The 54,069-nt window shown below is 53.6% G+C and carries 69 protein-coding genes, 2 tRNA genes and 2 pseudogenes (1 of these 73 running past the window's edge); 25 read left to right on the forward strand and 48 right to left on the reverse strand.

Translation table 11 applies throughout. The annotated features are described in order from the left end of the window. Positions 1-119 precede the first annotated feature (119 nt). Entirely contained in the window at positions 120-740 is a 621-nt protein-coding gene (locus KGP24_RS19825) for a TIGR04211 family SH3 domain-containing protein (RefSeq protein WP_194401785.1), read from the forward strand. 60 nt (positions 741-800) lie between these two features. Next, a complete protein-coding gene (locus KGP24_RS19830; protein WP_223561574.1) occupies positions 801-2,042 on the forward strand; it encodes a multifunctional CCA addition/repair protein in 1,242 nt (413 codons plus the stop codon). Between the two features lie 10 nt (positions 2,043-2,052). On the opposite strand, the gene bacA is transcribed toward KGP24_RS19830, so the two are convergent. Then, positions 2,053-2,874, reverse strand: coding sequence for an undecaprenyl-diphosphate phosphatase (gene bacA / locus KGP24_RS19835; RefSeq protein WP_223561575.1), 822 nt, complete (start codon positions 2,872-2,874; stop codon positions 2,053-2,055). A gap of 105 nt (positions 2,875-2,979) precedes the next feature. Continuing rightward, a complete protein-coding gene (folB, locus tag KGP24_RS19840; protein WP_223563533.1) occupies positions 2,980-3,348 on the reverse strand; it encodes a bifunctional dihydroneopterin aldolase/7,8-dihydroneopterin epimerase in 369 nt (122 codons plus the stop codon). Between the two features lie 107 nt (positions 3,349-3,455). Here folB and plsY point away from each other — a divergent pair, with 107 nt between their 5' ends. From plsY to ureG, 10 genes are all read left to right on the forward strand, one after another. Further along, positions 3,456-4,076: a glycerol-3-phosphate 1-O-acyltransferase PlsY gene (gene plsY / locus KGP24_RS19845; RefSeq protein WP_223561576.1), complete on the forward strand. Its 621-nt coding sequence runs from the start codon at positions 3,456-3,458 to the stop codon at positions 4,074-4,076. 84 nt (positions 4,077-4,160) lie between these two features. Continuing rightward, on the forward strand, positions 4,161-5,627 hold the full coding sequence (locus KGP24_RS19850) for an MFS transporter (protein ID WP_223561577.1): 1,467 nt from the start codon (positions 4,161-4,163) through the stop codon (positions 5,625-5,627). A gap of 117 nt (positions 5,628-5,744) precedes the next feature. Next, positions 5,745-6,572, forward strand: a complete 828-nt coding sequence (locus KGP24_RS19855; protein ID WP_223561578.1) for an urease accessory protein UreD — start codon at positions 5,745-5,747, stop codon at positions 6,570-6,572. A 10-nt stretch (positions 6,573-6,582) separates the two neighbouring features. Continuing rightward, positions 6,583-6,885, forward strand: a complete 303-nt coding sequence (locus KGP24_RS19860; protein WP_006811999.1) for an urease subunit gamma — start codon at positions 6,583-6,585, stop codon at positions 6,883-6,885. Positions 6,886-6,895: 10 nt separating this feature from the next. Then, positions 6,896-7,210 (forward strand): urease subunit beta, encoded by a 315-nt coding sequence (locus KGP24_RS19865; RefSeq protein ID WP_223561579.1) that lies wholly within the window; start codon positions 6,896-6,898, stop codon positions 7,208-7,210. Further along, entirely contained in the window at positions 7,203-8,906 is a 1,704-nt protein-coding gene (gene ureC / locus KGP24_RS19870; protein ID WP_223561580.1) for an urease subunit alpha, read from the forward strand. Before KGP24_RS19865 ends, ureC begins: the two co-directional genes overlap by 8 nt. A gap of 9 nt (positions 8,907-8,915) precedes the next feature. After that, positions 8,916-9,380 carry an urease accessory protein UreE gene (gene ureE, locus KGP24_RS19875; RefSeq protein WP_223563534.1) on the forward strand — a complete coding sequence of 155 codons (465 nt, stop codon included), beginning with the start codon at positions 8,916-8,918 and terminating at the stop codon, positions 9,378-9,380. Between the two features lie 9 nt (positions 9,381-9,389). After that, complete coding sequence (locus KGP24_RS19880; RefSeq protein WP_223561581.1) at positions 9,390-9,929, forward strand: HupE/UreJ family protein; 540 nt, start codon at positions 9,390-9,392, stop codon at positions 9,927-9,929. After that, positions 9,929-10,603 carry an urease accessory protein UreF gene (locus KGP24_RS19885; RefSeq protein WP_223561582.1) on the forward strand — a complete coding sequence of 225 codons (675 nt, stop codon included), beginning with the start codon at positions 9,929-9,931 and terminating at the stop codon, positions 10,601-10,603. Before KGP24_RS19880 ends, KGP24_RS19885 begins: the two co-directional genes overlap by 1 nt. Positions 10,604-10,612: 9 nt before the next feature. Next, positions 10,613-11,230: an urease accessory protein UreG gene (gene ureG, locus KGP24_RS19890; protein ID WP_014071813.1), complete on the forward strand. Its 618-nt coding sequence runs from the start codon at positions 10,613-10,615 to the stop codon at positions 11,228-11,230. A gap of 44 nt (positions 11,231-11,274) precedes the next feature. Here ureG and tsaD read toward each other — a convergent pair whose 3' ends face one another. Next, complete coding sequence (gene tsaD / locus KGP24_RS19895) at positions 11,275-12,288, reverse strand: tRNA (adenosine(37)-N6)-threonylcarbamoyltransferase complex transferase subunit TsaD (RefSeq protein ID WP_223561583.1); 1,014 nt, start codon at positions 12,286-12,288, stop codon at positions 11,275-11,277. Between the two features lie 236 nt (positions 12,289-12,524). Between tsaD and rpsU the strand changes: the two genes are divergently transcribed. The 3 genes and pseudogenes from rpsU to rpoD all read left to right on the forward strand — a co-directional run bounded on the left by rpsU (position 12,525) and on the right by rpoD (position 16,603). After that, complete coding sequence (gene rpsU, locus KGP24_RS19900) at positions 12,525-12,740, forward strand: 30S ribosomal protein S21 (RefSeq protein WP_001144069.1); 216 nt, start codon at positions 12,525-12,527, stop codon at positions 12,738-12,740. A 115-nt stretch (positions 12,741-12,855) separates the two neighbouring features. Then, a pseudogene (gene dnaG, locus KGP24_RS19905) lies at positions 12,856-14,660 on the forward strand (DNA primase). A 95-nt stretch (positions 14,661-14,755) separates the two neighbouring features. After that, on the forward strand, positions 14,756-16,603 hold the full coding sequence (rpoD, locus tag KGP24_RS19910; protein WP_023333459.1) for an RNA polymerase sigma factor RpoD: 1,848 nt from the start codon (positions 14,756-14,758) through the stop codon (positions 16,601-16,603). Positions 16,604-16,694: 91 nt separating this feature from the next. Here rpoD and mug read toward each other — a convergent pair whose 3' ends face one another. Then, the gene (mug, locus tag KGP24_RS19915; RefSeq protein WP_223561584.1) at positions 16,695-17,201 is read right to left on the reverse strand and encodes a G/U mismatch-specific DNA glycosylase; all 507 of its coding nucleotides are present in this window, start codon (positions 17,199-17,201) and stop codon (positions 16,695-16,697) included. 125 nt (positions 17,202-17,326) lie between these two features. On the opposite strand from mug, the gene KGP24_RS19920 reads away from it, so the two are divergent. Next, positions 17,327-17,402: transfer RNA gene (locus KGP24_RS19920), tRNA-Ile, on the forward strand. Between the two features lie 120 nt (positions 17,403-17,522). Here KGP24_RS19920 and KGP24_RS19925 read toward each other — a convergent pair. The 8 genes from KGP24_RS19925 to KGP24_RS19960 all read right to left on the reverse strand — a co-directional run bounded on the left by KGP24_RS19925 (position 17,523) and on the right by KGP24_RS19960 (position 24,371). Next, positions 17,523-17,738 (reverse strand): ogr/Delta-like zinc finger family protein, encoded by a 216-nt coding sequence (locus KGP24_RS19925; RefSeq protein WP_032681944.1) that lies wholly within the window; start codon positions 17,736-17,738, stop codon positions 17,523-17,525. Between the two features lie 68 nt (positions 17,739-17,806). Continuing rightward, complete coding sequence (locus KGP24_RS19930) at positions 17,807-18,907, reverse strand: phage late control D family protein (protein WP_223561585.1); 1,101 nt, start codon at positions 18,905-18,907, stop codon at positions 17,807-17,809. Beyond that, complete coding sequence (locus KGP24_RS19935; RefSeq protein WP_047059311.1) at positions 18,904-19,389, reverse strand: phage tail protein; 486 nt, start codon at positions 19,387-19,389, stop codon at positions 18,904-18,906. Before KGP24_RS19935 ends, KGP24_RS19930 begins: the two co-directional genes overlap by 4 nt. Beyond that, complete coding sequence (locus tag KGP24_RS19940) at positions 19,386-22,190, reverse strand: phage tail tape measure protein (RefSeq protein ID WP_223561586.1); 2,805 nt, start codon at positions 22,188-22,190, stop codon at positions 19,386-19,388. The genes KGP24_RS19935 and KGP24_RS19940 overlap by 4 nt, the downstream gene beginning before the upstream one ends. Continuing rightward, entirely contained in the window at positions 22,183-22,302 is a 120-nt protein-coding gene (locus tag KGP24_RS19945) for a GpE family phage tail protein (RefSeq protein WP_007848878.1), read from the reverse strand. The genes KGP24_RS19940 and KGP24_RS19945 overlap by 8 nt, the downstream gene beginning before the upstream one ends. A gap of 14 nt (positions 22,303-22,316) precedes the next feature. Next, positions 22,317-22,619 carry a phage tail assembly protein gene (locus tag KGP24_RS19950; RefSeq protein ID WP_223561587.1) on the reverse strand — a complete coding sequence of 101 codons (303 nt, stop codon included), beginning with the start codon at positions 22,617-22,619 and terminating at the stop codon, positions 22,317-22,319. 54 nt (positions 22,620-22,673) lie between these two features. Then, positions 22,674-23,189 (reverse strand): phage major tail tube protein, encoded by a 516-nt coding sequence (locus tag KGP24_RS19955; protein ID WP_007848874.1) that lies wholly within the window; start codon positions 23,187-23,189, stop codon positions 22,674-22,676. 9 nt (positions 23,190-23,198) lie between these two features. Further along, positions 23,199-24,371 carry a phage tail sheath protein gene (locus KGP24_RS19960; RefSeq protein ID WP_223561588.1) on the reverse strand — a complete coding sequence of 391 codons (1,173 nt, stop codon included), beginning with the start codon at positions 24,369-24,371 and terminating at the stop codon, positions 23,199-23,201. A gap of 187 nt (positions 24,372-24,558) precedes the next feature. Between KGP24_RS19960 and KGP24_RS19965 the strand changes: the two genes are divergently transcribed. After that, positions 24,559-25,605 carry an acyltransferase gene (locus KGP24_RS19965; protein WP_223561589.1) on the forward strand — a complete coding sequence of 349 codons (1,047 nt, stop codon included), beginning with the start codon at positions 24,559-24,561 and terminating at the stop codon, positions 25,603-25,605. On the opposite strand, the gene KGP24_RS19970 is transcribed toward KGP24_RS19965, so the two are convergent. From KGP24_RS19970 to KGP24_RS19995, 6 genes and pseudogenes are all read right to left on the reverse strand, one after another. Then, positions 25,597-26,022: a tail fiber assembly protein gene (locus KGP24_RS19970; protein ID WP_073001398.1), complete on the reverse strand. Its 426-nt coding sequence runs from the start codon at positions 26,020-26,022 to the stop codon at positions 25,597-25,599. The two genes, KGP24_RS19965 and KGP24_RS19970, sit on opposite strands and share 9 nt — an antisense overlap. 358 nt (positions 26,023-26,380) lie before the next feature. After that, positions 26,381-27,232: pseudogene (locus tag KGP24_RS19975) on the reverse strand (phage tail protein); the annotation flags it as partial. After that, positions 27,229-27,834 carry a phage tail protein I gene (locus tag KGP24_RS19980; RefSeq protein ID WP_223561590.1) on the reverse strand — a complete coding sequence of 202 codons (606 nt, stop codon included), beginning with the start codon at positions 27,832-27,834 and terminating at the stop codon, positions 27,229-27,231. The pseudogene KGP24_RS19975 and the gene KGP24_RS19980, both read right to left, overlap by 4 nt. Beyond that, positions 27,827-28,735, reverse strand: a complete 909-nt coding sequence (locus KGP24_RS19985; RefSeq protein WP_223561591.1) for a baseplate assembly protein — start codon at positions 28,733-28,735, stop codon at positions 27,827-27,829. The genes KGP24_RS19980 and KGP24_RS19985 overlap by 8 nt, the downstream gene beginning before the upstream one ends. After that, positions 28,722-29,081, reverse strand: a complete 360-nt coding sequence (locus KGP24_RS19990; protein ID WP_029741006.1) for a GPW/gp25 family protein — start codon at positions 29,079-29,081, stop codon at positions 28,722-28,724. The genes KGP24_RS19985 and KGP24_RS19990 overlap by 14 nt, the downstream gene beginning before the upstream one ends. Next, positions 29,078-29,656 (reverse strand): phage baseplate assembly protein V, encoded by a 579-nt coding sequence (locus KGP24_RS19995; protein ID WP_223561592.1) that lies wholly within the window; start codon positions 29,654-29,656, stop codon positions 29,078-29,080. Before KGP24_RS19995 ends, KGP24_RS19990 begins: the two co-directional genes overlap by 4 nt. A gap of 190 nt (positions 29,657-29,846) precedes the next feature. Between KGP24_RS19995 and KGP24_RS20000 the strand changes: the two genes are divergently transcribed. After that, positions 29,847-30,566, forward strand: a complete 720-nt coding sequence (locus tag KGP24_RS20000; protein WP_223561593.1) for a DUF2971 domain-containing protein — start codon at positions 29,847-29,849, stop codon at positions 30,564-30,566. Here KGP24_RS20000 and KGP24_RS20005 read toward each other — a convergent pair. The 11 genes from KGP24_RS20005 to KGP24_RS20055 all read right to left on the reverse strand — a co-directional run bounded on the left by KGP24_RS20005 (position 30,563) and on the right by KGP24_RS20055 (position 36,095). Continuing rightward, the gene (locus KGP24_RS20005) at positions 30,563-31,018 is read right to left on the reverse strand and encodes a phage virion morphogenesis protein (RefSeq protein ID WP_223561594.1); all 456 of its coding nucleotides are present in this window, start codon (positions 31,016-31,018) and stop codon (positions 30,563-30,565) included. The genes KGP24_RS20000 and KGP24_RS20005 overlap by 4 nt on opposite strands. After that, positions 31,011-31,442 carry a phage tail protein gene (locus KGP24_RS20010; protein ID WP_223561595.1) on the reverse strand — a complete coding sequence of 144 codons (432 nt, stop codon included), beginning with the start codon at positions 31,440-31,442 and terminating at the stop codon, positions 31,011-31,013. The genes KGP24_RS20005 and KGP24_RS20010 overlap by 8 nt, the downstream gene beginning before the upstream one ends. Further along, positions 31,405-31,653, reverse strand: coding sequence for an Rz1-like lysis system protein LysC (gene lysC, locus KGP24_RS20015; protein WP_223563535.1), 249 nt, complete (start codon positions 31,651-31,653; stop codon positions 31,405-31,407). Before lysC ends, KGP24_RS20010 begins: the two co-directional genes overlap by 38 nt. After that, the gene (lysB, locus tag KGP24_RS20020; protein ID WP_223561596.1) at positions 31,538-31,966 is read right to left on the reverse strand and encodes an Rz-like lysis system protein LysB; all 429 of its coding nucleotides are present in this window, start codon (positions 31,964-31,966) and stop codon (positions 31,538-31,540) included. Before lysB ends, lysC begins: the two co-directional genes overlap by 116 nt. Continuing rightward, on the reverse strand, positions 31,963-32,478 hold the full coding sequence (locus tag KGP24_RS20025; protein ID WP_223561597.1) for a lysozyme: 516 nt from the start codon (positions 32,476-32,478) through the stop codon (positions 31,963-31,965). Before KGP24_RS20025 ends, lysB begins: the two co-directional genes overlap by 4 nt. After that, positions 32,459-32,674, reverse strand: a complete 216-nt coding sequence (locus tag KGP24_RS20030; protein WP_014884902.1) for a hypothetical protein — start codon at positions 32,672-32,674, stop codon at positions 32,459-32,461. The genes KGP24_RS20025 and KGP24_RS20030 overlap by 20 nt, the downstream gene beginning before the upstream one ends. Positions 32,675-32,677: 3 nt before the next feature. After that, on the reverse strand, positions 32,678-32,881 hold the full coding sequence (locus tag KGP24_RS20035; protein WP_032642157.1) for a tail protein X: 204 nt from the start codon (positions 32,879-32,881) through the stop codon (positions 32,678-32,680). After that, a complete protein-coding gene (locus tag KGP24_RS20040) occupies positions 32,881-33,348 on the reverse strand; it encodes a head completion/stabilization protein (RefSeq protein WP_014884903.1) in 468 nt (155 codons plus the stop codon). Before KGP24_RS20040 ends, KGP24_RS20035 begins: the two co-directional genes overlap by 1 nt. A 98-nt stretch (positions 33,349-33,446) precedes the next feature. After that, complete coding sequence (gpM, locus tag KGP24_RS20045) at positions 33,447-34,100, reverse strand: phage terminase small subunit (protein WP_209783333.1); 654 nt, start codon at positions 34,098-34,100, stop codon at positions 33,447-33,449. A gap of 3 nt (positions 34,101-34,103) precedes the next feature. Next, the gene (locus KGP24_RS20050) at positions 34,104-35,252 is read right to left on the reverse strand and encodes a phage major capsid protein, P2 family (RefSeq protein WP_014884904.1); all 1,149 of its coding nucleotides are present in this window, start codon (positions 35,250-35,252) and stop codon (positions 34,104-34,106) included. A gap of 15 nt (positions 35,253-35,267) precedes the next feature. Further along, positions 35,268-36,095 carry a GPO family capsid scaffolding protein gene (locus KGP24_RS20055; RefSeq protein ID WP_223561598.1) on the reverse strand — a complete coding sequence of 276 codons (828 nt, stop codon included), beginning with the start codon at positions 36,093-36,095 and terminating at the stop codon, positions 35,268-35,270. A 149-nt stretch (positions 36,096-36,244) separates the two neighbouring features. Between KGP24_RS20055 and KGP24_RS20060 the strand changes: the two genes are divergently transcribed. Both KGP24_RS20060 and KGP24_RS20065 read left to right on the forward strand, forming a co-directional pair. Next, on the forward strand, positions 36,245-38,008 hold the full coding sequence (locus KGP24_RS20060; RefSeq protein ID WP_017382378.1) for a terminase ATPase subunit family protein: 1,764 nt from the start codon (positions 36,245-36,247) through the stop codon (positions 38,006-38,008). Next, positions 38,008-39,057, forward strand: a complete 1,050-nt coding sequence (locus KGP24_RS20065; protein ID WP_223561599.1) for a phage portal protein — start codon at positions 38,008-38,010, stop codon at positions 39,055-39,057. Before KGP24_RS20060 ends, KGP24_RS20065 begins: the two co-directional genes overlap by 1 nt. A gap of 381 nt (positions 39,058-39,438) precedes the next feature. On the opposite strand, the gene KGP24_RS20070 is transcribed toward KGP24_RS20065, so the two are convergent. The 15 genes from KGP24_RS20070 to KGP24_RS20140 form a co-directional block, all read right to left on the reverse strand. Further along, a complete protein-coding gene (locus KGP24_RS20070) occupies positions 39,439-40,281 on the reverse strand; it encodes a hypothetical protein (RefSeq protein ID WP_032706394.1) in 843 nt (280 codons plus the stop codon). Then, positions 40,281-40,499 carry a hypothetical protein gene (locus KGP24_RS20075; RefSeq protein ID WP_032706396.1) on the reverse strand — a complete coding sequence of 73 codons (219 nt, stop codon included), beginning with the start codon at positions 40,497-40,499 and terminating at the stop codon, positions 40,281-40,283. The genes KGP24_RS20070 and KGP24_RS20075 overlap by 1 nt, the downstream gene beginning before the upstream one ends. A 286-nt stretch (positions 40,500-40,785) precedes the next feature. Continuing rightward, on the reverse strand, positions 40,786-41,019 hold the full coding sequence (locus tag KGP24_RS20080) for a DinI family protein (RefSeq protein ID WP_017441505.1): 234 nt from the start codon (positions 41,017-41,019) through the stop codon (positions 40,786-40,788). Positions 41,020-41,029: 10 nt separating this feature from the next. Then, positions 41,030-41,218, reverse strand: coding sequence for a hypothetical protein (locus tag KGP24_RS20085; protein ID WP_014884914.1), 189 nt, complete (start codon positions 41,216-41,218; stop codon positions 41,030-41,032). A 159-nt stretch (positions 41,219-41,377) separates the two neighbouring features. After that, positions 41,378-42,073, reverse strand: a complete 696-nt coding sequence (locus KGP24_RS20090; protein ID WP_223561600.1) for a DNA adenine methylase — start codon at positions 42,071-42,073, stop codon at positions 41,378-41,380. A 151-nt stretch (positions 42,074-42,224) separates the two neighbouring features. Beyond that, on the reverse strand, positions 42,225-44,519 hold the full coding sequence (locus tag KGP24_RS20095; RefSeq protein ID WP_223561601.1) for a replication endonuclease: 2,295 nt from the start codon (positions 44,517-44,519) through the stop codon (positions 42,225-42,227). A 42-nt stretch (positions 44,520-44,561) separates the two neighbouring features. Beyond that, positions 44,562-45,419, reverse strand: a complete 858-nt coding sequence (locus tag KGP24_RS20100; protein ID WP_223561602.1) for a DNA adenine methylase — start codon at positions 45,417-45,419, stop codon at positions 44,562-44,564. Beyond that, entirely contained in the window at positions 45,416-45,643 is a 228-nt protein-coding gene (locus tag KGP24_RS20105) for a TraR/DksA family transcriptional regulator (RefSeq protein ID WP_023307009.1), read from the reverse strand. The genes KGP24_RS20100 and KGP24_RS20105 overlap by 4 nt, the downstream gene beginning before the upstream one ends. Then, on the reverse strand, positions 45,643-45,876 hold the full coding sequence (locus KGP24_RS20110; protein ID WP_223561603.1) for a DUF2732 family protein: 234 nt from the start codon (positions 45,874-45,876) through the stop codon (positions 45,643-45,645). The genes KGP24_RS20105 and KGP24_RS20110 overlap by 1 nt, the downstream gene beginning before the upstream one ends. Positions 45,877-45,978: 102 nt before the next feature. After that, positions 45,979-46,128, reverse strand: coding sequence for a DUF3927 family protein (locus KGP24_RS20115; protein WP_017382390.1), 150 nt, complete (start codon positions 46,126-46,128; stop codon positions 45,979-45,981). Further along, complete coding sequence (locus KGP24_RS20120) at positions 46,128-46,553, reverse strand: tellurite resistance TerB family protein (protein ID WP_023307010.1); 426 nt, start codon at positions 46,551-46,553, stop codon at positions 46,128-46,130. The genes KGP24_RS20115 and KGP24_RS20120 overlap by 1 nt, the downstream gene beginning before the upstream one ends. Positions 46,554-46,621: 68 nt before the next feature. Continuing rightward, positions 46,622-46,822 carry a hypothetical protein gene (locus KGP24_RS20125; protein WP_017382392.1) on the reverse strand — a complete coding sequence of 67 codons (201 nt, stop codon included), beginning with the start codon at positions 46,820-46,822 and terminating at the stop codon, positions 46,622-46,624. Continuing rightward, positions 46,809-47,036 carry a phage filamentation protein Fil family protein gene (locus KGP24_RS20130; protein ID WP_200480538.1) on the reverse strand — a complete coding sequence of 76 codons (228 nt, stop codon included), beginning with the start codon at positions 47,034-47,036 and terminating at the stop codon, positions 46,809-46,811. Before KGP24_RS20130 ends, KGP24_RS20125 begins: the two co-directional genes overlap by 14 nt. 7 nt (positions 47,037-47,043) lie before the next feature. Next, positions 47,044-47,553, reverse strand: coding sequence for a phage regulatory CII family protein (locus KGP24_RS20135; protein ID WP_223561604.1), 510 nt, complete (start codon positions 47,551-47,553; stop codon positions 47,044-47,046). Positions 47,554-47,587: 34 nt separating this feature from the next. Beyond that, complete coding sequence (locus KGP24_RS20140; RefSeq protein ID WP_048213316.1) at positions 47,588-47,824, reverse strand: hypothetical protein; 237 nt, start codon at positions 47,822-47,824, stop codon at positions 47,588-47,590. Between the two features lie 100 nt (positions 47,825-47,924). On the opposite strand from KGP24_RS20140, the gene KGP24_RS20145 reads away from it, so the two are divergent. The 5 genes from KGP24_RS20145 to KGP24_RS20165 all read left to right on the forward strand — a co-directional run bounded on the left by KGP24_RS20145 (position 47,925) and on the right by KGP24_RS20165 (position 51,481). Then, the gene (locus KGP24_RS20145; protein WP_048213317.1) at positions 47,925-48,539 is read left to right on the forward strand and encodes a phage repressor protein CI; all 615 of its coding nucleotides are present in this window, start codon (positions 47,925-47,927) and stop codon (positions 48,537-48,539) included. A gap of 11 nt (positions 48,540-48,550) precedes the next feature. Next, positions 48,551-49,444 (forward strand): BRCT domain-containing protein, encoded by an 894-nt coding sequence (locus KGP24_RS20150; protein WP_048213318.1) that lies wholly within the window; start codon positions 48,551-48,553, stop codon positions 49,442-49,444. A gap of 3 nt (positions 49,445-49,447) precedes the next feature. Further along, complete coding sequence (locus KGP24_RS20155) at positions 49,448-50,485, forward strand: tyrosine-type recombinase/integrase (RefSeq protein ID WP_048213504.1); 1,038 nt, start codon at positions 49,448-49,450, stop codon at positions 50,483-50,485. 5 nt (positions 50,486-50,490) lie between these two features. Continuing rightward, positions 50,491-51,267 (forward strand): hypothetical protein, encoded by a 777-nt coding sequence (locus KGP24_RS20160; RefSeq protein WP_223561605.1) that lies wholly within the window; start codon positions 50,491-50,493, stop codon positions 51,265-51,267. A gap of 137 nt (positions 51,268-51,404) precedes the next feature. Next, positions 51,405-51,481 (forward strand) — tRNA-Met (locus KGP24_RS20165). 70 nt (positions 51,482-51,551) lie between these two features. Here KGP24_RS20165 and KGP24_RS20170 read toward each other — a convergent pair. The 4 genes from KGP24_RS20170 to KGP24_RS20185 all read right to left on the reverse strand — a co-directional run. Beyond that, on the reverse strand, positions 51,552-51,752 hold the full coding sequence (locus tag KGP24_RS20170; protein WP_194401723.1) for an ogr/Delta-like zinc finger family protein: 201 nt from the start codon (positions 51,750-51,752) through the stop codon (positions 51,552-51,554). Between the two features lie 67 nt (positions 51,753-51,819). Then, positions 51,820-52,974, reverse strand: a complete 1,155-nt coding sequence (locus KGP24_RS20175; protein ID WP_223561606.1) for a phage late control D family protein — start codon at positions 52,972-52,974, stop codon at positions 51,820-51,822. After that, a complete protein-coding gene (locus KGP24_RS20180; RefSeq protein ID WP_182931223.1) occupies positions 52,971-53,435 on the reverse strand; it encodes a phage tail protein in 465 nt (154 codons plus the stop codon). The genes KGP24_RS20175 and KGP24_RS20180 overlap by 4 nt, the downstream gene beginning before the upstream one ends. Positions 53,436-53,446: 11 nt before the next feature. Beyond that, positions 53,447-54,069 carry the 3' portion of a phage tail tape measure protein gene (locus tag KGP24_RS20185; protein ID WP_223561607.1) on the reverse strand. It continues 1,657 nt past the right edge of the window, so 623 of the gene's 2,280 nt are visible here — the last part of the coding sequence; its start codon lies beyond the right edge, outside the window; the stop codon is at positions 53,447-53,449.

Genomic DNA, 54,069 nt, shown 5'->3' on the forward strand with positions numbered 1-54,069 from the left:
TGTCGGGCGTAAATGTGTAGAGTCGTGACACAGATGATTCTGATTGCTGACGAATGCTTTGCGTAGAGACACTGTTGCCACTACTATCGTTCCACTATTTATGAAAATAACGACTAATGATGCTTAAATTACGCCTGATTGGACTTACTTTACTCGCTTTTAGCGCCGCAACCGCAGTGCACGCTGAAGAGAAGCGTTACGTTTCTGACGAACTGAACACCTGGGTGCGCAGTGGCCCTGGAGATAATTATCGCCTCGTGGGCACGGTGAATGCCGGCGAGGAAGTTATCCTTTTACAGACCAACGCGGACACCAATTACGGTCAGGTTCGCGACAGTACCGGTCGTACTTCCTGGATCCCGCTGAAAGAGCTAAGCACCGTGCCAAGCCTGCGCACGCGCGTGCCGGACCTGGAAAACCAGGTGAAGACCCTGACCGACAAACTGAACAACATCGACGGAACCTGGAACCAGCGCACCGCTGAAATGCAGCAGAAAGTGGCACAAAGCGACGGTGTGATTAACGGTCTGAAAGAAGAGAACCAGAAACTGAAAAACGAGCTGATTGTCGCGCAAAAGAAAGTGAATGCCGCTAATCTGCAGCTCGACGACAAACAGCGCACCATCATCATGCAGTGGTTTATGTATGGCGGCGGCGTGCTGGGCGTGGGTCTGGTGCTGGGTCTGGTCCTGCCGCATCTGATCCCAAGCCGTAAGCGTAAAGACCGCTGGATGAACTAATTCGTCTTCTCTGCCAGACTTACGTATCATTCTGGAAAAGAGAAAACGGGAGAGTTGGGCGTGAAAAGTTATTTGGTCGGTGGTGCGGTACGTGATGCGTTGTTAGGTCTGCCGGTCAAAGATAAAGACTGGGTGGTGGTTGGCGCCACCCCTGAAGAGATGCTCGACGCGGGCTACCAGCAGGTAGGCCGCGATTTCCCCGTATTCCTCCATCCGCAAAGCCGCGAAGAGTATGCCCTGGCGCGTACCGAGCGGAAATCGGGCTCGGGCTATACGGGCTTCACCTGCTATGCGGCGCCGGACGTCACGCTGGAGCAAGATCTGCTGCGTCGCGATCTCACCATCAACGCGCTGGCTCAGGACGAGAACGGGCAGATCGTTGACGCTTATGGCGGTCAGGACGATCTACGCAACCGTCTTTTACGTCACGTTTCCCCGGCGTTTTCTGAAGATCCGCTCCGCGTGCTCCGCGTGGCGCGTTTTGCCGCGCGTTACGCCCATCTCAGCTTCCGTATTGCCGATGAGACAATGGCGCTGATGACCGCCATGACAGAGGCGGGCGAGCTTGAACACCTGACGCCGGAGCGCGTCTGGAAAGAGACGGAAAATGCCCTCACTACGCGCAACCCGCAGGTCTTTTTTCAGGTCCTGCGCGACTGCGGCGCGCTAAAGGTGCTTTTCCCGGAAATAGACGCGCTGTTTGGCGTGCCTGCCCCGGCAAAATGGCACCCGGAAATTGATACCGGCGTACACACGCTGATGACCCTGAGCATGGCGGCCATGCTCAGTCCTGACGTGGACGTGCGTTTTTCCACCCTGTGCCACGATCTCGGCAAAGGTTTAACGCCGAGAGAATTCTGGCCTCGCCACCACGGGCACGGCCCGGCAGGGGTGAAGCTGGTCGAGGGGCTGTGCCAGCGTCTGCGCGTGCCGAATGAGATCCGCGATCTGGCGAAACTGGTGGCCGAGTTCCACGACCTGATCCACACCTTCCCGATCCTGAAACCGGCCACCATCGTTAAGCTTTTCGACAACATCGACGCCTGGCGCAAACCCCAGCGCGTGGAGCAAATCGCGCTCACCAGCGAAGCTGACGTGCGCGGTCGTACCGGGTTTGAAGCGTGCGATTACCCGCAGGGACGTTTACTGCGTAAAGCCTGGGACGTGGCGAAAGCGGTGCCCACGAAGGACGTTGTCGAAGCGGGATTTAAAGGGCCGGAAATTCGCGAAGAACTCACGAAACGGCGAATTCAGGCGGTGTCTGACTGGAAGGAAAAGCATTGCCCTCAGCCAAAAGACTGAGGGCCATCGGTCAGAAGAAGACCACGTATACCGCAGCGGCAACGATAAAGCGATAGATCGCGAACGGAATGAACGAGATGCGCTTAATCAGCTGCAGGAAGGTTTTGATGGCAATCAGCGCCACGATAAATGCGGTGATAAAGCCGACGGCGAACATTGGAATGTCGCCCGAGGTGAGAAAACCGATGCTTTTATAAAGGTCGAGTGCGGTGGCGCCCATCATCATCGGCACCGCCAGCAGGAACGAGAACTCGGACGCGGCATAACGGCTTACGCCCATCAGCATCCCGCCGGAGATGGTTGCGCCTGAACGCGAGAAGCCCGGCCACAGCGCCAGACACTGGAAGCAGCCAATGATAAACGCCTGACGATAGGTCATATCGTCCAGCCCTTCCGCCCGCGGCGTTTTTGGCTTCAGCACTTCGGCGGCAATCAGCAGGAAGCCCCCCACCACCAGCGCGTACATGACGTTAATCGGGTTAAACAGCGATTTGATGGCGTCGTGGAAAACCAGGCCCAGCACCACCGCCGGGATCATGCCGAGCAGAATATGGATCAGCGACAGGCGACCTTTACTCATTCCTTCGTGCTGAAGCGGGCGACCAAAATGGATGCCGATCAGGCCAAACAGGCGACGCCAGAACATCACCACCACCGCCAGAATCGACCCCAGCTGGATCACCACTTCAAACGTTTTTGCGGTATCGCCTTCAAAGCCCAGCAGATGGCCAACTATAATCATATGGCCCGTACTGGAGACCGGCAAAAACTCCGTCAATCCTTCGACCACACCCAGTATTGCCGCCACCAGCAGCGAGTGCATATCGCTCATCTATAAACCCCTAAAAAGATATAAAAAAACGGTCGCCCCAACGGCTACCGTGAAAGATACAGTGTTAAGACCGGTATAACCTAAAATGGTTTAGCAATTATGACGTTAATTCTTGCCTTTCAGATTTGTGCCACGCTCAATAATGACGCCGACATTGGCGGCGCGCGCCACCGCTCCCGGCTTGCTCAGCTTGATGCGCACCCACGGTGAATTGAATTTGGTCAGCAGCAATTCTGCGACTTCTTCAGCCACCCGTTCGACCAGCGCAAAACGTTGTCCTTCAACGTGGGCGATGACCGTTTCACTGATGTCGGCATAGCTCAGACAGTCGTTCACGTCATCGCTTTTTGCTGATTTGCGGTTATCCCATCCCATTTCGATATCGAACACCAGCTTCTGCTCGATGGTCTGTTCCCAGTCGTAAACACCAATAGTGGTGATTACCGAAAGTTGCTCTATAAATACAATATCCATCATGACCTGCCTGCTTTTTGGCTAAACCGGATACCACTTCCGGCGAATTATGCGTATTATCCACAGATGCTGAGAATACAGATACATTTTCAAAACGGAACAGCGTTATGAGTGCAATCGCGCCTGGAATGATCCTCCTCGCCTATCTTTGCGGCTCAATCTCCAGCGCCATTCTGGTCTGCCGCATTGCCGGGTTACCCGACCCGCGTGAAAATGGTTCCGGGAATCCGGGGGCGACCAACGTACTACGAATTGGCGGCAAGGGAGCAGCCGTAGCGGTTTTGATTTTTGATGTTCTGAAAGGGATGCTGCCCGTCTGGGGCGCGTATGCGCTGGGCGTCACGCCGTTCTGGCTGGGGCTCATTGCTATTGCTGCCTGCGTCGGCCACATCTGGCCCGTATTCTTCGGCTTTAAAGGCGGCAAAGGTGTGGCGACCGCCTTTGGTGCCATTGCCCCCATCGGCTGGGACTTAACCGGCGTCATGGCCGGAACCTGGCTTTTGACCATTCTTCTGAGCGGCTATTCGTCGCTGGGCGCTATCGTCAGCGCGCTGATCGCCCCGTTCTACGTCTGGTGGTTCAAACCCCAGTTCACCTTCCCGGTGTCGATGCTCTCCTGTCTTATCCTGCTGCGTCATCACGACAATATTCAGCGCCTGTGGCGTCGTCAGGAGACCAAAATCTGGACGAAGCTCAAGAGGAAGAAAAAAGACGCTTCGAAAGGTTAGTTATGCCTTATAGCCAAATGTGATTTTGGTCACCTTCTGCCTGTGGTAACTGTTAGAGACACAACACAACCACATAAGAAGAAAATGGCTGAAATCACAGAAACAACTCCCCTTTCAACGGCAGGTATTCCTCCTGATGGCGACATCCAGTGGGTGCGCAGTGCATCGGACGTATCACGCCTCGTAAATGACGGTTCTCAGGGCCGGGCAAACGCCCGTATCGTAGTCGGTATCGCTCTGGGCGGAATTTTCCTCGATGCCTACGATCTGGGCGCGCTGGCGTTCGGCATTAAAGACATCACCCGCGAATTTAACCTGACGCCCGCCGGTACCGGTATGGTGGCTTCGGCGATTACCTTTGGTGCCATTATCGGGGCGCTGCTCGGCGGTTACCTCACGGATAAAATCGGGCGCTACCGTGTTTTTATGGCTGATATGGTGTTCTTCGTGGTGGCTGCTATCGCCTGTGCGCTGGCCCCGAACGAATATGTGCTCGCGGGTGCCAGCTTTGTGATGGGGCTTGGGGTCGGGATCGATCTTCCCGTGGCGATGGCGTTTTTAAGCGAGTTCGCCAGGCTGAAAGGTCCGGGAAACAAAGCCTCCAGCGTCGCGATGTGGTGCCCCACCTGGTATGCCGCCATCAGCATCTCCTACCTGCTGGTGCTTTTCTTCTACGCCGTGCTGCCGGAAAGCCACAGCGACTGGCTGTGGCGTTTGATCCTCGGCTTTGGTGCAGTGCCCGCGCTGGTGATTATCGCCATCCGCAGCCGCTATATGAGCGAATCTCCGGTCTGGGCGGCGAATCAGGGCAACCTGAAAGAGGCGGCGTCCATTTTACGCCAGTCGTATAACATCAATGCCCACGTGCCGCAGGACGCGCTCGGCCAGCCAGCACCTGTCGTGAATAAAGCGAAATGGTCAAACTATCTGAACCTGTTTCGCGGCATCTACTTACGCCGCACTACGCTCGCCACGCTGCTTTCCGTCGTCTCGTCGTTTGCCTATAACGCCGTGGCGTTTGGCCTGCCGGTGATCATCTCAAGCTTCTTTGTTCAGTCGATGCTCACCACCATTCTCATTTCTCTGGTGCTTAACCTGCTGTTTGCCTTCGTCGGCGGACTGCTGGCGGTCCGCTACGTACCGCGCTTCGGCGCCTGGCGGATGTCGCTTGCGGGTTATGCCTGCCAGCTTGTCGCGCTGCTGGGCCTGGCGCTGATTGGCCGACCGGAAGGCGCCTCTGAAGGGGTGCTTGCCGTCGCGATGCTGGCCCTATTCCTGTTCGGTCAGGGCTTTGGCCCGGGCGCGCATACCATGACGTTTGCCTCGCTGAGCTACCCGACCTCGCTGCGCGGCGTCGGCGTGGGTCTCAACCAGACGCTGATGCGCAGCAGTTCCACGCTGTCGCTGTTCCTGTTCCCGCTGCTTGTTGCGTCTCTCGACACCGCCGTGTTCTGGGTGATTGCCCTGGCGCCGTTTATCGGCCTGGCCTCGCTGCTGGCGATCCGCTGGGAGCCGTCCGGGTACGATGTGGATGCGGAGGATTATCGGTAGTCTAGCAAACCGGCTCACAGAAGCCGGTTTTTTTATCCATAAGCGACTCATATGACAGCCTTCATTTCCGCCAGGGCATACTGAAACGTATCCCGATGGTGTGGAAATGGATGCAGCATGTTAGCAGCTCAGGTCACTGATAATACGTATAAAGGCTGGCAGGCGTCGCTTGCCCTGCAGTTTTGTCACACCCCTGAGAAAACCCTCCTGCACTCCGCCCACCACGTCGGGCCGCTCACCGTTCAACGTCCGTTTTACCCCGAAGGGGAAACCTGTCACCTTTACCTGCTGCACCCGCCCGGCGGGATTGTGGGCGGCGATACGCTGGACATTTCCGTTCGGCTGGACGCCAAAAGCCATGTGCTTATCACCATGCCCGGCGCCAGCAAGTTCTATCGCAGCAGCGGCCCGCAGGCTCGTCTGAACCAGCATTTTTATCTCGATGAAGATTCCATCCTGGAGTGGCTGCCGCAGGACACGATTATTTTTCCCGGCGCGAATGCCGCGCTGCGCTCTGTTTTTCATCTGAAGGCCTCCAGCACGCTGCTGGCGTGGGAGCTGTACTGTCTGGGCCGCCCGGTGATCGGTGAGACCTTCAGCCACGGCACGCTGGAGAGCCGCCTTGAAATCTGGGTTGAAGACGAACCGCGCCTGATTGAGCGCCAGCATCTTAGCGACGGCGATCTCACGCCCGTCGCCGGACGTCCGTGGCTCGGCACGCTGCTGTTCTATCCGGCCAAAGAAGAACATCTCGACGCGGTGCGCGAACGGCTCGCCCCGCTGGAAAATTATGCGGGTGCAACGCTCACCGATGACCTGCTGTCGGTGCGTTTTCTCTCCCACGACAACCTGATTTGCCAGCGGGTGATGCGCGACGTCTGGCAGTCGCTTCGCCCGCTTCTCACCACCAAACCCGCCTGTTCGCCGCGTATCTGGCAGACATAAGAGAAACGTTATGGAACTGACCCCCAGAGAAAAAGACAAGCTGTTGCTGTTCACCGCCGCGCTGGTTGCCGAACGCCGCCTTGCGCGCGGGGTAAAGCTCAATTACCCGGAATCGGTCGCGCTGATCAGCGCCTTCATTATGGAAGGCGCGCGCGATGGCGAAACCGTCGCCTCGCTGATGGAAGCGGGCCGCCACGTCCTGAGGCGCGACCAGGTTATGGAGGGCGTCCCGGAGATGATCCCGGATATTCAGGTCGAAGCCACCTTCCCGGACGGATCCAAGCTCGTCACCGTCCATAACCCGATCGTCTAAGGAGCGCGTGATGATCCCAGGCGAATACCGGATCCAGTCCGGAAATATTGCCCTCAACGTCGGGCGTGAAACCCAAAGCGTGGTTGTCGAAAACCACGGCGACAGGCCGATCCAGGTCGGATCGCACTACCACTTTTACGAGGTCAACCCGGCGCTGAAGTTCGATCGGGAAACCACCAAAGGCTATCGGCTGAACATCCCGGCGGGCACCGCCGTGCGCTTTGAGCCCGGCCAGAAGCGGGAAGTGACGCTGGTTCAGGTCACGGGCGCGCAGCGCATTTTCGGTTTTCGCGGCAGGGTGATGGGCGAGGTGAAACATGGCTGAGATTTCGCGCCGGGCGTATGCCGATATGTTCGGCCCCACTACCGGAGATAAAGTGCGGCTGGCCGACAGCGAGCTGTGGATCGAAGTGGAAGACGATCTCACGGTCTACGGCGAAGAGGTCAAATTCGGCGGCGGGAAGGTGATCCGTGACGGCATGGGTCAGGGGCAGATGACCGCAGACGGCTGCGTGGATCTGGTTCTCACCAACGCGCTGATTGTCGATCACTGGGGGATCGTAAAAGCCGATATCGGCGTCAAGAACGGGCGGATCTTCGCCGTCGGCAAAGCCGGAAACCCGGACATTCAGCCCGGCGTGACGATCCCGATTGGCGCGGCAACGGAAGTGATTGCCGCCGAGGGGAAGATCGTCACCGCCGGTGGGATCGACACCCACATCCACTGGATCTGCCCGCAGCAGGCGGAAGAGGCGCTGGTCTCCGGCGTCACCACCATGATCGGCGGCGGCACCGGACCGGCGGCGGGCACCAACGCCACCACCTGCACGCCGGGGCCGTGGTATATCGCCCGCATGCTGCAGGCTGCCGATACGCTGCCGGTGAATATCGGCCTGCTCGGCAAAGGTAACGGCTCCAATCCGGACGCCCTGCGCGAGCAGATTGCCGCGGGCGCCATCGGGCTGAAGATCCACGAAGACTGGGGCGCGACGCCTGCGGCGATCAACTGCTCGCTGGAAGTCGCTGACGAGATGGATATTCAGGTGGCGCTGCACAGCGACACGCTGAACGAGTCCGGGTTTGTCGAAGACACGCTGGCGGCCATCGGCGGGCGCACCATCCACACCTTCCACACCGAGGGCGCGGGCGGCGGTCACGCGCCGGATATCATCACCGCCTGCGCGCACCCGAATATTCTGCCCTCTTCCACCAACCCGACCCTGCCCTACACGGTCAATACTATCGACGAGCATCTCGACATGCTGATGGTTTGTCATCACCTCGACCCGGATATCGCCGAGGACGTGGCGTTTGCCGAATCCCGCATTCGTCGTGAAACCATCGCCGCTGAAGACGTGCTGCACGACATCGGCGCGTTCTCGCTCACGTCGTCAGATTCGCAGGCCATGGGCCGCGTCGGGGAAGTGATTATCCGCACCTGGCAGGTGGCGCACCGCATGAAGGTCCAGCGCGGCGCGCTGCCGGAAGAGACCGGCGATAACGATAACTTCCGCGTGAAGCGCTATGTCGCCAAATACACCATTAACCCGGCGCTCACCCACGGCATCGCCCACGAGGTCGGTTCGATTGAGGCGGGCAAGCTGGCGGATCTCGTGGTCTGGTCTCCGGCGTTCTTCGGCGTCAAGCCCGCCACCATCGTCAAGGGCGGGATGATCGCCTGCGCGCCAATGGGCGATATCAACGCCTCGATCCCCATGCCGCAGCCGGTGCATTACCGTCCGATGTTTGGATCGCTGGGCGCCGCGCGCCACGCCACCCGACTGACGTTTATCTCGCAGGCCGCCAGTGCGAACGGCATTCCGCAGCAGCTCAACCTGCAGAGCTCCACCGCGGTGGTGAAAGGCTGCCGGACGGTGAAAAAGGCGGACATGATCCACAACGGCCTGCAGCCGAATATCACCGTCGACTCACAAACCTACGAGGTGCGCGTCGACGGTGAACTGATAACCAGCGAACCGGCTGACGTTCTGCCGATGGCGCAACGCTATTTCCTGTTTTGAGGAGTGATGATGATCTATTTAACCCAACGCCTGGACCATGCGCATCCGATTACCGCCAGCGTCACGCTGCCGATTGACGTGCGGGTGAAAAGCCGCGCTCGCGTATCGCTGAACGACGGCCGCGAAGCCGGGCTGATGCTGCCGCGCGGCCTGCTGCTGCGCGGGGGCGATCTGCTGACTACCGACGACGGCAGCGAGGTTGTCGAGGTGATCGCCGCCCCGGAGTCGGTTTCCGTGGTGCGCTGTACGGATCCTTTCCTGCTCGCCCGCGCCTGCTACCACCTGGGCAACCGCCACGTGCCGCTGCAAATCATGCCCGGCGAGCTGCGCTATCACCACGACCACGTTCTCGACGACATGCTGCGCCAGTTCGGGCTGGAAGTGGCCTACGCCAGCCTGCCGTTTGAGCCGGAAGCAGGCGCTTACACCAGCGATGCCCACAGCCACAGCCATTCTCACGCTCATTCACATTAAGGATTAATCATGCGCAAGTTACTCCCTCTGTTACTGCTGGCTTTTTCCGTTCCCGCGCTCGCGCATCCCGGCCACGGTACCGACAGCTTCCAGGCCGGATTTCTTCATCCGCTGACCGGGATCGATCACCTGCTGATGCTGGCGGGCGCAGGCGTGCTCTCGGCGCTGAGCGGTCGCAAACTCCTGCTGCCGTTTGCCACCCTCGGGATGATGCTTGTCGGCGCCATTGCGGGCAGCCTGCTCGGCGGCTTCAGCGGCATGGAGATGCTGATTATCGCCTCGCTGGCGGTATCCGGCGTGATGATGTTTAAAACCGAAAATCGTCTTCTGCTGGCGGTGCCTGCCCTGGCGATGTTCCACGGCTGGGCGCACGGCGTGGAGATGTCCGGCCACAGCTTCTGGCTCTTCACCAGCGGGTTTATGCTCGCCAGCGCCACGGTGCTGTGCGCCAGCTTTGCTGCGGGGCTACTGCTGCGCCGTCACGACGGCCTGCGTAAAACCTTCGGCGGCGGGCTGATCGTCTCCGCCCTGCTGGCGCTGATGAGCTGATGGAACACGCCCGCCAGAGGCTGCGCCTGATGCAGCTCTCCAGCAGCAGCCTGCCGGTCGGGTCATTTACCTGGTCGCAGGGGCTGGAGTGGGCCGTTGAGGCAGGCTGGGTCACGGACGCCGACGCGTTCAAACGCTGGCAAATTCAGCAGATGGAGCAGAGCTTTTTCTGCGTCGATCTGCCGCTGTTTATCCGTCTTTATCAGGCCTGTGAGCAAGGCGATCTTACAAATGCAAAACGCTGGACGTCCTGGCTGCTCGCCTGCCGGGAAACGCGCGAGCTGCGCGAAGAGGAGCGCAACCGTGGGGCGGCGTTTACGCGACTGATTAAGAGCTGGGAACCTGATTGTCCGCCCGAATGGCTGCCGCTGTTTATGCAAAGCCAGCTCTGCGGCATGGCCTGGCTCGGCGTGCGCTGGGGCATTAGCGCGCGCGAGCTGGCGCTGAGCCTCGGCTACAGCTGGATGGAGAGCGCGGTCATGGCGGGCGTCAAGCTGGTGCCGTTTGGGCAACAGGCCGCGCAGCAGCTGATTATCGAACTGAGCGACCATTTTGCCGCCGGGTTTGAACAGGCATTTTTACGACGCGACGACGCGCTGGGGGCCGCAACGCCGCTGTCCGCCATCGCCTCCGCGCGCCACGAAACCCAATATTCACGACTATTCCGTTCCTGAGGAGTCAACATGGCTGATTACAAACATCCCCTGCGCGTGGGCGTGGGCGGCCCGGTAGGGTCGGGCAAAACCGCGCTGCTGGAAGCGCTCTGCAAGGCAATGCGCGATACGTACCATCTTGCGGTGGTGACCAACGATATCTACACCAAAGAGGATCAGCGCATCCTGACCGAGGCGGGCGCGCTGGAGCCGGAGCGCATCGTGGGCGTGGAGACGGGCGGCTGCCCGCATACCGCCATCCGCGAAGATGCCTCGATGAACCTGGCGGCGGTGGAAGCGTTAAGCGAGAAGTTCGGCAATCTGGATCTGATCTTCGTGGAAAGCGGCGGGGACAACCTGAGCGCGACGTTCAGCCCGGAGCTGGCGGATCTGACCATCTACGTCATCGACGTGGCCGAAGGGGAAAAAATCCCCCGCAAGGGCGGACCGGGGATCACCAAATCCGATTTTCTGGTGATCAACAAAACCGATCTCGCGCCGTACGTGGGTGCCTCGCTGGAGGTAATGGAGCGCGATACCAACCGCATGCGCGGCGAGCGTCCGTGGACATTTACCAACCTGAAGGCGGGTGACGGTTTAGCGACGATTATTGCGTTTCTGGAAGAGAAAGGGATGTTGCGGGTGTAGTCAAACGATCCCCTCTCCCTGTGGGAGAGGGTTAGGATGAGGGATTACGCCTCCGGCAGTTCCGCCAGCGGCCAGCGCGGACGCACGGACACGCTCAGGTCAGACGTTGCCCCGGCATTCAGGCGCACCATTCCGGCGTAGGCGATCATCGCGCCGTTATCGGTACAGAATTCCGGACGGGCATAGAACACTTCCCCGCGGCGCTTTTGCATCATTTCGGCGAGCTTCGCGCGCAGCGTGCGGTTAGCGCTCACGCCGCCAGCCATCACCAGACGCTTGAAGCCGGTCTGATCCAGCGCGCGCTTGCACTTGATCATCAGCGTATCAACCACCGCATCTTCGAACGCACGGGCGATATCGGCCCGGGTCTGCTCGCTGTCATCGTTAGTACGGATCGTATTCGCCGCGAAGGTTTTCAGGCCGGAGAAGCTGAAATCCAGACCCGGACGGTCGGTCATCGGACGCGGGAAGACAAAGCGCCCTTCCGTTCCCTGTGACGCCATTTTTGACAGCATCGGGCCGCCCGGGTAATCCAGACCCAGCAGCTTGGCGGTTTTATCGAACGCTTCACCGGCGGCGTCGTCGATCGACTCGCCCAGCAGCTCGTATTTGCCAATCCCCGTGACGCTAATCAGCTGCGTATGACCGCCGGAAACCAGCAGCGCCACAAACGGAAATTCAGGCGGATTCTCTTCCAGCATCGGCGCCAGAAGGTGTCCTTCCATATGGTGAACCGGAATGGCCGGAACATCCCACGCAAACGCCAGCGAACGACCAACCGTCGCGCCAACCAGCAGCGCGCCGACCAGCCCCGGGCCTGCGGTATACGCCACTGCATCAATCTCTTTTGCCGTTAATCCCGCTTCTTTCAGCGCCGCCTGGATCAGGGGAACCGTTTTACGCACGTGGTCACGAGAGGCCAGTTCCGGCACGACGCCGCCGTAGTCAGCGTGCAATTTCACCTGACTATACAGCTGGTTGGCCAGAAGCCCTTTTTCGTCGTCGTAAATGGCGATGCCGGTTTCATCGCAGGATGTTTCAATACCCAGTACACGCATGACTTGTTTTACCTCGTTTCAATACCGCGCAGTGTAGAGCCTGGGCGGGTTGATGTAAAACTTTGTTCGCCCCAGGAAGAAGGCTCGTGTATACTCCTCACCCTTATTAAAGTCCCTTTCAAAATCGCATCGGTGCTTTACAAAGCAGCAGCATTTGCAGTAAAATTCCGCACCATTTTGAAATAAGCTGGCGTTGATGCCAGCGGCAAACCGAATTTATTAAAGGTGAGAGTTACATGCCGGTAATTAAAGTACGTGAAAACGAGCCGTTCGACGTAGCACTGCGTCGCTTCAAACGTTCATGCGAGAAAGCAGGTGTTCTGGCTGAAGTTCGTCGTCGTGAGTTTTATGAAAAACCAACGACCGAACGTAAGCGCGCTAAAGCTTCCGCTGTGAAACGTCACGCGAAGAAACTGGCTCGCGAAAACGCACGCCGTACTCGTCTGTACTAATTGGTTGAGGGCCTCAGCCCTCAATTGACAGACAGAGTAATAGTCGTAAGGCCGTGCTTCCGGAAGGAATGCGCGGCTTGTTTTCGTTTATAAGTCGCTTAAAATTTTGGGGCATATGGCCGGAAGAATCCCACGCGTTTTCATCAATGACCTGCTTGCCAGAACCGACATCGTCGATCTCATCGACGCGCGGGTAAAGCTAAAAAAGCAGGGCAAGAACTACCATGCGTGCTGTCCGTTCCATAACGAAAAAACCCCCTCCTTCACCGTAAACGGTGAAAAACAGTTCTACCATTGCTTCGGCTGTGGCGCACACGGTAATGCCGTCGATTTTTTAATGAATTACGACAAGCTCGAGTTCGTTGAAACCGTCGAAGAGCTGGCGGCGATGCATAACCTTGAAGTGCCGTATGAAGCAGGCAGTGGGCCAAGTCAGATCGAGCGTCATCAACGGCAAACGCTGTATCAACTGATGGATGGCCTGAATTCGTTTTACCAACAGTCTCTTAAGCACTCTGCGGCTGAGCCTGCGCGTCAGTATTTGAACAAGCGCGGACTGAGCGACGATGTCATTGCGCGTTTCGCTATTGGTTACGCCCCGCCCGGCTGGGACAACGTGTTAAAGCGTTTTGGCGGCAATAGCGAAGATCGTAAGTCTCTCATCGATGCAGGCATGCTGGTCACCAACGACCAGGGACGAAGCTACGACCGCTTCCGCGAACGGGTCATGTTCCCAATCCGCGACAAGCGTGGCCGGGTCATTGGTTTTGGTGGTCGCGTGCTGGGTGATGCCCTGCCGAAATACCTCAACTCCCCGGAAACCGATATTTTCCATAAGGGCCGCCAGCTGTACGGTCTTTATGAGGCGCAGCAGAATAATGCGGAACCTCCGCGTCTTCTGGTCGTCGAAGGCTATATGGACGTCGTGGCACTGGCGCAGTACGACATCAACTACGCGGTTGCGTCGTTAGGCACGTCTACCACCGCCGATCATATTCAACTGCTGTTCAGAGTGACCAACAACGTCATTTGCTGTTACGACGGTGACCGCGCAGGACGCGAAGCCGCCTGGCGCGCGCTGGAAACCGCGCTACCCTACATGACCGACGGGCGTCAGCTACGCTTTATGTTCCTGCCCGACGGTGAAGACCCGGATACGCTGGTGCGTAAAGAGGGCAAAGCGGCGTTTGAAGCGCGGATGGAGCAGGCTCAGCCGCTCTCCACGTTTTTGTTTAACAGCCTGATGCCGCAGGTCGATTTGAGTACCCCTGACGGGCGCGCGCAGCTCAGTACGCTGGCGCTGCCGTTAATCAGCCAGGTGCCCGGCGAAACGCTGCGCATCTATCTGCGTCAGGAGTTAGGCAACAAGCTCGGCATTCTGGATGACAGCCAGCTTGAACGTTTAATGCCTAAACAGGCTGAAAACGGTGCGGTTCGCCCCGCGCCTCAGCTAAAACGCACAACCATGCGTATACTGATAGGGTTGCTGGTCCAAAACCCCGAGCTTGCACCTCAGGTGCCGTCGCTGGCGGGTTTAAACCACGAAAAATTGCCCGGACTTGGCTTATTTTCAGAACTGGTCAACACGTGTTTGTCTCAGCCAGGTCTGACCACCGGACAACTTTTAGAGCATTATCGCGGCACAAAAGAGGCCGCTACCCTTGAAAAATTGTCGATGTGGGACGATATAGCAGATAAGGACATTGCAGAAAAAACGTTCACCGACTCTCTCAACCATATGTTTGATTCGATGCTTGAGCTGCGCCAGGAAGAGTTGATAGCTCGCGAGCGCACTCACGGTTTAAGCAGCGAAGAACGCCGGGAGCTCTGGATGATTAACCAGGAACTGGCGAAGAAATAAAGAAATTTAACGGCTTAAGTGCCGAATATCGATCGGGAAGCCCCCGGCAGCCGCACTGAGAGGCAGCGGCAAAAATATAAGTACGCCCTCGCTTTAAAGGTTGGCAGCCCCATCGCCGACACCAATCAAACGAATTAAGTGTGGATACCGTCTTATGGAGCAAAACCCGCAGTCACAGCTGAAACTTCTTGTCCAACGTGGTAAGGAGCAAGGCTATCTGACCTATGCCGAGGTCAATGACCATCTGCCGGAAGATATCGTCGATTCAGATCAAATCGAAGACATCATCCAAATGATCAATGACATGGGCATTCAGGTGATGGAAGAAGCACCGGATGCCGATGATCTGTTGCTGGCTGAAACCTCCAACAACACTGACGAAGATGCGGAAGAAGCTGCTGCACAGGTACTGTCCAGCGTGGAATCTGAAATCGGGCGTACCACTGACCCGGTCCGCATGTACATGCGCGAAATGGGTACCGTTGAACTGTTGACCCGCGAAGGCGAAATTGACATCGCAAAACGCATCGAAGACGGGATCAACCAGGTTCAGTGCTCCGTTGCCGAGTACCCGGAAGCGATCACCTATCTGCTGGAGCAGTACGATCGCGTTGAAGCGGAAGAAGCGCGCCTGTCTGACCTGATCACCGGTTTTGTCGACCCGAACGCTGAAGAAGATATGGCACCTACCGCCACTCACGTCGGTTCTGAACTGTCTCAGGAAGAGATGGATGATGACGAAGACGAAGATGAGGAAGAGAGCGACGACGACACTGCGGACGATGACAACAGCATCGATCCGGAGCTGGCGCGTGAGAAGTTTGCCGAGCTGCGTACCCAGTACGAAGTGACGCGTGACACCATCAAAGCGAAAGGCCGCAGTCATGCCGCCGCACAGGAAGAGATCCTGAAACTGTCTGAAGTCTTCAAACAGTTCCGCCTGGTGCCAAAACAGTTCGACTACCTGGTAAACAGCATGCGCGTGATGATGGATCGCGTACGCACCCAGGAACGCATCATCATGAAGCTGTGCGTTGAGCAGTGCAAAATGCCGAAGAAGAACTTCATCACCCTCTTCACCGGCAACGAAACCAGCGAAACCTGGTTCAACGCGGCTATCGCGATGAACAAGCCGTGGTCTGAAAAACTGCACGACGTAAAGGACGATGTCTATCGCGGTCTGCAGAAGCTGCAGCAGATTGAAGAAGAGACCGGCCTGACCATCGAGCAGGTTAAAGACATCAACCGTCGTATGTCCATCGGTGAAGCGAAAGCCCGCCGTGCGAAGAAAGAGATGGTTGAAGCGAACTTGCGTCTGGTTATCTCTATCGCCAAGAAATACACCAACCGTGGTCTGCAGTTCCTGGATCTGATTCAGGAAGGCAACATCGGTCTGATGAAAGCGGTAGATAAGTTTGAATACCGTCGTGGTTACAAGTTCTCCACCTACGCAACCTGGTGGATCCGTCAGGCTATCACCCGCTCTATCGCGGATCAGGCGCGCACCATCCGTATTCCGGTGCATATGATTGAGACCATCAACAAGCTCAACCGTATCTCCCGCCAGATGCTGCAGGAGATGGGCCGCGAGCCGACGCCGGAAGAGCTGGCCGAGCGCATGCTGATGCCGGAAGACAAGATCCGTAAAGTGCTGAAGATCGCCAAAGAGCCAATCTCCATGGAAACACCAATCGGTGATGATGAAGATTCGCATCTGGGTGATTTCATCGAGGATACCACCCTCGAGCTGCCGCTGGACTCTGCGACCACCGAGAGCCTGCGTGCTGCAACGCACGACGTTCTGGCCGGCCTGACCGCCCGTGAAGCGAAAGTCCTGCGTATGCGTTTCGGTATCGACATGAACACCGACCACACGCTGGAAGAAGTGGGTAAACAGTTCGACGTTACCCGCGAACGTATCCGTCAGATCGAAGCGAAGGCGCTGCGTAAGCTGCGTCATCCAAGCCGCTCTGAAGTGCTGCGTAGCTTCCTGGACGACTAATCTGTCCTGATAGTGAAAAAGCTCCCAATCGGGAGCTTTTTTTTTGTTATTCCCTCTCCCTGTTGGTGAGGGCATCAGGCCGCAGAGGCCCCTAAAGCCCCCGCACCATCAGCGCTTCATCCAGCTCCCGATACCCCTCTACCAGCTTATCCAGGGTTGCCCTGTTGAGCCCGCTCGGGTTCGGCAGTACCCACACCTGCGTAACGCCAATCATGATGTTTTGCTTGCCCCACTGCGTTCCACGCTGGCTAAACGCCTGCTCGTAGGCCTGCTTGCCGAGGATTGCCAGCGCGGCCGGCTGGTAGTCTTCAATCTTCTTCACCAGCTCCCGCCCGCCGCTGCGCAGCTCATGCAGGTTAACCTCGCTTGCCTGGACCGTCGGCCGCTCGACCAGCATGGTGATCCCACACCGCGTATCCAAAAGGTGCTGTTCCTCTTCAGGCTTGAGTAGCCTGTCGGTAAACCCGGCCTGGTGGATAACCTTCCAGAAGCGATTGCCCGGATGGGCAAAGTGAAAACCGGTGTGCGCCGAGGACTTGCCCGGGTTGATTCCGCAGAACACCACCCGCAGGCCTGGGGCCAGAATATCGTTGATCATCTTTACTCCCGCTCGATACATCGTGAGGGAAGTATAAAGGATTGATTATGCATTGTTTATAAAAACAGCAGGCAGGTGTGAATGGCTGGATTGCTGCGGGGAGTTACTTTATAATTCACCGCCACGGCCCCTTAGCTCAGTGGTTAGAGCAGGCGACTCATAATCGCTTGGTCGCTGGTTCAAGTCCAGCAGGGGCCACCAAATTTTAGCAGCAAATACATAAACTTAGGCCACTCTCACGAGTGGCCTTTTTGTTTATTCAAACCCCATTGGCAGCAAAATGGCAGCAGTAGTTTTATTAAAAAACCCGCCAGCGGCGGGTTAGTAGGAAAGTTGTTGCTGCAAACCCTTCGGATGCGGAGGTGCAGAACTGATTTTTTGAGGGCGACAAACAGACCTCACGAACGTTTCATGAGTAACAAAAGTGTGCCCGCATTCAATATTTGTGCATTGGTTATAACGCTCTTTGGTTTGGCGGGAAACTTCAAAGCTGCTGCGTGTATGTGCGGCCTGACCACACAACGGACAATTCATCATTTTAGTCTTTTCCCCACTTTTGCTGTAATCGCAATAATGATACAACATAATTCCATTTTGTGAAGTAATCATTCCATTTCTAAATCATCAATCCTCACCTCAAGCTCTAGAGTGGTCGTGAAACCGCTATCTGCACTGACACTGTGTGTCAGCATGGTAATGGTCCATTCGGCCTCATCAATGGGCTGTTTAAAGCCGCTCACCTTCACAGGCATTTCGGTATACAGATCAGCCCTTCCCTCTGCGAGCTGCAGGGAGAACGTTGCAACCCCGCGCTGCAGGCGCTCCCACTGCATCTTTGCCGCTCGCTCTGCATTGCTGCGGTTTGCATAAGTTCTGTTGAGTACCAGCACGTTTTCATCCGTCCCAACCAGGTAATCTCCCTGTTTTGCTTCCGGCTCCTTTGCCGTGGTGGTTTTCTTTCGACGGCGCTTAACCTTTGCTGCCTCTTTTTTCTTTGGCTCACGGGTATGAAGCCAGCTGGCAATTACCCCCGTATAGGCATCGCGATCGGCCAGGGTAAAACGATGACCGTCACCGGCCTGGCGGGTTATGGTGATAACCGGCAGCGGCTTACCGCTTGCCGTTCTGCCCCGCCCCTGACGGATAAACAACAGATTGCCGTCCTTAACGGAGGCTATCGCACCATACTGCCGCGCCAGCTTCATCAGGAAACTCGCATCGCTCTCGTTGGTCTGGTCAAGATGATCCACAGGCTTGTCCATCAAGTCCTGCCCCAGCGCCATCTTTAATTTATGCCTGGCAGCTATTTCCTTCACCACTTCACCCACCGTCGTCTGGTGCCATGATTTTTCACGCCGCGTGTTCAGGGTTTCACGGAAATCTGCGCTACGTGCTCGAATTGTGAGACGGTCAGGCGCGCCGCTGTGCTCAATCTCATCGACAGTAAATCCCCCTTTCGGAAAAAGCGGCTGGCCTTTCCACCCCAGCGCAAACTGAATAATGGCTCCACGACGCGGCAGAACGATTTGCCCGTCCGAGTCGTCCAGCTCCAGATCAAGCTGGTCAGCTTCAAAGCCCCTGTTATCCGTAAGCGTCAGACTCATCAGGCGCGAATCCAGTACGGTTGTGACATCCTTGCCTTCAATAATGACGCTGAAACCCGGCGTTTTACTGTTCAGGTTCGTGAGATCAGAGGTGAAATTCACTGCAGTAACCCTCCCACCGTATTTTTAATATTCCCTATCGCTGAGGTGGCGGTGTCCTGCAAATTGCTGAGCTGATCGCTGAGGCTGCCGAACATATCAGACAGCGACTCATCCACCCTTTTCAGCGTCAGCGTGAATTCAATACGCCGCGGCATCCCGCTTTCAAAAAATTCAGTTTTGGTCTGACTCAGGCTCTCGATCACAAACATGCCGTAAATCGTCCCGCTCCCCTCAATCAAGGGCCACGATTTACCCAGCTCCGCCATCTGCTCAAGGGCCAGCAATGACAGCCTGCCGCCTGTGATTTCCGGTAGCAGGACGCCGGACAGCGTCAACGAATCGTTATCCGGCCCAAGAAACTGTGTAGACGGACGCCGGTTTACCCGGCTGTTAGTGGCATGCCGCCAGCTGCGCTGATACTGCAGCTCCTGATACGGCACGGTGCGCAGCATGAATACGTACAACCCCAGCACCATCATCATGATTCATACCCCCCTCGATCACTGAAATTACTTCGCGCTTTTGCCCTGGCCCTGCGCTCACGCTCATCAAGCTGCCTCGCCACTTCGCGGGCAATATCCTTTGCGCTCTGCCCCGGCTGAGCGGTGATATGAATAGGCGCGTTAATTTCATAACGAATTGCCTGCGGCGCACTGGCGGATTTTGCTGACTGGCTTTGTTTGTACTCTTTAGCTGGCAGGCTATATGGATGCATCGGCGAGGCTTCAGCAGGAGCCGCTGCCACACCCATGACGCCCGCAACAACGGAAGCCAGCGCAGCAGTCCGGCGCCTGCTGGTCACATTAGCCGGACCGTTCACAATCTCCGGGCCATTCTCCCCGACTATGCCAAACTGACCGCGCGGAATAACACCACCTCTGTCATACAGCCCTGCAAACGGAACAGAAGAAGCTGCGGCACCACCAACAATCTGAACCTGAGAATTACCCGGCGCTTTATTTTTCCCTGTCATCCAGTCAGGCAGATAATCGGTAACGGAAGCCAGTTTGCTCTTGAGCGCTTCCCACTTCGCATCTATACCATTCAGGATGTTGTCAATAATGGCGCTGCCCATATCCTTGAATTTAGCCGGTAGCGCACTGACATCTGAAATAATGGCATTCCACTTGTCACTGATCGTCTTCCGGACGCTGGCCCACGCCTCAGACACACCGGCTTTAATAGTTTCCCAGTTTTTTGCTATAAGGCCCGGAAGTGTGTAATTGAAAAACAGGTATTTAATACTTTCCCAGGCATAGCTTACAGCCTGTTTAATCCATTCCCACGCCGCCGTGGTGGCAGCGCAAACCTCATCCCAAATGGCTTTAAACTTCGGCCCAAGCGTGTCCCAGTTTTGCCAGATGTAAATCGCTCCTGCGGCTATCAGAGCAATAACGGCCAGTATGGGATTGGCAAACATCAGGCGACCCAGCCACAATATCCCGCTACCTACCCCCTTTAGGGCTTTGGTGATAAGCCCAAAGGCACCACCGCCTTTGATACCCAGAATAGAAAACTGCAGGCGCATCAGCGCCAGCGGGCCAAGCACAACCGACACTGCCAGCATGACCGTACCCAGAACCGCTGTAATTGCCGCAAGTGCCGCCATAACTTTCAGCAATGAGCCAGCCAGCTTCGGGTTTTCCTCCACCCAGCGGCGCAGCGTCCCCGTGACCTTTTTCACGTAATTCATGATATCCATCAGCGGCTGGCGAAGGGTTTCACCCAGGCTACTGAACGCGTTCTGCGCGCCAGTTTTCACAAGCAACCACTGCGCGGAAAGTGAATCCTTATTGATATCGGATTCTTTCTGCATGGAGCCGTTAGCCTCAGATCCTGAGGTGAGTTTCAGCTGTCGCTGCAGCTCCGGCAGGTTGTTTGCAAGCTTCGCAGCATCATCGCCAAACTCCTTGCCGAATATCATCGTCATGGCGGACAGGCGTTTATCCTGCGGCAGCTTGTTGACCTTCTCCAGCACGCGCTGAATGGTCCCCATTGCGTCCTTTGTCATCTGCTTTTCAATCTCTTCTGGATTGAGTTTCAGCAGATCCATTCCTTCCATAAACCGCTTGCTCTGCATGGTCGCAATCGACAGTTCGCGCACCATGGCATTCGATGCACTGGCAGCAATTTCTGGCGCAGCGCCAAGAGACAGGAACGTTGAACCCAGCGCGGCCGCCTTGCGGAAATCAAGCCTGTCAGCCACGCCCCCCATACGCTGCAGCACGTTGATAATATCGCCACCCTTTGACATGGCGTTATCGTCCAGGTAGTTCAGGGCATCGCCAAGCTGTTCAATATTTCGGGTGGGCACTTTATACAGCTGTGCGATTTTACCCAGACCTTCCGCCAGCTCATCAGCGGGCAGCTCAAAGGCGGTTGCGGCTTTTGCTGCCGTGGATGCAAAGGCCAGCAGGTCACGCTTCTGGTCTTCGTAAGGATCATTCTGATTTGTCACCCCCATACGCGCGCCACCTTCAACCAGTGCGGCATAGTCAATAGCGCCATTCTCCATCGGCAGCTGCTCACTGGCGGCCTTGATGGCATCCTGCATGTCGTAATACTGTTTTGTCCGGTTGCCGTTGTCGTCCCGCAGACCGTTCACCTGCTTTGCCACCCCTTTCATGGCATCTTCCATGCTGGCATAGCTTTTCACGGCGGCCATGACCGGCGCCCCCATAGCCAGCCCGGCTGCAGAGGTAGTTGCTCCGGCGCCCGCAATACGATCTCTCATCTCAAGTCGCCGTGAATACTGTTCGCGGACAGCATGCATTCGCGCCTGTTGCGCGCCCAGACGTTTAAGAGATTTTTGCTGACGGTCCAGAGCCTGCCGGGTTTCGTCGGCGTTCTGCCGCAGCTCCCGCTGCGCACTACTCAGCTTTTTGGTGTCCAGCCCGGCCTCATTGAGCGCAAGACGCTGACGCTGCACAGACTGACGCAGACCGTTGTATTTGCTCTGCAGCTCGTTAACGCGGTTTTTTGCCTGCTCAAGCAGACGTGCCTGCGCCGCCGTCGGGCGGTTAGTGGCCGAGAACTGCGTGGCAAGCTTCGCCGCTTCTTCGCGTGCGGCTTTAAGACTGTTGCCGGTGACGGCCAGCTGCGCGCTTGCCTTGCGGAAACCGTCAATGCGGCCCGCCTGGGCGTCCAGTTCTTTTAATCTTGCGCGGCTTTGCTGAATGGCGGTAGCCAGCTCTTTAGAACTGGCCTGCGCGGATCGGAATGGGCGGGTGAGCTTATCAACCGCATTTAGAATTACCTGCAAACGCAGGTTAGTGTCACTCATCGCTGGCCCCGCTTCTCTGAATCGCTTTATGCCGCCACTCCAGCACTTCGGTCAGCGGCATAACGTCAGTGACGGACGGCGGCCAGTGAAAAATGGTGGCGATATCAGCCACCAGGTCTTCTACCGTCAGGCTGCCGGCAAACCGGCAAGCACCGATTTCTTCAACAAAAAAGTGACCACCTCAACCGACAGCGCGGTGAGATCGGCAGGGTCCAGCTCTGCCATTTCCTGGGCGGTCAGCGCCGGGGTGGAAATGCGGGGAATAATCGTCATCATCGCGCCGACGTCCATATCCATGATCGCCTGCAGACGGGTGCCACGCAGCGCGCCGGACTGCGGCTTGCGCAGCACAATTTCGGTAATTTCGGTTTTACCGCGCTTGATTGGGGTATCCAGCTGTACGGTTTTTTCAGTCAGTTGTTCGCTCATCGTCATATCCTGTTATTAAGGTACTGGCGCGGCGGCCCGCGCCTTTAAAGTAGATCAGAGGCCCAGGGCGTTGCGGTGCTCTTCCATCAGGTCGACGCCATCAACGATTTCAATCATGTTGATCACATCAACCTCATAGAGCACCTCGCCGTTGATGGTCAGCTTCGCGTAACTGTTGGTGCTGCTCACTTTTGTGGTGTTGCTCTCGCCGGTTTTCCATTCGCCGGAATCGACTTCTTTATGTCGCCCGCGCACAACCAGCTCAACGGCCTGCACTTCGCCGGTATCGTCACGCTGAATGGAGCCGGTGAAACGCAGCTGGATGCCGTCAACCGTGGCTTTACCCATCTGCTTGAATAACAGCAGCTCGGTGCCACCGATTGAAAACTCAGTGTCCAGCGCGCCATCATCCAGCCCCAGATCAACATCCGCCGAACCCGGCATTCCGCCGCCGCGATACTTTTCAAACTTGCGGCCGAATTTAGGCAGGGTCAGAGATTCAACGATCCCCTGATAGTTGTTCCCGTCGTTAAACAGGTTCAGGTGTTTTAACTTGCGTGGTAAAGCCATATTGTCCCCTTACGCGCTGACCTGGCTGGAGAAATCCAGCAGATACTGATCGGTGATGCGCTGGCGCAGCATCAGGTTTTCCAGAGGCGGTACCGGCGTATAGTCATAATCTATGGTGAGCTTCCCGGCTTTCAGGGAATCTTTATCATTGACTGACTCATCCAGCCAGCAGTCGGCGCCGATGATGAAGCCTTGCGTTTTCAGGTTGCGCAGTTTGGCGCGAATACCTTCGATAATGTCGCGTGCCAGCGACGGGTTAAGCACGCCATCCACCGCCCACATATGCGCTTCTGCGATGGTGTCAGCCAGCACCTGCGCGGTGCGGGTGTAGTTTTCAAAGGCAAACAGAGGATCGTCACTGAGGCAGCGGGAACCCCAGAAGCGGAAACCGTCTTTGCGGATCAGCGTGGTGACATCGTTCTGGTTCAGCAGCCCCGCATCGGTTGCCGGGTCCTGCAGATCCCAGAACACATCCGCAGAAATGCCGGTGACGCCGTTCACGCCCACGTTGGAAAGGGATTTGTGCCAGCCGGTTTGTTCGTCAATTTTGGCACGCAGGCCAAGCGCACGGGCTGAGGCGTAAGCCGTTGCGTCAGCATTCATCACGGTGTCAAAACTGATGAAATCAGGCCAGATCAGCATCCCCTCGCGCTGGCTGAAATTAGCTCGGTAGGCAATGACCTCTTCCACAGTTTTGCAGCCGTAGGCGGACAGATAAGCAAACCCGCGCAGACTCTGCGCCACGCTCAGCAGCTCAGTAGCAACCTCCTGTGTGTCGTGCCCCGGCACGCCCAGAATGCGCGGCTTAACGCCGAGCTGGGACTGCGCAGATAACAGCGCTTTCATGCCCGTTTTTTTACCGTCAGCTGTCACGCCGCCGATAATGTTGGAGGTTGTTTCCGCTTCGGTTTCACCCTGTGCAACGCGCACAACGACGGTCACGGGTTTAGCCTGGTCGGCAATTGCATCCAGAGAGCGGGCGAGAGTGCCGGACTCGCCTGCTTTACCGCTGGCTGTCAGCACGTCGGTAAGCAGGACCGGCTTATTGAGGGGAAACATGGACGCATCAGCATCATCGCCGGTGCAGACCATGCCCACGATGGCGGTGCTCACCGTGGTAATGGATCGGGTGCCCTCGTTGATTTCAACAACGCGCACCCCGTGGTGGTAATCCTGAGCCATAAGGCATTTCTCCGGTTTACAGGTGTGCGTCTATGTTCTGGTGGTTGCACATGCGGCGCACGCGTCTGGCTTTGTGTAATACATGGCACAATGAACGGGCAATAAAATGTGTTTTGCCTTAAAATCAGTGAATGATAGAAGCTTCCGCTACCAGCTCTGCTGGCAAAAACCTTACTAGAATGTGATTATGAATCTCAGAAACGACCTTCACGGCCTAACAATATTCCGTTTTATTACTGCGTTTTATGTGTTTTTGTTTCATTGCAACCTTAGATATAAGGCTGATGTTTCAGCCTGGTGGCAATCCATCATAGGTAATGGGGCCATCGGCATGTCTTTTTTCTTTGTTCTTTCTGGCTTTGTTATGGCTTGGGCATCAAGAAATGGCATAAAAGAAAATTATTACCGTTCAAGAATCGCAAGAATAATTCCAGCATATTTAGTTATGGGAGCAATAACACTCCCATTCATCTCTGAATATGACCTCACCCATTCCATAACATACCTATTATTATTTATCACAACTACCCAATCATGGTTCCCAGAAAGTTTCAGTCAATGGAATTTCGGTGGTTCGTGGTCAGTTTCAACAGAAATGTTTTTCTATTTAACTTTCCCTTTCATTTTACCCTTGATACAAAAAAGACCAATCACCTCTCTGATTACAGCTATTATAATTTCATCATTAATCATCCCAATATCGATGATTTTAATAAACAACGCAGCATTTCCACATTACTATGTCAGTCCCATCCATCGCTTACCTGAGTTTGTTTCTGGCGTAGCGATTGGCTGCATCTTTGCCCAAGGCTTCAGATTTAAAAAATTAAAAATCAGCCTCATTGCTCTTGCATTAATATTATTACTATTTGTATCTCCTACAGGAAACAATGGTTGGATGCAGAACAATTACGTTACTTTACCGGCCACATGTATCATTGTTTACTGCCTGGCAAGCGCCAATATTAATAAAAATATTTTAACACTTCCTTTTATATACCTTGGAAAAATAAGTTATTCATTCTACCTAATGCAACTTCCTATCATGATTTATATCACTATGTATCATGATACATTTTCCTCACTCCCAACATGGCTAATCTGGAGCATCCTTGCTGCGATCAACCTGATTATGGCATCAGCCTGCTATCACTTAGTCGAAGATAATAAGAAAATCAAATCCTTCATTATGAACTATAAACGAGTAAAAACTTCGACTGTCGAGTCAGATTGATTTTGGTATAGTAGGCCATTCAACATCACATGCAGTATTGGTCTTAACGGCCAGTACTGCATCAATATAATCCAACCACATATTCAGCTTATCCCTTTCATCATCACTAATACGCCCCAAGATTAGTTTGGTCTGCCATGAGGATATAGCATTTTTGGCATTATCTAAAAGAGCACTTCTCTCTCTCTCAAACTGTAAAACCTTTTCTTCTCTCGTAATGGGAGGAATATCAATCAATACAGGGTAACCATTACTATCTGCCACAAGGCACTTACCATCTGGAGGGTTAATAAATAATTGAAAATCGCCCTCATTAATTTCAACACCCTCAGAGGGCCACACCCCGCGCAAAATATAGCTCTCCTTGAGCGAAAAGGGATAGAATTTATTGTTTTTTGGAGAATATAAATATGTCATTTCAGACTCCTCTTGCAAACCATGTTACGCGAGCACCAACCGAGGCATTCACCGTTGTTGACCCCTTGGTTATTGTCGCTAAATTGACTGCCGTGAATCCCGTGTTTGTAATTTCATTTAACTGCCAAAAAGTTCTTCTGGCTCCGCCTGAGTTGTCTTGCTCAGCCAGCCATAAAACTTTAGTCGGAAAAGGAATCGGGAATGCAACTTGTGAGCTATCTGTAGTTATAGCACCAACCCCCCATTGCTCAATATAACCATCAGGTGTTTTCCTCCAACCGCTGGTTACGGCCCCGCTTAGCTCCGTTCCCGTCCAAAAGGACATATCAGGTATCTGGTTTTGTCCAATACCTACTCCTCTTTTAGCCGCCTCACCTAAGCCAAGATATTGAATAATCTCAGCGACGGTCTTTCCACTAAGATTGCTCAACGTAGAATCAAGCGGTTGCTTGTTCGCCAGGGCATTAGTCATAGTGACCGCAAAGTTAGGATCGTTACCTAACGCCGCCGCCAGTTCGTTCAATGTATCAAGCGCTGCAGGTGAGGAACCAACAAGCCCTGCAATAGCGGCCTGCACAAAAGCAGTATTGGCAAGCTGAGTGGAATTGTTACCAGCCGCCGCCGTCGGGGCTTTTGGGGTCCCGGTAAACGTCGGGCTGGCTTTTGGTGCATATTGCGAATGCGGATCAGCGGCCGCAAGATGTGCCGCCATCAGCTCATCCACATACACCTTAAGCTCCAGCACCTTATCATCCACGTATTTACGGGTAGCGAGCACCACGGACGGATCAATTTTAAGCGTAATGTTATCGGTGCTGCTGGTAATCAGTACCATGCGCACTGTCTGCGTGCGTCCACTTCCTTCTGCCAGCTGCGGCTTGTAGCTCTCCGGGCAGTTACCGACAGCAATCAGCGCGCCGGTTTCATCAAACAACCCAACTTCACGAATCCACCAACCGCCCTCTGTTTCAGGTATCACCTGCTCAGCTATGACCTGGCTGCTGTTCTGCGGATCGATATACAGCATATTCAGAGCTGCACGGCGTTTTTCACCGACCAGCTTTGTCTGTTGGGCATTTGGCGTTGGCAGCACGCCGCCGCCATCACCCACTGCCATCTGTGTAATTTTCAGCGGAACACCGAGCGCGGCGGCATTTGCCAGTTTCGCCGCGCCCATATCAGTCAGCAGGGTATAAAATTTTGCGCTCATGGGTTCACTCTCATTGTGTCAATAACATGGACGGCGCCGCCCTCATAGGCAGAACCACCGGAAAGGATGGTTTCGTTGATATACGGGTAAATCGTGATTTCTTCGCCGGTGTAAGTGGCAGCCCCCACAAAACATGGTCCGCTCGTCTGCAGATTTATGGACATGCCTATCAGATGCCGGCTGCAGGGTTTGGCGTCACCGATCAGGCGCTCCAGCTCCAGATAGGTTTCCTCTGTTATGCCCTGGTCCTGCACCCCAATATCCAGGCGAAACGTGCCCGGAGCCTCACCGGTCTGCCACCATTCAATGATGCGGATCAGAAAGCCGAACGGCTCCACCACACGCCGCACTGCGCTGGTTGTGCCCTTGTGCTGATGGATATAGAACGCATCCTGCACCACGCGGCGCTTCACGCTCTCCGCCCATCCTTCGTCCCAGCGATCAACCGAAAAGGCCCACGCCAGATACGGCAGAAACTTGACCGGGCATGTTGCCGGATTCCATAAATCGCGCAGCGGCACCTGCAGATCGGAAATTCCGCTGCAGGTCTGCGCCAGGCGGCGCTCAAGCGGCGATGAACCAGGAGGAAGCAGACTATTCATCCGTTCCCCCGTTGGTTACGCTCCATTCCGTACATGAAGCGGCTTGTGTCTTATCCAGCACCACATCAGCGAGCGGCGAGGTCAGCTCAACACGCTGCACACCTTCAACATGCAGCGCGGCATAAATAGCACTGCGGCGAATATCGCGCCCCAGCCTCGTCTGGCTGGCGATATATTTCTGCAGGCTGGCCTTTGCCGCCTCCATCACCGGCTCAGCTTCTGGCCCCGGGTAAAGAAAGATCGTTGCATCCACGCTGTACGGAATAATTTCAGCGCTGCGCACCGTCAGACGGTCAGCAACCGGCCGCACGTTCTCACTGTTAAGCGCCTGTTCAACCACCGCCAGCAGGTCCGCCGCTGCCGTTCCGTCGCCCTCACGACTCAGTACGGTAAGCACCACCTCTGCCGGTGCCGGGCTGGTTGCGCTGGCGTCAGCGACTCGCCCGTCCGTGCTTTTAGCGTGAAACTCATAAGCCGCCGTTGGCCCCGCAACGGACAGCCCCTCAAATGCAGCAGGAACACGCAGGCGCAACGCCTCGTCACTTTCCATTACCGCTGCGACCGGCGGCACCGCGTCGTTATCGGCAGGTGTAACCGTCAGCCGCTTCACGTTGTAGTTGGCCGCCATCTGATCGAGATCGCCGCCCATGGCATAAGCCACCATGACCGCCTGCGCCGCCTCGTTGATACGCTGGCGCAGCAGGATTTCCCGGTACGTGTTTTCCTGCAGTTGTTTGGTGATGGGTTCAGATTCCAGCTCAAGCGTGCGCCGCACCGCGTCCTGTTCATCTGCCGGATACAGGGCCACAAAGGCGGCCTTACGCTCAGCCAGAAGGGATTCAAAGTCCGGCACGTCAACGATTTGCGGCGCGGGGAGCTGGGAAAGGTCAATGACTGCCATTGTCTGCTCCTGTTGATACCGAAAGAGAAACAGGCGCGCCGTTATTGCGCTTCCCGGTTAGCTCAACCACCATGGAGCCGTCAAAGCTGCTGTTGATGGTGATGGAATCCAGCGTAAGCCGAGGCTCCCAGCGACTCAGCGATACGTAAACAGCCGCCATAATCTGCAGGCGCAGCGCCGGGTTCTGGGGCTGGTCAATCAATGCCGACAGCAGGGAACCATATTCCCGGCGGGCTATACGGCTTCCCTGGGGAGTCAGCAGAATATCCCTTACCGACTGCCGCAAATGGTCTGCATCAGAAATGGCTTTGCCATTGTCCTGATTCATACCGATATACAGCGTCATACAGGACCTCCCGATGTATCGCCGCCGGACTTAACGCCGGTATGACCGTGTTTATCGACTACGATCCCGTTAGAACTCATGGCGCCGCCGCCCTGGGTGACGCCACCATTGATCACCACCTCGCTGTTTATGCGCGTGTTATTTGCTTCCACCACAAACTCCCCCGTTTTCAGGGTTATGTTATCTGCCGCCTCGATCACCATGGATTTGATACCCCGCACATGCCAGCGGCCGGTCGCGGGTTCATATTCAAACCAGCCACCGTCCGGGTATTCCGTTACGCATCCGTCCACGGAGTCCGACGGCGGCGCGAACTGGTTGGAATAGATCGCAGGTAAGGCAAAAGCGGTTTCCAGATTGCCGCCCATACTCAGCACCACCACCTGCTCATCCGGCGACGGACACCACCATGTACGGGCACCGCCTGCGCGCAGTGTCAGCCAGTTAATCCAGTTGGTTTCAAGCTCGCCCACTTTCACACGACACAGCCAGTTTTCCCGGTCCACTTCGGTTACGGTGCCGGTGCGGATCAGGTTGGTGATAAGGCGCATGATTTCGGTAAGTTGTGCATTCATTTCATGAGAGTGCATCAACAAAACAAATCAAAAAACCTATCGTGTTTGTATGGAGTCTCTTACAATGGAGCATTAAGAACATTAATTGCTTTATTAAATATAAAACATCTACCAATTGAGTTATTTAAATATGATTTTATATAAATATGTCGACTCGAACACAGCGGATTTAATACTGAGCAATTCAACCTTGAAATTTTCAAAGGCATTTTCATTGAATGATCCTTTTGAGTTAACAAGCTTACATTATGATTCTGAATCAGAAGATGCAGAACAAGCCATCAGATTTATTGCAACCTCTGATTCATATGGCATTCTCTCGCTCACCCGAAACCCCTTAAATCCTCTGATGTGGGCGCATTATGCCAAGGGTGAAAAAATAGAAGGAGCGAGAGGCATATCTCTAGACAGGGGAAATAGTTCTCATGCAGGTTTTGTTTTTGGAATTGATGCAGACGCAGCAGGATTAAATGACCATGGTTCTAATGTGATCCCTGCAAAATTTGGAAGCGTTATTTACACTTCAACAAAACCAAAATCCCCATTCATCGACTCCACCAACACCTATTTTTATCAAGGTCTTCAACATATATATAAACCAGAATTACTTGAGGCTTTGCAAAGAACATTTCTCTACAAACCTGCATACTGGTCTTATGAAGAAGAGGTGAGAGTTGTAAGAAATGTTCACAGGCTTAATACAGAAATCCAAGAGATAGACAAATCAAGCATCAAGGAAATTTATTTAGGATTTAGAAACTCTTTTGTCAAAAATTATTTAATCCAAAAGCGTGATGAAATAAATGCTGTGCTGCCTCACTGTAAAATTTATGTATGTGGCTTCGATGCCTCAGAGTGGACCTTTAACAAATTGCCGATTAATGAAGCAATACATCAATGCCTATCTTAACGCTCTGACTCGGACAGCCAGCGCAACAGCGTGTCACGGGTGATGGTTTCCACCTCATCATTCACGCCCAAAAGACGGCGTGCCGGGTACCGGGCCTCCGGGCCGTTGCGTCTGACTCGATCACGCAGACCATAATGGTGAACACGGGCGATGCGCTGGACTTTCCCATCAAACTGCACGCTGGCAGAGTCCGCAGTGGCTGCGGTTTTCAGGTATTTAGTGGTGCGCAATTTGGCGAACATCTGGCGCTTGATGCGCCCCTTTTTACTTCTGGCCGTCACCCGACGCGCCTCAAAGGCGGTGCCGTCTGGATTGCGCTGCAGCCTGATGTTTTGCTGTTGCGACCGGCGCAGCTCCTGCGCCAGTTGTCGCATCATACGGTTGCGGGCTGCCGGTTCCAGATTCGCCAGCAGGGCCGCCAGCCAGTCATCCACCCTCTGCAGGTCATCCACGTTTCACCGTCCACATTTCGTCGGGTACGTCGGGTTCCGGCACCGCTTCTACGCTCGATACAGTGCCGCCTGTGCTGACAATCACGCGCTCCGTGAGCTGCAGATTGAGGCTGATATCACACAGATCGTTGCTCAGGATATCGACGTCAAAGGTAAAAAGTTTTTCGCGCAGCTCCGGGTTGTTAATAGCGTCCGGTTGATTGGTCATTAACCAGAGCAGCACGGGCGCCATAACTAAATTCTGGTCGCCGCTAAAGTCTTCAATCACCACGTTCAGGGTGTAGCGATATTCCCATGACATTGAACGGGCGCCGGTTGCGACCAGCGAACCGTTATCAACAAAAAGGTGCAGTTTGTCCGGGTTGTCACGGACATACGCCACCGATTTATTCAGGGCGTTGCGTAAGGACTGCGGCTTGTTCACTGTCTCGCTCCTGACACGCTATGATCGTGTCCACTTTGTCGGCACATACCGCCCAGGCGGCCTCAGTCTCATCCAGCACCTGGTTCAAATCCCCATTACTGCGCGGCGCTGACCTGTCCAGACGGCATTGCGTCACTTTTGGACAACCACTCACGGTAAGCTGCACCTCCGGCGAGGGCCGGGCGGTCCCGCAGCCGGATAATGTCAGCAGGCAAAGGAGTGTCAGCCCAGCGGCGTAAATCCTCGTTTTCACGTTTTAGCTCCTCGATCCGGCGCTGGCGGCTCCGCAACAGCGCGGAAGTCTCCTCCGCAGCAGCATAAAGTTGCATCTGCGCCCGGCTGTTGGTTTCGGTAAGAATGGACAGGCTGATGAGCTGGCTGTTTTTCTTCGCCAGCTCCTGCTTGTTCTTTTTAAGCGCCTCAGCCTGCGTCCCGATGGTGTGACCGGCATTGTTAAGCCGCCATGACTGCCAGCCCAGCAATGCCAGCACCAGAGCCAGGACCACCGCCAGCGCGCGCGTCATGCCCCTGCCCCTTTAAGACACCAGGCAAGCTCACGGGCGCGCCTGTTTTCCAGCCCTTTACTCCTTTGACCATTTACATAAATCCAGCGGGGGAGCTGGTTGCACGCCTGCCACCATTGCTGGCGATTGATGTAAGAAACCATTGTTGACCGGCAGATTGCCCCCGTTCCGACATTAAAGCCGATACTGATCAGGGCATCGTAAACATGCTGAGGTGGCTTAACCTGCAGGCAGGCTTCAATCCTTTTTTCCGTCAGCAACACGTTATTAATCAGCCCCTGCGCGGCCTGTCGCTCCGTTATGTTTTTGCCCGGCACTACCCCGGACGTATTGCCGATCCCGTCAGTCCAGACCCCGGCGCTGCACTGGTATGGCTGCAGGCGGCACCCTTCGAAGTCAGCAATCAGTTTCAGCCCCTCGACGGAGGTATGAAGCGACTGAAAGCCCGGCAGCGTGGCGGCAATCGCCAGCACCGCGCCGACCAGGCAACGCTTAACGATTGAAGGACTCATATTCCCCCCTGGATATTCTGCCGTCCCGCAACAGCTGGTAGGCTTTCCAGCGTAAATAACAGGTCACCGCTGCAGTAATAATCCCCAGCGCAAGACCGGTAATGGTCGATACATCTTTAAGAGACAAATCGCCGAGCCATGCCAGAAGCAGGGCAACGCAGTAAGTGATAAAGGCGCTGATTCGTTCAAGCGTCATAGTTCAGTCCCATAACTGGACAGTCTGCGCAGTGGTTGACACCGTGATATCCGGCAGCTCCACCTGCAGCCCGTGCGGTAAAAAGGGGCCATATTCAGCCAGCCCCGGATTCGCCTGCAGCACCTGCTCAGTGACTCCCTGCGTGCGCCCGTAATGGCGCCAGCAAAGTGCGTCCACCGTGTCATACTGATGCGCACGCACTTTCATCAAATCAGCTCCACCGTCATATGCGGCATATCGCGCAGGCGGGACTCCGCCCAGCGCACATCGCGCCACAGCTCGCCTAAGGTTGTTTCGATATCTTCGGCTTTCTTGCTTCCGTCGCCTGTTGCGTCAAAATCGCGATAGCGCTCAACCAGATTTGCTTTTGCCCAGCAAAACACCGCACGGCGATACAGCATGAGCCGCTGGCTTTCGCCGTCGATCACATCAGCAGGGACGTCGGCCAGGCTCGCATACCCCTGCGCCCGTTGTTTCTCGCGGAACTCATAAAGATCGGCGTTAACTTCAGCAATCGCTGTCAGCAACGCCAGACGCAGGCGTGGATCGGTGACACTCCCATCCATGCGCATATCACGGCGGAACTCTGAAACCCTGACATCAGGCCAGAAACTGGTGTTTTTAATAACGTCCTGGGTACTTTCCCCGGCCTGTTCCGGCGAAACGAATTGCATATTTCTGGCACTCCCAAATAGTTGGGCGGTGGACGGGGTTTTGACGCGGCATAAAGCCTGTCGCCACCCCGTGCCGCCCCGCGCGTTGGCACGATTCGTTAAGCCGACATTGCCTGTCGCAATCGGCTTTCAAGCTTGTTGATTTCGGTTTTGACGCCAGAACTGTTATCCAGCTGCAGGGCACGCTTCAGATGGTTAAGTGCCGCCACTGCCTGATCGTTATCCCGCAGCGCGTAGCCCATCGCCTTATGAAGCCGGGCGCGGGACTGATCCGGCATATCCTGACCTTCAACGATATCGAGCACCTGGGTAAGAATGGCGGCACTGAATGATTCACCGGCAGAAAATGCGCGCATTGCCGCGTCGGCAAACTCTTCCGCAACAGCGGTCCCGCAGGTCCGGTTGAATCGCTGCGGCAGGACCCAGCCGTATTTAATGGCATGGCGGGCAATGTCCAGCGCGCCGGTATAGTCTCCGGCATCAATGCGCCAGATCATGACGTACATCGCCACGTCGTCCTGGCCTGACGCGTCAGCATCCAGTAAACCGGCAATCCATGAGGCATAAGCGGGAAGAAACTCACGTTTGAGCTGAGCCTTGCGCTCATTTGACTGGACGGTTTTAAGGCGCCTGCGGTGTTCTGTCAGCTGTAACAGCATCTGGTTGTAGCCCGTCAGGCTGGCATTACTGCCGCCCTGCCGGGCGGCATCCTGTGCCTGTACATACTGAGTGTGAGCACGGAACGGATTCATTTATCACGCTCCGGCGCCAGCACCGCCAGCTGCCTGCGCATCAAGCGCGCCTTTCACCGCTGCCGTGACGATTTCCTGGATGGTTTCAGTTGTCAGCGCTGGGCTGGCATTGCCACCTGCCTGCACGGGCAACAGCTCGATGTTCTCAACCAGGCAAACGCCGTCGTAATCTTCGACAACATACGCCTCGTTAACGGACTCGAAGTTCTCCACGCGGTCACGCTTCGGATTGTCGATGACCGAACGGCGGCGGGAGCCTGATTGCCAGTAAATAGACAGGTTATCCAGGCGGGTGATCAGCATAGCATTCGCCGGGAAGAACGGCGCGCGAACGGCCGGGAGGTTGCCGATACGCTTCTGGCTGACGATAAGATCTGCCGCCAGCGCTTCGCTGTTTGGCTGGTCACGGTTGACGATCGGGAAATATTTATCCGCCAGTAACTGGCGCCCGACGATAACCACAAGCTCCGTATCTTCCTGATACCACGGCGCGATTTTCTCATTCACGGCGCCCATAACCAGCGCGTCCAGATTCAGGAAATCACCGCCTTTACCAACACGGATAGTCTGAGAAATCACCTCGCCTTCGGACACGATCTTATCCATTACCTGGACGGGTTTCTCCTGGCGGATTTTCTCCAGCCAGCCGATATTCACATCCTGCAGCAGTGGATAGGTCGCGCGGTCTGACGTTTTCTCACGCTTCACGCCGTTGAAGCCGATCATGATGCGGTCAAGCGCCTGGCGGGTAATGATGGCGTCACGGATGCGCGTCTGGAAGTCCTGGAATTTGGCCCATAAATCCAGCTTCGCATAAGGCAGCGCCGTATCAGAGTTAGTCTGGGTACACTTGTACCCTTCACCGTCGATGTAAGTCGGATCAACGGGTTCACGGTCTTTTTGAGTGGTATCAGTATTTCCGGCAATACTGGAACCGATACCCAGCCCCAGACGCTCGCCGGACTGTTCATCAACCGGGATAATGTTGATTTTCTGCAGGAACGAGGAAGACTCCTGGATTTTCGTTTCCAGCGTCTGCGCCACTGACGGCTCAGCCGTATATTTCGAGGCGATATCGCTCACAGATACGCCGTTGAGTTTGGCGAGCTGCGTCAGATAGCCGTTGAATTTAAAACGTGTCTCTTTTTTCATTGTGCTTTTGCTCCGTCAGCAATCGGTGGTTTGTTCTGCGCCGTTATTGCCGGTCGCATTAGGGCGGCGTTCGCTGCGGCTGTCCTGGGTGGAAAGCTGCTCACGCAGGGTGGAGAGTGCGCTGGTTGTCTCATCAACAACCTTTTGCATATCGCTCAGCTTGTTGCTGAAATCGGTCTGATGGGTGCCGACCTGCTCCGCCAGCACCTGATGCTCACGCGCGATGGTTTCAACAGCCTGATTCACATCAGCAAAGCGGGCGTTATCATCGGCGCCTTTGCGGGACAGCAGCTCTTTCACGCGGGTAAACAGGCTGGTTTTTTCCGGCACGTCCTCAAACTCGATTAGCGTTTCAAGAGCAGCGGTAAACAGGTTGTCTTTGTCCAGCTTGCGGCGCGCCAGGGGGTTATGTTCTGCGCTGGCGCTGAACTGCAGCATTTCAGTGCCGAGGCTTGCCGGATCGTCAGTAACCGCCAGACCAACCAGATAAGCGGAGCCGGTATCGGCAAAGCTGGTGTTAACTTCCATTGAGGTGAAAAGCTTCTGCCAGTTACCGGTCATGGTGACCAGATCGTCCGTCGGGGCAATCCAGCCATACAGCGCCATCTTCCCGGACAAGGCCCCTTCGGTGATTTCTTCCGCTTCCAGTTTTTCCACCATGCCAAAACGACGGAAAGGCCCATCAGGGGTAAAACCCTTGATGTGTTCCATATTGATCAGCGCGGTGTATACCTGCGGGTTATAGCTCGCCGCCATCTGGGTGATCCAGTCACGTTCAATAACGCGCCCGTCAGTGGTGGCCCCTTCGACCCCAATACGAAAACGCTTAGATTTTTTTGCCATCGGTCCGGCTCCGGTTAGTTAGTTCGTAACACGTTCAGAGCCTTATGTTTGCGGTGATAGGCGCGTGTAAACAACGCGTTGGGCTTGTGCGAACTCCCACACAATGCGAAGCCGGGGAAAGTGCTGATTTGAGGCCGTATGTTTGTGCCATGACAACACTGACCCCCGCAGACCTCGATCCCCGTCGTCAGGCAATGCTGATGTACTTTCAGGGATACCGTGTAGCCCGCATTGCTGAAATGCTGGGCGAGAAAGTTGCAACCGTTCACAGCTGGAAAAAACGCGATAAGTGGGGCGAATATGGCCCACTGGATCAGATGCAGCTCACCACCGCCGCACGTTACTGCCAGCTCGTCATGAAGGAGCAGAAGGAAGGAAAGGATTTTAAAGAAATTGACCTGCTGGCGCGTCAGTCCGAACGACAGGCCAGGATCGGCAAATTTAACAATGGCGGGAATGAAGCAGACCTGAACCCCAACGTGGCCAACCGCAATAAAGGCCCGCGCAAGCCGCCGGAAAAAAACCTGTTTACCGACGAACAGATCGAAAAGCTGGAAGAGATTTTCCGCGCCGGTATGTTCGAATACCAGCGCCACTGGTGGGACGCTGGTATCAAACACCGTATCCGCAACCTCTTAAAGTCACGCCAGATCGGTGCAACCTACTATTTCGCCCGTGAAGCGTTGATAGACGCCCTGACCACGGGCCGAAATCAAATCTTTCTGTCAGCGAGTAAAGCCCAGGCACACGTTTTTAAACAGTACATCATCGACTTCGCAAAAGAGGTGGATGTTGAGCTGAAAGGCGATCCGATGGTGCTGCCTAACGGCGCCTGTCTTTACTTCCTCGGTACAAATGCCCGTACCGCGCAGAGCTATCACGGCAATCTGTATCTTGATGAGTATTTCTGGATACCGAAATTCCAGGAGCTGCGCAAGGTGGCCTCGGGTATGGCGCTGCACAAAAAATGGCGCCAGACCTATTTCTCTACACCTTCCAGCCTGACGCACAGCGCCTACCCGTTCTGGTCCGGCGCCCTGTTCAATAAAGGGCGCCCGAAAGCCGACAGGGTAGAATTTGACCTTTCTCACAGTAGCCTGGCGCACGGCGTTTTATGCCCTGACGGCCAGTACCGCCAGATAGTCACCATTGAGGATGCCGTAAACGGCGGGTGTAACCTTTTCGACCTGGACCAGCTGCGCCTGGAGTACAGCCCGGACGAATACAACAACCTGCTGATGTGTCAGTTTGTTGACGACCTGGCGTCCGTGTTCCCGCTGGCGTTGCTGCAGTCCTGCATGGTTGACAGCTGGGATGTATGGGACGATTTCGAACCGCTTTTACTGCGTCCGTTTGCATACCACCCGGTCTGGATCGGCTATGACCCGGCAAAAGGAACGCAGAACGGTGACAGCGCCGGTTGCGTTGTCATTGCGCCTCCCGTCGTCCCCGGCGGTAAATTCCGCATCCTTGAGCGTCACCAATGGCGCGGGATGGACTTTCGCGCCCAGGCCTCAGCGATTGAGGAAATCACCAGACGCTACAACGTGACCTACATCGGCATTGATTCGACCGGCGTTGGCGATGGCGTTTACAAAACGGTTAAGCAGTTCTTCCCTGCCGCGCGTGAGTTTGTCTACAACCCGACCGTTAAAAATGCCCTGGTACTTAAAGCCTACGACATCATCAGCGGGCGCCGTCTGGAGTTTGACGCGGGGATGCTGGATATCGCGCAGTCCTTTATGTCCATTCGACGTTCAACCACCGCCAGCGGCAACCGGCCAACCTACGAAGCAGCCCGCACAGAGGAAGCCAGCCACGCGGATTTAGCCTGGGCAACCATGCACGCACTTTATAACGAACCACTGGCAGGAGCTTCCGCCAGTACCAGCAACATCGTGGAGATTTTTTAATGGCTAACCGCAAAAACCGCAGCAAGGCACCGCGCGGCCAGACCGCCACCGAAACGGCCAACATGGTCAGCAATGCAAATGCCGAAGCGTTTGCGTTTGGCGATCCGATCCCCGTAATGGACCGACGGGAGTTATTTGATTACCTGGAGTGTGTAGAGCTGGACCGCTGGTATGAACCGCCAATCAGCATGGATGGTCTGGCGCGAACCTACCGGTCAGCGGTTCATCATTCAAGCGCCATACAGGTTAAACGCAATATTCTTACCAGTACCTACATCCCACACCGGTTGCTCTCGAAGCAGGCCTTTTCCCGGTTCGCCCAGGACTTTCTGGTATTCGGCAATGCCTACCTTGAAAAACGCATGAACCGCTTAGGGCAGATCATGGAACTGCGCGCCTCGCTTGCCAAATACACCCGTCGCGGCATTGAACCGGACACATACTGGTTTGCGCAGTATGGCTACAATTCGCAGCCCTATCAGTTCGATGAGGGGAGCGTGTTTCACCTGATGGAACCGGACGTTAACCAGGAGCTTTACGGGATGCCGGAATACCTCTCCGCCATTCCATCCGCCCTGCTGAATGAATCAGCCACGCTGTTTCGCCGCAAGTATTATCAAAATGGTAGCCATGCTGGTTTTATCATGTACATGAGCGACCCCGCAGCCAATCAGAATGAAGTGGACAGCATACGCGAAGCACTGAAAAAATCTAAAGGGCCTGGCAACTTCCGCAACCTGTTTATGTACAGCCCAAACGGGAAGAAGGACGGCATTCAGATCATCCCACTATCAGAAGTCGCCGCGAAAGATGAATTTCTTAACATCAAAAACGTGAGTCGTGATGACATGCTGGCCGCTCACCGCGTGCCGCCGCAGCTGATGGGGATTATTCCAACCAATACCGGCGGGTTTGGCGATGTGGAAAAAGCAGCGCGCGTTTTCGTTCGCAACGAACTGACGCCGCTGCAGGGCCGCATCACAGAAATTAACGAGTGGCTGGGTGAAGAAGTGATACGTTTTAACCCATATCTCACCGATGAAGACTGACGCTCTCCCGGCCAGCCTTTGATATCAACCGCCCTTCTCCGGGCGGTTTTTTTATTCCCTTGCGCCTATCACACTACCAGAGCGCCTCAGCGCCTCGCTGCGCGCTCCTGCCCTTCATTCACACGACGCCTCACGATGAAACGCAGCGCCTCACCACGGCGCAGGCGCGCACGACCAGCCCCAAAAATGACCATGCCCGCCCGACATTGAAGCGCCAAAACCACGATTAACACCAAAACCGCGCGCTCGTAGCCCCGCCACGCCTGCCCGCTTTGTATAATGGTTTTCATGCACCTGCATGACATAAGCAAAAGCCCGCCATTCCTGGCGGGCCTCAGCAAAAACGATCCTCAAACGATCATGCGGATTCATGCAGCATAGTCATGCACTACCCTGCTCTGCATCGCCAGCAGTCCTTCTCCTACGTGTTGATGGCTTTTTACCACCCAACTTGCGACAGTCTTTCCGGTCGCGCGCTTCGTCTTCTTTAAATTTGTTATACGTTTCAGTGTCAAAAAACGAGATGGTTTCAACTTCATCTTTAGGGATCAGCACACGGAAATCCTGGATATTCAGGCGCGACATCCCACCGATAACGCCGCTTTCAAGATAGTGCTGATGATAGTTCGTCGTGATGCTTATCGTGAGATCGTCTTTATCACGATAGCCACTTAACATAGGGAGTATTTCCAGGTGTTCCGACAGCCCATTCTCCAGCGCCGGACACGTCACCAGGCCAACATAGATTTTTCGCGATGAGAGTGTCGCAATGATTGGAAATTGTCGTGCTGATGCTTCCATCAGCAATGACTCAAAAGAGTTATTCCCCACAGCCTTAGCCAGCGCATCCCAGCGGCGATCACCGCTCTTTGTACGCAACTTATTACCCAGGCCAGAAATTGCAGAAAGCACAATTGAAATAACAACCCATGCAATCTGCTTGATTTCATTGATACGCTGGGCTTTGTCTGATGAAGTAGACAACATGCCGTTGAAGCTATCCGGCGTAAGATTAAGCTCATTGGATAGCCAGCGGAACCCGCCTGTAATATTCAGGACGAAGGTTAAAAAGCCACCGAGCAGAAAGAACACAATTCCCCAGGCGGCGACAAAAAAATAAGCGTCCCAGCCATTGGAACGCTTATATCTGTAACGTGTTGAAAGTGATAGGTTTACATATATAAAACCACTAACCAAAATCACTGCTAAAAGTAATGTTGCCATTATCGGGTTCTGTAATAATGTTTTGCTTTGACAGTGCTCGTTTTGATGCCTTCAAGCTTATCCATCTGATCTCTGATGGCTTTCATAGCTTCTTCGTTGGACAAATCTACGGACACAAAACCATCTTTACTCAGATTGAGCTTGTCCTGGTTCTCTTTCAGAACCCGTGCCAAACGTTCAACTGGATTACCCAGCCTCAATGCGGCGATACTTGACATAACCCCTCCTTCTTATATGGCGCGGAAGTGTACACTTCGTCACCAGCAACCACAACAGCAAATTCCTTATAACTAAGACAACCGTTTTAACTGTTGGTTGCGTTACTTAACTTAAGTTCATTGCCCCTAATCGCGCAAGATGTTTCTGCCTTAACCCACTGCATTTAGCATATATAGTGCCTCTTATGAGAAGTAGGCACTAACCAAGACAATTTCTAACGCCTCGCGTGGCTCGTTGTTCAACCTTGCGGACGGTAAAATCCAGTTTTATCGTCCGCAACGTTCGCTAGTGTAACCAGCTGTCGTCCTCCCAGACCTGTTGCATAATTTCCATCACCCGCTTTTTATCTTCGTCCAGTTTTAAGCCGCTCAGCTCCAGGCCGTTAGCGCTTCCCTTACGTATGCGGATTGACGTTTTTGGATAGAGAGGGCGCAAATTTCGGTAAAGCTCGGATTCAAGGGCTTCCAGTGTTGCCTGGCTTATCTTCTGCTCTTTATCGATCATTATTTCAATGCGCATAAAGCCCCCTTTAGTTGATAACGTCCATTGCCTGGCCGTAATCATGGTTACGAATTTTCGCCATCAGCTCGTCCGTCAGTTCCGACACCCACTGGATCGCAAGGCGTTTCTCTTCTTCGCTACACTCACTAGCCGCTACAAGCTTGATAAAGAAATCAATACGCTGGAGTTTCAACGACTCCAAAAGATAGTCCTGCATTTTCCCTCCTATCCTCACTACGGGATAAACCAGCCAGCATCCCCAGGAAGAGACACTGGAAACTGTATGCATATCCACTGTTTATATATACAGTATATGAGGATTTCGGGGTTGTAAAATATTTTTTATCAATCAATCAGATGAGTCTGTTTGCTGATGTTAATCATTAACTTCACTCAGCGCCGTCATTATTGCCAGTCGCTCAGCATAGGGCAGAGCTGCGAACTTTTCGCGCCAGCGCTTCGCCTTGCGTTTGATGCGCTCCCTGTCGTTGTAATCCTTACCCGCAAAAGTGTGCGAGTAGGCTCTCCCCTCCGGGTAATTCATCCAGATTTTCTCTGTGCGCACGCCGCCGCGTGTCATGGCCTGAAATTCTTTCTGGCGCCAGCCCGTTAACAGTTCGTCATAAAGCGCTGATGGGTAGCCGGACAAAATCACACTGGCATTTTTTGGCAGGCATTTAAGGCAGGCCAGCAGCCGCTCATGATCGGCAACCGTATATTCATTGCGATAACGCGCGGCACTGGTGCGCGTTTCATGCAGATAGGGAGGGTCTGCGTAAACCAGCACACGACCGGCGGAGGAAAAATCGAAGTCCCTTAAAAACTGCACCGCATCGGCAACATCGATAAAAAGGCTATCGCCCACGGTATCAAGGAAATCAGCATTGCCTTGGCAGAACGCCTCAACCGTCAGGGGATCAATATCAATGCCCCAATTGCGACGGGCCGGTGGCTTACGCAACATGACAGCACCACCGCCCAGGTGCGTCTCAATGTAGGTATCATGCGGCGGCATTTCCGCAATAATCTTTTGAAAAACACCGCTTGCGGCCTTGCTTCCCAGATAGGTCATTTCTGTTTTCCTCAACTCCTGATTTCGTTTTAATTCACCTGCAGCACAGTCGAAAATGACGTTACTCGATGAATGGCCAGCACTGTCATTTCTGACGGTGAATGACGGAACGCGGTACCACACCGTCAGACCTGACTATGTTGATCACGGGCTATTCACGCGCTGAAAATGCACGCTTCATTCGGTTCAAAAGGTCATCCGCCTGCTGTTTAATTTCCACAATCTGGGACGGCAGACGTTGAACACCTGCCGCAGTACGGTTTCGGACAGTAAGGCGCCCTTCTTCAACCGTTAACACCTGATCGCCAAAGGCAACCACCGCGCCAGAAATCAACGAACGGACCATTCCGGCACTGGCACCCACACCACGCAGAGACAGCAGCTCACTAATTTGCTTTTCCTGCTCCGTCATAGGGCTGGCTTTTGGCCTCACTTTGACGCGCTTGTTAGTTACCCTTGCCGCGTCGCTCAGCCGCTGCGCTATCACCCGTTTTTCTTTCCGGGATAAAGAGCCAATATCCGCCCAGCTGGCACAGTCATTAATGACCGTGTCGCCAGGATCGGCGCGTTTTTCAACCTCCCGCGTACAGTTATTGACAGAACTCCGAGGGGCGGCGGGGCCGCCTGAAAAATCAAGGTCAAAACCGGAAACGCCGTCGGCCTGACGTTTCGGCACAATTTTGTATTTGGTAGTGCGCGTATGAATCAGCGATTCCGGCCCACGGATCGGAGAGTAAACGCCGGAAATTTTGGAGACGTCATCCCCGTAAAGGTTGCCGTTTTCGGTGACTTCATAGCTGAGGCGCACGCGCAGGAGATCACGGGGAACCAGCGGGCCACCCTGAGCACTCACGTACAGATCCCACGCGCTGCTGTCGGCGGCCTGACGCACTGGCTCAATTTCGGGGTGCAGGACCAGCTCACGATCACCGAGGCGGCGCAATTCACGCCACACTGTTACCGGTGCGCCGCCTATCTGCTGGAACTGACGGATCGCCCAGCGAGACGCCCAGGCACTTACGCGGCGCGCCATCTCTTTCAGAGGCTTGCCGGTTTCATCATCCAGATCGTCATCAAGCTGATAGCCATCAATATTTTTTGAAATGTATTTGGCGATATAGCCCGTAGCGCTGCCCTTCTCTTTCTCGATGGGTTTCATTTCGAAACGGTTTTCAGCGGCGCCAGGCTCATTCCCATCCTCACGCATGGCGTGCTTACGAAAGATTGTTGTTGCCGGTTCGATATGCTCCGGGCGCATGAAAAGCAGGAGGTGCCAGTGCGGGGTTTCGTCGTGGTGAGGCTCAACAACGCGAAAGCCAAACACGCGAATACCATTGCGCAGCCAGGCCGCACGCGTGCGCGCCCATACTTTGCAAAGATATTTCTGCGTTTCACGCGGTGACGCGCCGCTGTATTTGTTGTTCCGGCGCCCGTCGTACTGCATTGAGTGATATTTGGATGGAGCGGTAAGTGTGAAGAACGCCCCGGCCAGCCCGGCCTCATTCGCTAAATCTTCGAACCCACGCATACGCGCCATCAGCTCACGACGACGGTTAGCTGGGTTGGCAACGCTGCCGGCCACTTTATCAATCAGCGATACACGTTCTCCGGTGTCCTCATCTTCCAGCTCCATCGCTTTCAGAAATTCGCGGTTGGCTTTCTTTTGCGCCGTCCATTCCTGTAAACATGGGTCACTGCAGTACGGTGCGGATTTTTTGTGTACATACCCGGCCGCAACCATCAGATGCTCACGCCAGCGAGCGTGCATACGGCGCAGACGATTAAGCCACCACTGCGGAGACTGCAGGCGGGCCACTGCTTTCAGTGCGTCTTCCGCCTCCAGCTCTTCTTTGCAGTAGGCCGTCCAGCACGGAACCGGTGTTTTGAGGTGATTGGCTAGAAACCCCATGCGGCCATAACCTGACAGGGTGGCGAAATGAGGATCGGACGTGCGGGCCATCTGGAAATCAAACTCGCGGTTAAACTCGCTACCCAACAGGTCAGCAAGGTTATGCGCCAGCCGTTTCAGCTCTTTTTTTCCAGCCCAAAGCAGGCGCCAGAATTGTTCACGCAAAGGCAACAAAGCCGCAGGCATCACCCCCTGCGGCAGATACTGCTCATTGACCTGATCTATACGACTCAGAACGAATCGCTCAAAGGTATTGATAAGCCAGGCATCAGCCGCTTGCTTGCCTTTACGGTCTACCTGTTCAAGTTTTTGAGCATACATACGGCGGACAAAATGAGGCAGCGAAGCCAGACGACGACGAACCGCCCGGCCCCGGTCTGGTGCTTCATCCGCTTCTGCCAGTTCGGCAATCGACAAACGCTTGCGATTACCGTCCGGCGTCAGATACATGATCCCCGGCGCCGCATCGGCTTGCTTAAATCCGCCGATTGCAGGACGCGGGGCATTCCATGCGTAGGGGAAAACGGTGTCAGACACTCTGACACCCCATAATGTAAGCACGAATAAACGCCGTTGCGCTCACGCCTGCACCTCATACTTCACGCTGCAGTCAGGGCCGGTTGCAGGATCAAATCCAAGCCAGTGACATGATTTTGAGGTAGCAATAATTTCCACGGCAGACTTACCGTCACCAGCCGCAACGCCCATACTGCGGTTTGCAGTAAGGCGGTGATGGGTGAAATTCCGATAAAGGGAGCGAGTAAGTGAGGTGTCACTGTTTGAAACGATGACCGGATGGCCTTCTGACGAGCGGCGCTCAAGAATAGACGCCAGGCGATACTGATCGTCCTCTGTAAAACCGGCAGTGTGGTAATTACTAAAAGTCCCGTCATAAGGAGGGTCGCAATAAATCACATCGCCCGCCTGCAACAAAGACAACGTTTCTTCGTAGTTAGCGCAAACAAAGGTGGCTCGCTTCGCTTTCTCAGCAAATGCGCGGATTTCACTCTCAGGAAAATACGGTTTTTTATAATTACCGAAAGGGACGTTGAATACACCGCTTAGGTTGTAGCGGCATAACCCACGATAACAATGGCGGTTTAGATAAAGAAAATATACAGCGCGGTGCATTCGGTCTAATTGCGGATCGTGGTTAAACGCTTCACGCACACGATAATAATTTTCAGCGACAATAAAACTTTCAAAAACCGCCTTAGCAAGATTAATAAAGTTTTCTGTATCTTCTGCAATAGTACGGTACAGATTAATTAAATCTGGATTGATATCTGCGACAAGATAATGAGGATAGTCTGTTGCCATCATCACAGCGCAGGAACCCGCGAAAGGTTCAACCAATCGCGGGCCAGCTGGGAGATACTTTTTCAGTTCGGACATAATGGCGGTTTTGTTTCCCGCCCATTTCAGGATAGTGCTCATACAACGCCTCCGTTGTAGTGCTTGCCTTTTAACTCTGCGATTTCCTGACAGGTCACACAGCACTGCACGCCCGGAATAGCGCGGCGGCGAGCTGGCGGGATCGGAGCATCACACTCCGCACAGAGAACACGGGAAACGCCCGGCACTTTGGCGCGGGCATTGTTGATATGGCGCTCACGATCTTCCTGTTCGCGCAGCTGGGCGAGGTCCATTGAATCAGCCATTAATGCAGCTCCTGCGCTTCGTTCTGGATGCGTACCGCTTCAACGCGAAGCAGTTCGGCCGCCTCGATATGGCTCAACTGACTGGAAACGATGCGCACTGCCAGACTATCCAGACGAGCCGCCATTGCATCAGCGCGGCAACGGCGCTCATCCAGGCGCGTTTCATTTAACAAAGCGAACAGACCAGCATCGTCTGGGCCTGTTTTCGTTGAGTGGGTTTTAGTATTTTTCATATTCATTTCCTCAGAATTCGGGCAAAAAAATGCCCGGCGGGTTTACGCCAAAAAAACGGGTTATTTACTCGGATATAGCCCGCGTAACGCGGGCTGTAAGAATCAGGCTTTCTTAAACATTGGAAGCGCTACTGCAATAATCCCCGCTACCAAAACACCATCAGCCAACATCGACATAAGACGGCCCGTGAAATCTACTGCAACAACCAGGAACAGCAGCACACAGATAATGAGACAACGCAGCTTTCCCATTACAGGTACTGGTCCAGTGGCAACTGGAGAGCCTGCGCAATTTTCTTAAGCTGCGCTTCCTCCTCGCTGCCGATGCCGTCCTGGTCAGCAATATCAAGACACAGGCACAGCACGTTCACCGCGTCGTCAGTACCCGCAACATCCGCCAGTTCACGCAGAGCCTGAGCATTAGCGCTACGCGGTGATGCTTCATAACGGGCGCGGATATTACTGCTCATCTGTGCAATTTCACCGGCAAAAGGCGCAAAGGCTGGCAGGGCTGAAATTGTTTTTTCCAGCACGCCGATTTCTTTCGCATCACAGGTTCCGTCAGCGTACGCGATGGAATAGGCACCCCAGACAGTGGCCTCTACCGCGTCGCGGTTTTCCATCTTTTTAACTTCAACAACAGCTTTACGAGCTTTCTTTTTAAAGATTCCAAACATTGTTATTTCCTCATTTTTAGTTGACTGTCTTCACAATGCCCACGTTATGAGCATTAGGCAGGCGTCAATTAGATATAACCGGCAACCGGAACAGGCTTACTTTTAATTTGGTTGATAATTTCAGCCTGCAAACCTTCTTTAAATTCTTTGCAGCATTCCCATTCAGGATCGACACGCAAAACAGCGCCGTCACGGGTTTTAATTTCAAAACCTTCCGCCATATTTGGAATGATCACGCCCAGAATAATTCTCAGCTCATTGCGAGACATGTTTCACTCCTTTAATAATCAAACGAGCAATGCGAATAATTAAAAAAGCTGACGGCTTTGCCGTTTTTGTTTTCAGCCCGTTTAATAATTCGGACTGATCGCGGCACGGGTGCCAGCGCTTGCCGTTATCTCCTGCAATCCAGCCGTGGCCGTAGTGCATTGCCGGGCTTTGCTTTATCAGGAGCGAGGCGAAAGAAGGTTCGTTCTTCAGCATGACCACCTCACATAAATCCGAAAGTCGCACTGATACCTGTAACCGTATCAATAGTGCTAGCCATTGCTGGGTTAGCCTGCAGACGCGCCTGCATGGATATCGCTGCCAACGCCATAAGACGGGTGACAGAATTGATGCTGCTGATCACATCACGGCGCCCAGCTGTAGTCCCGACTTCACCGGACACAGCACCTGCAGCCACACGGCCAATTTCAGCTGTCGCGCTCATTACGTAATGCGGAAGTTTTTCTTTTGCCACTTCGTTCGTAGGTACGCATGGCAGGCAATGAATTTGAGCCAGGAACCCATCAACCAGCGTGGAGTCCTCAGTGATATCCGTCAGCAGCCAGATTTCCGGCGGCGTGAGCTGATGGGGCTGCTCAGGATTAAGCTTATTGCGCAGCGTCTGAACTTTTATTCCTGCGCGATCTGCCAGCTTAGCCATGTTGTGACGCAGCGCAAATGCCCGGCAGGCTTCGTCAAAGTGCGGATGTTTGGAAATCTTATAATCAAACATGTAAAGCACCTCTCTATATCCCAAAATGGAACTATCAGGCTTGCATTGCGATTTCACAGCCTTGAGCTGCTTCCATCGTCAACGCAAACATGTTTACTTCCACAAGGCTGTTTACCCCTTCTTTTTTACGGATAGGTAAACGACCTTCGCGGACCATCTGGCGGGCATAGCTAAGCTTGTAACCAGTACGGCGGCAGAACTCATCCAGTGTGATGAATGGTTCAGACACCACAAGGTTGATGCTGGGGCGCATTGAAAAATTGCTTTTCATGATGCACTATTCCTCAGTTTGTGTTTTAAACTTCACTATTCGGAACTATTCGCAGTTATTCCGAAAACCACAAAACCGATGATAGGATCGCATTTTAAATATGTCAAACACAAAAGAAACCCCACAGGCGATCTCACCCTATAACTTTTCATCTCAAAATGGTGGGAAAGATGCAATAACACGCATACTTCAGGCCTACGGATTCAGTACAAGACAGGCTCTATGTGATCATTTGGGTGTGTCCCAAAGCACCATGGCGAACCGCTGGATGCGCGATACTTTCCCGCATGACTGGCTAATTGCCTGCCATCTCGATACAGGTGTGTCTATGCTGTGGCTTACCACGGGACAAGGAAAACTCACTACAGAGTCAAGCTCTGACGCAACATTGCTTTTGCAACTAAAGGAAATCACAAATGGGGTTTACGCTTCCATCACGCAGGTTGCCTATGATTCCAACCTCGTGCCTCAAAACGCCGCAGATCCGTTCTTTGTAAAGTTCGAAAGCACATACTATCTAGCAGAAGAATTTACAGGCGAGATCACCGATGGAATATGGCTCATTGAGCTAGATGGGCTTTTGAGTATCAAACAGGTGTACCGCCTCCCAGGCGGGCGCTTGCGAGTAGAAAATGGCCCAGCATCATTTGAATGTTCAGTATCTGAAATAAAGGTTCAAGGTAAAGTCATCAGCAAAACTGAGTTTATGGAATAAGGAGATTGAAAATGAGTCAGTTCAGCGCATTAAACTACTCGCATAATAGAGATAAGGCCATTGCAAACCTTATAAATATTATCGAGGGTATGACATGCGATGGAAAAGTCAGTGAAAAGGAAATGATTTTTCTTGATACATGGTTATTAGAATCTGAAATAATTTCGCAAAATTATTATGTGGGTTGCATTAGAGATAGGATTGCAGACATTCTTTCTGATGGTATCGTGGAACAAAACGAACTAGATGATTTAAAAGAATTGCTACTTGAGATGCAGCGCGGACTGATAGACACACCAAACATTGACCTGTATTCAGTTGACTCTGACAAGCATTTACTGGAAGGGTTATGCAAAGGACTGGCTTCTGATTATCATCTTAGCAATGAAGAAATTAGCTATCTTAATTGGTTTCTCTCCACGAATGCCTCTCTTAAAAATAACTACCCCGGAAAACATTTATATGAATTGATCAGGGAAATTCTCAGTGATGGGGTCATCACTGAAGACGAGCGCATTTCGTTATTGCAAGAGATTACCGCTTTAACTGGTTCTAATATTTCTGAGGGAATAGTTGACGGATATTCCACAACTTCACCAGTAGATCTCATAGACACATTTACCCCTGAAAATAGCAAAGTATGTCTTACAGGGAAATTTCTATGCGGTTCCCGCCGCCAGTGTGAAGCCGACTTAATAAAATTAGGGTGCAAAATATCTGATCGCATCACTCAAGATCTGGATTATCTCATCATCGGAGCGCTTAGCTCTAAAGACTGGAAATTCCAGAGTTTTGGTAGAAAAATTGAACAGGCAATAGAGTACCGAGATAACAAAGGTGCTTCTCTTAAAATCCTCAGTGAAGAACATTGGCAAAGCTTAATGCGTTCAGTAAGCCAGGGTTAAATGATGGCTGTCAGCAAATTAAGCAATGGAAAATGGCAGGCGCAAGTCTTCCCAAACGGCAGAAATGGGCGGCGCATTCGCCGCCAGTTTGCCACTAAGGGTGAAGCCCTGGCATTTGAGCGCCATGAAAAAGAAAAGGCACAAGACAAGCCTTGGCTTGGTGAAAAGGCAGACAAACGACGGGTAAGAGATTTAGTCACGGCCTGGTACAACGCACATGGCGTAACACTAGCCGATGGCGAAAAGCGTAAAAGTGCCATGGAGTTTGCCTGTCTAGCCATGGGCGATCCCCTAGCAACCGAATTCAACGCTAAATTATTTTCTACGTATAGAGAACAGCGGTTAAGCGGAAAAATAACACGTTCTGATCGGGTAAAAGCAGTGACTCCCCGTACCGTTAATCTTGAGCTGGCGTATTTCCGCGCCATGTTCAACGAACTGAAAAGACTGGATGACTGGAGTGCGCCCAATCCGCTCGAAAACGTCCGGGAATTTAAAATTGATGAGGCAGAGCTAGCCTGGCTGACAGTTGAAGAAGTTAAGCAGCTTCTGGCTGAGTGCGAGAAAAGCAAGGCGAAAGATTTAGTGACTATAGTAAAGATATGCCTTGCAACCGGCGCACGATGGGGCGAGGCAGAGTCACTGACAGGCAAGCAAATAAGCCCCGGCAAAATCACTTATATCAAAACCAAGGGCAAGAAAAACCGCGCCGTTCCAATAAGTGATGAGCTTTACGAAATACTCCCAAAAGTAAGAACATCAAAACCAGTCTTTACGGGGTGCTATTCTGCGTTTCGTGGGGCAATTAAGCGAGCGGGGATTGAACTACCTGACGGGCAGCTGTCACACGTTCTACGGCATACATTTGCAAGCCACTTTATGATGCGCGGGGGTAATATTCTTGTACTGCAGCGCATCCTTGGACACACTGATATTAAGGTGACGATGCGCTATGCTCATTTAGCTCCTGATCATTTATTTGAAGCTATAGCATTAAATCCTTTAACAGGCTTAGATACTTACAATTCAACTTTGGGATAATGGTAATGTCAAAAATTGATATTTGGTCCGCTAGGGCGGCTAACTTCTCTCAGATAGGTGTTCTTGCATTAGCCGCTTTCGGTTACTTTTACACTGTACTCCCAGTATATCAAAAATCACTTCTTGATGAAGAAATCGCGAAAAAAACACTCGAACTAGAAAAAAAAGATAAGCAAATAAGTGAGTTTAATAAAATACTTGCTGAAAGAGGCGCGGAACTGAAAAAATTATCTGATGATGCTAGTAAGGCAAAAGCTGAGGCTAATTCCGCCAAACAAAACCTCAAAACAATGCAAGGGAAATATTCAAAGCAATATTCAGAATTAAGAATCCATCTTTTCTCGCAGTTTATGTCTTTAGCTCGCCAACAGTGCTCAGATGGAAAAATGGAAAAAAATAAAATCACTGAATGCTTTAACAATATAGCTAATTCAGCAGACCTCAAAGAACTTAACGCATTGGATATGACAAAGCTGAAAAGAAGCATTCAAATAGAAGCTCCAAAGTTGATGAATAACTATTATAAAATAAAGCAACAGTTTGATACATCTATGCAATCAATAAAGTCTGAGATTATAGCGATCGAAACAGAATGTCAAAACAACAGAACAAAAAAAGATTACGAGGATAGTATTAAAAAAATCACCATAGATTATGAGTGCGATATGAAGAAAAGCAAATCTGACACTAAAAAATATAAATTGGAGATAGATTTTTTATTTGGCAAAGAAGAAATCTTATCCAAATCACTTGAAAACATTGCCAATATGGCTGTGAACTGACCAACCTTGTCACTCGCAGTCAAGTTATGGCAATAACGCCCGAACCAACAACAAATGGCAGCAAAATGGCAGCAGAGCTATTTACTATACCGCAATATTGATAACTATTCGAAACGACAAGATGTTGAAAACAAAGTAACTTATTGTTTTATAAGTTTTAAGTTTGGGACTCATAATCGCTTGGTCGCTGGTTCAAGTCCAGCAGGGGCCACCAAATTTTAGCTTTAGAAACCTATAAAAAAGCCACTCGATTGAGTGGCTTTTTTATAGGTTTTTTTGAGCCCCTAGCCGTGGTTCAGCGAAGACGCTCGGACACGTTCAGAGGCGCCGGGGGTCGCAATCAGGCGCTCCACGGACTCCATCGTCACGAACGTACAGCTGCAGTCCACATTGGTGCACTGGTGATACCGTTCTTTGGTATTTTCACTTAGATAGCGACTGGTACGCGCATGCGCAGAGTGCTTGCACTTAGGACAATGAAACATGTACCCCTCCACTTAGTTCACATTTTGTGAATAAATAATACCCAAAATAAAACCAATAGCAACTACATTACTCACTATCAACAGTGAATTTTTCGTCGGTGACGTTCAGCTCAAGCTTAAGCTGCGTGGTAAATCCGCTGTCGTTAAGGGTATGCACCACCTCGCTGATGATCCACGCCTGCTCGTCAATGACGCGTTTAAAACCGTTTACCAGCACCGGCGTTTCGGGGAACAGATCGGCGCGTCCCAGGGCGAGCTGGATGGAGAACTTCACGGTTCCCCGCTGAAGCGCGCGCCACTTCGCCTCTGCGGCCCTGAGCGCCTGCTCTTCAGAGGCATAAACCGTGGTGAGCTCAAATACGTTCTCCGCCGAACCCACCAGCCTCTCTTGCGGTTTCTGCTCCTTGCCTGCTGCTCCCGCTACCGGTGCGGCGGCATTCGGGTGCTGCAGTGCTCCTGTATGCTGCACACCGGGCTGACGATTAATACTCAATTGAGGATTTTGTTGTTTGGGGTCACGCGTTTGCAGCCATTTGGCCGTTACGCCGGAATAATTTTCACGGTCAGCGACGGAAAAAAGGTGCTTATCGCCATCCCCACGTTCAATCATCATTAATGGAAGCGGAGCGCCGCTGGCCGTCACGGCCTGACCCGCTTTCATAAAGATAATCTTTCCGGCTTTGATTGAAACAAATGCTCCATTACGTTCGGCCAGACGGGTGAGAAACGCCGCGTCAGTCTCCTGAGACTGGTCAATATGAGAGATGGCGATGGATGCAAGCCCCGACGTAACGCTGGCGGTCAACTGGTTACGCTGAGCGATGGTATCGACTATCGCGCCAATCGTCGTGTCATGCCACGACTGTTCGCGCCGCACGTTTAGCTTTCCACGAAAATCTGCGCTGAATCCCCGGATGGTCAGCGTATCCGGCGCGCCCCGAAATGCAATCTCATCTATCGTAAAGTCCCCTTTCTCCTCGAGCGGGGCTCCCTCCCATCCCAGCCATAAGGACAGCCTTGCCCCCCGGGCAGGCAGGTCCAGCAGCCCGTCCGAATCATCCAGTTGAATATCCAGCTGATCGGCTTCCAGCCCTCGTTTGTCGGTCATGGTCAGGCTGATAAGACGATGGCTGAAATTTTGCGTGATATCACGATCGTCAAGCTTAAGCATAAAATCAGGGGCGATTTTTCCACCCGCCCGGATATTCATTTCGGCGATCATCCCACCAGCCCTCCAATGCTATTCCGTGCGCTTTCCACCAGCTCTGAGGCCTGCGTTCGCAGGTCGCCAAACGTCGTCATCAGCGATTCATCCACGCGTTTAAGCTCCAGAGTAAAATTAATTTTTCGAGCGGTACCGTCACTGTAAAAATCCGAATGCGTGTGCGTGACTTTATCAATGATAAACATGCCGTGAATGATGCCGGTACCGTCTATCAACGGCCATGCCCGCCCCTCATTTGCCATCAGCTCAACCGCCTTGAGGGAAAGCCGCCCTCCCGTGAGTTCCGGGTAAAGTAAGCCGGAGAGGCTAAAGGATGTCTCACCTTCGCCAAGGTACTGCCAGGCTTTGGGTTTCCCGATACGAGCGCTGGATGCCCAGCGGTAGTCTTTTGTGAATATCATTGACTGATACGGTAAGGTTCGTCGTTCAAAGACAAACAGACCCAGCACCATTAACATTTTCTCTCTCCTCAACCATACATAAAGCTGGATTGCTGCCGTCTCGCTTTATCACGTTCACTGTTCTCTATTTCCTCCCGGATTTGACGGGTCAGATCCGTTCCGGAGGCCGTGCCCCCCTGCAGCGTGATGTGATATTCGCTTTTACTCTGATCGACGTAAGAGCGTCCTCCTGTAGCGATGGTCGGCTGATACTCCAGGCTGCCGCCAGAGCTCCCCGCGCCCGGAATATAAGCGCTGCCCGCCGGTGAGGATGCCGCTTCTGCTTTTGCCGCTGCGGCGTCGAGATCGCCCGACTCGTTTTTGATAATACCTAGCTTCTCCAGCAGCCAGCTGGCCTTGCCGCTCAGGCTGTTAAAGAGATCGAGCGGTGCCATTAACGCATCGCCCAGCGCCTGACCAAAAATCACGCCAGCGTTTTTACAGCCATCCAGCGTTTCCTGCGTCGCCTTGATCGGCGTGATCAAGTCGGTGAACCATTGCCAGATACCGCCCAGCTTCTCCGAAATAGCGTCAAATACCGTCATCACCGGTGAGAACAGCGCCCCCAGCGGTGCGAAAGCCGTTGAAAGCCCTTCCATCACCCCGCTAAAGAAGGCGCTGATGGGCTCCCAGTATTTAAAAATCAGTAAGG

The organism is Enterobacter sp. JBIWA008, from assembly GCF_019968765.1.
Classification (GTDB): Bacteria; Pseudomonadota; Gammaproteobacteria; order Enterobacterales; family Enterobacteriaceae; genus Enterobacter.

Coding starts and splice junctions, on each gene's coding strand:
- KGP24_RS20025 (WP_223561597.1), bottom strand. CDS start 32,478: ATGAGTCCTTCAATCGTTAAGCGTTGCCTGGTCGGCGCGGTGCTGGCG.
- KGP24_RS20130 (WP_200480538.1), bottom strand. CDS start 47,036: ATGCTGAAGAACGAACCTTCTTTCGCCTCGCTCCTGATAAAGCAAAGC.
- KGP24_RS20120 (WP_023307010.1), bottom strand. CDS start 46,553: ATGTTTGGAATCTTTAAAAAGAAAGCTCGTAAAGCTGTTGTTGAAGTT.
- KGP24_RS20155 (WP_048213504.1), top strand. CDS start 49,448: ATGGCTGTCAGCAAATTAAGCAATGGAAAATGGCAGGCGCAAGTCTTC.
- KGP24_RS19980 (WP_223561590.1), bottom strand. CDS start 27,834: ATGAATAGTCTGCTTCCTCCTGGTTCATCGCCGCTTGAGCGCCGCCTG.
- gpM (WP_209783333.1), bottom strand. CDS start 34,100: ATGAATCCGTTCCGTGCTCACACTCAGTATGTACAGGCACAGGATGCC.
- tsaD (WP_223561583.1), bottom strand. CDS start 12,288: ATGCGTGTACTGGGTATTGAAACATCCTGCGATGAAACCGGCATCGCC.
- KGP24_RS20055 (WP_223561598.1), bottom strand. CDS start 36,095: ATGGCAAAAAAATCTAAGCGTTTTCGTATTGGGGTCGAAGGGGCCACC.
- KGP24_RS20075 (WP_032706396.1), bottom strand. CDS start 40,499: ATGTCAAGTATCGCCGCATTGAGGCTGGGTAATCCAGTTGAACGTTTG.
- KGP24_RS19950 (WP_223561587.1), bottom strand. CDS start 22,619: ATGAGCGAACAACTGACTGAAAAAACCGTACAGCTGGATACCCCAATC.
- KGP24_RS19940 (WP_223561586.1), bottom strand. CDS start 22,190: ATGAGTGACACTAACCTGCGTTTGCAGGTAATTCTAAATGCGGTTGAT.
- KGP24_RS19860 (WP_006811999.1), top strand. CDS start 6,583: ATGGAACTGACCCCCAGAGAAAAAGACAAGCTGTTGCTGTTCACCGCC.
- KGP24_RS19825 (WP_194401785.1), top strand. CDS start 120: ATGCTTAAATTACGCCTGATTGGACTTACTTTACTCGCTTTTAGCGCC.
- KGP24_RS20150 (WP_048213318.1), top strand. CDS start 48,551: ATGAGTCAGTTCAGCGCATTAAACTACTCGCATAATAGAGATAAGGCC.
- KGP24_RS20070 (WP_032706394.1), bottom strand. CDS start 40,281: ATGGCAACATTACTTTTAGCAGTGATTTTGGTTAGTGGTTTTATATAT.
- KGP24_RS20050 (WP_014884904.1), bottom strand. CDS start 35,252: ATGAAAAAAGAGACACGTTTTAAATTCAACGGCTATCTGACGCAGCTC.
- KGP24_RS19925 (WP_032681944.1), bottom strand. CDS start 17,738: ATGATGAATTGTCCGTTGTGTGGTCAGGCCGCACATACACGCAGCAGC.
- KGP24_RS19880 (WP_223561581.1), top strand. CDS start 9,390: ATGCGCAAGTTACTCCCTCTGTTACTGCTGGCTTTTTCCGTTCCCGCG.
- KGP24_RS20170 (WP_194401723.1), bottom strand. CDS start 51,752: ATGTTTCATTGTCCTAAGTGCAAGCACTCTGCGCATGCGCGTACCAGT.
- KGP24_RS20080 (WP_017441505.1), bottom strand. CDS start 41,019: ATGCGCATTGAAATAATGATCGATAAAGAGCAGAAGATAAGCCAGGCA.
- KGP24_RS19965 (WP_223561589.1), top strand. CDS start 24,559: ATGAATCTCAGAAACGACCTTCACGGCCTAACAATATTCCGTTTTATT.
- ureC (WP_223561580.1), top strand. CDS start 7,203: ATGGCTGAGATTTCGCGCCGGGCGTATGCCGATATGTTCGGCCCCACT.
- KGP24_RS19970 (WP_073001398.1), bottom strand. CDS start 26,022: ATGACATATTTATATTCTCCAAAAAACAATAAATTCTATCCCTTTTCG.
- KGP24_RS20115 (WP_017382390.1), bottom strand. CDS start 46,128: ATGGGAAAGCTGCGTTGTCTCATTATCTGTGTGCTGCTGTTCCTGGTT.
- KGP24_RS19990 (WP_029741006.1), bottom strand. CDS start 29,081: ATGACGCTGTATATCGGTATGAATCAGGACAATGGCAAAGCCATTTCT.
- KGP24_RS20145 (WP_048213317.1), top strand. CDS start 47,925: ATGTCAAACACAAAAGAAACCCCACAGGCGATCTCACCCTATAACTTT.
- ureE (WP_223563534.1), top strand. CDS start 8,916: ATGATCTATTTAACCCAACGCCTGGACCATGCGCATCCGATTACCGCC.
- KGP24_RS20035 (WP_032642157.1), bottom strand. CDS start 32,881: ATGAAAGTGCGTGCGCATCAGTATGACACGGTGGACGCACTTTGCTGG.
- KGP24_RS19955 (WP_007848874.1), bottom strand. CDS start 23,189: ATGGCTTTACCACGCAAGTTAAAACACCTGAACCTGTTTAACGACGGG.
- KGP24_RS19865 (WP_223561579.1), top strand. CDS start 6,896: ATGATCCCAGGCGAATACCGGATCCAGTCCGGAAATATTGCCCTCAAC.
- KGP24_RS19960 (WP_223561588.1), bottom strand. CDS start 24,371: ATGGCTCAGGATTACCACCACGGGGTGCGCGTTGTTGAAATCAACGAG.
- rpsU (WP_001144069.1), top strand. CDS start 12,525: ATGCCGGTAATTAAAGTACGTGAAAACGAGCCGTTCGACGTAGCACTG.
- KGP24_RS20175 (WP_223561606.1), bottom strand. CDS start 52,974: ATGATCGCCGAAATGAATATCCGGGCGGGTGGAAAAATCGCCCCTGAT.
- lysB (WP_223561596.1), bottom strand. CDS start 31,966: ATGACGCGCGCGCTGGCGGTGGTCCTGGCTCTGGTGCTGGCATTGCTG.
- KGP24_RS20100 (WP_223561602.1), bottom strand. CDS start 45,419: ATGAGCACTATCCTGAAATGGGCGGGAAACAAAACCGCCATTATGTCC.
- KGP24_RS19935 (WP_047059311.1), bottom strand. CDS start 19,389: ATGATGATGGTGCTGGGGTTGTACGTATTCATGCTGCGCACCGTGCCG.
- KGP24_RS19995 (WP_223561592.1), bottom strand. CDS start 29,656: ATGAATGCACAACTTACCGAAATCATGCGCCTTATCACCAACCTGATC.
- mug (WP_223561584.1), bottom strand. CDS start 17,201: ATGATCAACGATATTCTGGCCCCAGGCCTGCGGGTGGTGTTCTGCGGA.
- KGP24_RS20140 (WP_048213316.1), bottom strand. CDS start 47,824: ATGAAAAGCAATTTTTCAATGCGCCCCAGCATCAACCTTGTGGTGTCT.
- KGP24_RS20040 (WP_014884903.1), bottom strand. CDS start 33,348: ATGCAATTCGTTTCGCCGGAACAGGCCGGGGAAAGTACCCAGGACGTT.
- KGP24_RS20030 (WP_014884902.1), bottom strand. CDS start 32,674: ATGACGCTTGAACGAATCAGCGCCTTTATCACTTACTGCGTTGCCCTG.
- KGP24_RS20060 (WP_017382378.1), top strand. CDS start 36,245: ATGACAACACTGACCCCCGCAGACCTCGATCCCCGTCGTCAGGCAATG.
- KGP24_RS19855 (WP_223561578.1), top strand. CDS start 5,745: ATGTTAGCAGCTCAGGTCACTGATAATACGTATAAAGGCTGGCAGGCG.
- KGP24_RS20180 (WP_182931223.1), bottom strand. CDS start 53,435: ATGTTAATGGTGCTGGGTCTGTTTGTCTTTGAACGACGAACCTTACCG.
- KGP24_RS20160 (WP_223561605.1), top strand. CDS start 50,491: ATGTCAAAAATTGATATTTGGTCCGCTAGGGCGGCTAACTTCTCTCAG.
- KGP24_RS20065 (WP_223561599.1), top strand. CDS start 38,008: ATGGCTAACCGCAAAAACCGCAGCAAGGCACCGCGCGGCCAGACCGCC.
- KGP24_RS20135 (WP_223561604.1), bottom strand. CDS start 47,553: ATGTTTGATTATAAGATTTCCAAACATCCGCACTTTGACGAAGCCTGC.
- folB (WP_223563533.1), bottom strand. CDS start 3,348: ATGGATATTGTATTTATAGAGCAACTTTCGGTAATCACCACTATTGGT.
- rpoD (WP_023333459.1), top strand. CDS start 14,756: ATGGAGCAAAACCCGCAGTCACAGCTGAAACTTCTTGTCCAACGTGGT.
- KGP24_RS19985 (WP_223561591.1), bottom strand. CDS start 28,735: ATGGCAGTCATTGACCTTTCCCAGCTCCCCGCGCCGCAAATCGTTGAC.
- KGP24_RS20125 (WP_017382392.1), bottom strand. CDS start 46,822: ATGTCTCGCAATGAGCTGAGAATTATTCTGGGCGTGATCATTCCAAAT.
- KGP24_RS19885 (WP_223561582.1), top strand. CDS start 9,929: ATGGAACACGCCCGCCAGAGGCTGCGCCTGATGCAGCTCTCCAGCAGC.
- plsY (WP_223561576.1), top strand. CDS start 3,456: ATGAGTGCAATCGCGCCTGGAATGATCCTCCTCGCCTATCTTTGCGGC.
- KGP24_RS20085 (WP_014884914.1), bottom strand. CDS start 41,218: ATGCAGGACTATCTTTTGGAGTCGTTGAAACTCCAGCGTATTGATTTC.
- bacA (WP_223561575.1), bottom strand. CDS start 2,874: ATGAGCGATATGCACTCGCTGCTGGTGGCGGCAATACTGGGTGTGGTC.
- KGP24_RS20105 (WP_023307009.1), bottom strand. CDS start 45,643: ATGGCTGATTCAATGGACCTCGCCCAGCTGCGCGAACAGGAAGATCGT.
- KGP24_RS20090 (WP_223561600.1), bottom strand. CDS start 42,073: ATGACCTATCTGGGAAGCAAGGCCGCAAGCGGTGTTTTTCAAAAGATT.
- KGP24_RS20110 (WP_223561603.1), bottom strand. CDS start 45,876: ATGAAAAATACTAAAACCCACTCAACGAAAACAGGCCCAGACGATGCT.
- ureG (WP_014071813.1), top strand. CDS start 10,613: ATGGCTGATTACAAACATCCCCTGCGCGTGGGCGTGGGCGGCCCGGTA.
- KGP24_RS19850 (WP_223561577.1), top strand. CDS start 4,161: ATGGCTGAAATCACAGAAACAACTCCCCTTTCAACGGCAGGTATTCCT.